Origin of the sequence: Brevibacterium sp. FME17 (assembly GCF_014897515.1) — a bacterium.
In the GTDB taxonomy this organism is placed as follows: Bacteria; Actinomycetota; Actinomycetes; order Actinomycetales; family Brevibacteriaceae; genus Brevibacterium.
On the sequence record NZ_JABUYD010000008.1, the window covers coordinates 1 to 57,671 of the forward strand.

The 57,671-nt window shown below is 63.1% G+C and carries 47 protein-coding genes and 1 riboswitch (1 of these 48 running past the window's edge); of the genes, 28 read left to right on the top strand and 19 right to left on the bottom strand.

All coding sequences use genetic code 11. The features are described from left to right. Positions 1-130: 130 nt before the first annotated feature. Positions 131-1,153, top strand: a complete 1,023-nt coding sequence (locus INT40_RS09080; protein WP_193071120.1) for an NADP-dependent oxidoreductase — start codon at positions 131-133, stop codon at positions 1,151-1,153. Between the two features lie 247 nt (positions 1,154-1,400). Here the strand turns inward: INT40_RS09080 and INT40_RS09085 are convergent, their stop codons facing one another. Continuing rightward, on the bottom strand, positions 1,401-2,393 hold the full coding sequence (locus tag INT40_RS09085; protein ID WP_193095954.1) for an asparaginase domain-containing protein: 993 nt from the start codon (positions 2,391-2,393) through the stop codon (positions 1,401-1,403). An 84-nt stretch (positions 2,394-2,477) separates the two neighbouring features. On the opposite strand from INT40_RS09085, the gene INT40_RS09090 reads away from it, so the two are divergent. Next, complete coding sequence (locus INT40_RS09090; RefSeq protein WP_193071122.1) at positions 2,478-2,927, top strand: MmcQ/YjbR family DNA-binding protein; 450 nt, start codon at positions 2,478-2,480, stop codon at positions 2,925-2,927. Between the two features lie 33 nt (positions 2,928-2,960). On the opposite strand, the gene INT40_RS09095 is transcribed toward INT40_RS09090, so the two are convergent. Beyond that, complete coding sequence (locus tag INT40_RS09095; RefSeq protein WP_193071123.1) at positions 2,961-4,022, bottom strand: phosphatase PAP2 family protein; 1,062 nt, start codon at positions 4,020-4,022, stop codon at positions 2,961-2,963. A 151-nt stretch (positions 4,023-4,173) separates the two neighbouring features. Here INT40_RS09095 and INT40_RS09100 point away from each other — a divergent pair, with 151 nt between their 5' ends. The 8 genes from INT40_RS09100 (at position 4,174) to poxB (ending at position 18,219) form a co-directional block, all read left to right on the top strand. After that, positions 4,174-5,637, top strand: a complete 1,464-nt coding sequence (locus INT40_RS09100; RefSeq protein WP_193071124.1) for a DUF3375 domain-containing protein — start codon at positions 4,174-4,176, stop codon at positions 5,635-5,637. Further along, positions 5,634-6,392, top strand: coding sequence for a DUF4194 domain-containing protein (locus tag INT40_RS09105; protein WP_226831023.1), 759 nt, complete (start codon positions 5,634-5,636; stop codon positions 6,390-6,392). The genes INT40_RS09100 and INT40_RS09105 overlap by 4 nt, the downstream gene beginning before the upstream one ends. After that, positions 6,389-9,898: an ATP-binding protein gene (locus tag INT40_RS09110; protein ID WP_226831025.1), complete on the top strand. Its 3,510-nt coding sequence runs from the start codon at positions 6,389-6,391 to the stop codon at positions 9,896-9,898. The genes INT40_RS09105 and INT40_RS09110 overlap by 4 nt, the downstream gene beginning before the upstream one ends. Positions 9,899-9,932: 34 nt before the next feature. Then, a complete protein-coding gene (locus INT40_RS09115) occupies positions 9,933-11,264 on the top strand; it encodes a Wadjet anti-phage system protein JetD domain-containing protein (RefSeq protein ID WP_193095955.1) in 1,332 nt (443 codons plus the stop codon). Next, positions 11,261-12,424, top strand: a complete 1,164-nt coding sequence (locus INT40_RS09120; protein ID WP_193095956.1) for an MFS transporter — start codon at positions 11,261-11,263, stop codon at positions 12,422-12,424. Before INT40_RS09115 ends, INT40_RS09120 begins: the two co-directional genes overlap by 4 nt. 286 nt (positions 12,425-12,710) lie before the next feature. After that, a complete protein-coding gene (locus INT40_RS09125) occupies positions 12,711-13,370 on the top strand; it encodes a class I SAM-dependent methyltransferase (RefSeq protein WP_226831033.1) in 660 nt (219 codons plus the stop codon). 83 nt (positions 13,371-13,453) lie between these two features. Next, entirely contained in the window at positions 13,454-16,312 is a 2,859-nt protein-coding gene (locus tag INT40_RS09130) for a DEAD/DEAH box helicase family protein (protein ID WP_193095958.1), read from the top strand. 191 nt (positions 16,313-16,503) lie between these two features. Then, the gene (gene poxB / locus INT40_RS09135) at positions 16,504-18,219 is read left to right on the top strand and encodes a ubiquinone-dependent pyruvate dehydrogenase (RefSeq protein WP_193095959.1); all 1,716 of its coding nucleotides are present in this window, start codon (positions 16,504-16,506) and stop codon (positions 18,217-18,219) included. A gap of 220 nt (positions 18,220-18,439) precedes the next feature. On the opposite strand, the gene INT40_RS09140 is transcribed toward poxB, so the two are convergent. The 5 genes from INT40_RS09140 to ribD form a co-directional block, all read right to left on the bottom strand. After that, positions 18,440-19,378: an endonuclease domain-containing protein gene (locus INT40_RS09140; RefSeq protein ID WP_193095960.1), complete on the bottom strand. Its 939-nt coding sequence runs from the start codon at positions 19,376-19,378 to the stop codon at positions 18,440-18,442. Positions 19,379-19,835: 457 nt separating this feature from the next. After that, the gene (ribH, locus tag INT40_RS09145; RefSeq protein WP_193095961.1) at positions 19,836-20,306 is read right to left on the bottom strand and encodes a 6,7-dimethyl-8-ribityllumazine synthase; all 471 of its coding nucleotides are present in this window, start codon (positions 20,304-20,306) and stop codon (positions 19,836-19,838) included. Between the two features lie 76 nt (positions 20,307-20,382). Beyond that, positions 20,383-21,816, bottom strand: coding sequence for a 3,4-dihydroxy-2-butanone-4-phosphate synthase (gene ribB / locus INT40_RS09150; protein ID WP_193095962.1), 1,434 nt, complete (start codon positions 21,814-21,816; stop codon positions 20,383-20,385). Further along, positions 21,809-22,546, bottom strand: a complete 738-nt coding sequence (locus INT40_RS09155; RefSeq protein WP_193095963.1) for a riboflavin synthase — start codon at positions 22,544-22,546, stop codon at positions 21,809-21,811. The genes ribB and INT40_RS09155 overlap by 8 nt, the downstream gene beginning before the upstream one ends. Positions 22,547-22,587: 41 nt before the next feature. Continuing rightward, complete coding sequence (ribD, locus tag INT40_RS09160; protein ID WP_193095964.1) at positions 22,588-23,679, bottom strand: bifunctional diaminohydroxyphosphoribosylaminopyrimidine deaminase/5-amino-6-(5-phosphoribosylamino)uracil reductase RibD; 1,092 nt, start codon at positions 23,677-23,679, stop codon at positions 22,588-22,590. A gap of 114 nt (positions 23,680-23,793) precedes the next feature. Then, a riboswitch (FMN riboswitch) is annotated at positions 23,794-23,922 on the bottom strand. Positions 23,923-24,114: 192 nt separating this feature from the next. Between ribD and INT40_RS09165 the strand changes: the two genes are divergently transcribed. The 3 genes from INT40_RS09165 to INT40_RS09175 all read left to right on the top strand — a co-directional run bounded on the left by INT40_RS09165 (position 24,115) and on the right by INT40_RS09175 (position 26,860). Then, complete coding sequence (locus INT40_RS09165; protein WP_101574088.1) at positions 24,115-24,591, top strand: MarR family winged helix-turn-helix transcriptional regulator; 477 nt, start codon at positions 24,115-24,117, stop codon at positions 24,589-24,591. Positions 24,592-24,705: 114 nt separating this feature from the next. After that, positions 24,706-26,019 carry an MFS transporter gene (locus INT40_RS09170; protein ID WP_193095965.1) on the top strand — a complete coding sequence of 438 codons (1,314 nt, stop codon included), beginning with the start codon at positions 24,706-24,708 and terminating at the stop codon, positions 26,017-26,019. A gap of 265 nt (positions 26,020-26,284) precedes the next feature. Then, positions 26,285-26,860, top strand: a complete 576-nt coding sequence (locus INT40_RS09175) for a DUF805 domain-containing protein (RefSeq protein ID WP_193095966.1) — start codon at positions 26,285-26,287, stop codon at positions 26,858-26,860. A 421-nt stretch (positions 26,861-27,281) separates the two neighbouring features. Here INT40_RS09175 and INT40_RS09180 read toward each other — a convergent pair whose 3' ends face one another. After that, positions 27,282-28,388: a tellurite resistance/C4-dicarboxylate transporter family protein gene (locus tag INT40_RS09180; protein WP_193095967.1), complete on the bottom strand. Its 1,107-nt coding sequence runs from the start codon at positions 28,386-28,388 to the stop codon at positions 27,282-27,284. Between the two features lie 235 nt (positions 28,389-28,623). Between INT40_RS09180 and INT40_RS09185 the strand changes: the two genes are divergently transcribed. Continuing rightward, entirely contained in the window at positions 28,624-29,466 is an 843-nt protein-coding gene (locus tag INT40_RS09185; protein WP_193095968.1) for an ATP-binding cassette domain-containing protein, read from the top strand. A gap of 94 nt (positions 29,467-29,560) precedes the next feature. Further along, positions 29,561-31,738 carry a YhgE/Pip domain-containing protein gene (locus INT40_RS09190; protein ID WP_193095969.1) on the top strand — a complete coding sequence of 726 codons (2,178 nt, stop codon included), beginning with the start codon at positions 29,561-29,563 and terminating at the stop codon, positions 31,736-31,738. Between the two features lie 64 nt (positions 31,739-31,802). On the opposite strand, the gene INT40_RS09195 is transcribed toward INT40_RS09190, so the two are convergent. After that, positions 31,803-32,525 (bottom strand): AAA family ATPase, encoded by a 723-nt coding sequence (locus tag INT40_RS09195; RefSeq protein ID WP_193095970.1) that lies wholly within the window; start codon positions 32,523-32,525, stop codon positions 31,803-31,805. Positions 32,526-32,698: 173 nt separating this feature from the next. On the opposite strand from INT40_RS09195, the gene INT40_RS09200 reads away from it, so the two are divergent. Beyond that, positions 32,699-33,631 carry an aminoglycoside phosphotransferase family protein gene (locus INT40_RS09200; RefSeq protein WP_193095971.1) on the top strand — a complete coding sequence of 311 codons (933 nt, stop codon included), beginning with the start codon at positions 32,699-32,701 and terminating at the stop codon, positions 33,629-33,631. 3 nt (positions 33,632-33,634) lie between these two features. On the opposite strand, the gene INT40_RS09205 is transcribed toward INT40_RS09200, so the two are convergent. Then, entirely contained in the window at positions 33,635-34,234 is a 600-nt protein-coding gene (locus INT40_RS09205; protein WP_193095972.1) for a LysE/ArgO family amino acid transporter, read from the bottom strand. A gap of 69 nt (positions 34,235-34,303) precedes the next feature. Here INT40_RS09205 and INT40_RS09210 point away from each other — a divergent pair, with 69 nt between their 5' ends. Beyond that, complete coding sequence (locus tag INT40_RS09210; protein WP_226831027.1) at positions 34,304-35,239, top strand: ArgP/LysG family DNA-binding transcriptional regulator; 936 nt, start codon at positions 34,304-34,306, stop codon at positions 35,237-35,239. 21 nt (positions 35,240-35,260) lie between these two features. Here INT40_RS09210 and INT40_RS09215 read toward each other — a convergent pair whose 3' ends face one another. Beyond that, positions 35,261-35,863 (bottom strand): TetR/AcrR family transcriptional regulator, encoded by a 603-nt coding sequence (locus INT40_RS09215; protein WP_193095973.1) that lies wholly within the window; start codon positions 35,861-35,863, stop codon positions 35,261-35,263. 179 nt (positions 35,864-36,042) lie between these two features. Between INT40_RS09215 and INT40_RS09220 the strand changes: the two genes are divergently transcribed. Beyond that, on the top strand, positions 36,043-36,522 hold the full coding sequence (locus INT40_RS09220) for a hypothetical protein (RefSeq protein WP_101574079.1): 480 nt from the start codon (positions 36,043-36,045) through the stop codon (positions 36,520-36,522). 73 nt (positions 36,523-36,595) lie between these two features. After that, positions 36,596-38,719 (top strand): RecQ family ATP-dependent DNA helicase, encoded by a 2,124-nt coding sequence (locus INT40_RS09225; RefSeq protein ID WP_193095974.1) that lies wholly within the window; start codon positions 36,596-36,598, stop codon positions 38,717-38,719. Between the two features lie 50 nt (positions 38,720-38,769). Here INT40_RS09225 and INT40_RS09230 read toward each other — a convergent pair whose 3' ends face one another. From INT40_RS09230 to INT40_RS09245, 4 genes are all read right to left on the bottom strand, one after another. After that, the gene (locus INT40_RS09230) at positions 38,770-39,279 is read right to left on the bottom strand and encodes a hypothetical protein (RefSeq protein ID WP_319020851.1); all 510 of its coding nucleotides are present in this window, start codon (positions 39,277-39,279) and stop codon (positions 38,770-38,772) included. Then, on the bottom strand, positions 39,276-40,037 hold the full coding sequence (locus tag INT40_RS09235) for a VOC family protein (RefSeq protein WP_193071140.1): 762 nt from the start codon (positions 40,035-40,037) through the stop codon (positions 39,276-39,278). The genes INT40_RS09230 and INT40_RS09235 overlap by 4 nt, the downstream gene beginning before the upstream one ends. A gap of 33 nt (positions 40,038-40,070) precedes the next feature. Continuing rightward, entirely contained in the window at positions 40,071-40,844 is a 774-nt protein-coding gene (locus INT40_RS09240) for an isocitrate lyase/PEP mutase family protein (RefSeq protein ID WP_101574076.1), read from the bottom strand. A gap of 114 nt (positions 40,845-40,958) precedes the next feature. After that, positions 40,959-42,683: an amidase gene (locus INT40_RS09245; RefSeq protein ID WP_193095975.1), complete on the bottom strand. Its 1,725-nt coding sequence runs from the start codon at positions 42,681-42,683 to the stop codon at positions 40,959-40,961. A 173-nt stretch (positions 42,684-42,856) separates the two neighbouring features. On the opposite strand from INT40_RS09245, the gene INT40_RS09250 reads away from it, so the two are divergent. Further along, positions 42,857-43,471: a molybdenum cofactor guanylyltransferase gene (locus INT40_RS09250; protein WP_193071142.1), complete on the top strand. Its 615-nt coding sequence runs from the start codon at positions 42,857-42,859 to the stop codon at positions 43,469-43,471. A gap of 96 nt (positions 43,472-43,567) precedes the next feature. On the opposite strand, the gene INT40_RS09255 is transcribed toward INT40_RS09250, so the two are convergent. Further along, positions 43,568-45,223 (bottom strand): APC family permease, encoded by a 1,656-nt coding sequence (locus INT40_RS09255; protein ID WP_219618911.1) that lies wholly within the window; start codon positions 45,221-45,223, stop codon positions 43,568-43,570. A 451-nt stretch (positions 45,224-45,674) separates the two neighbouring features. On the opposite strand from INT40_RS09255, the gene INT40_RS09260 reads away from it, so the two are divergent. Further along, positions 45,675-46,364, top strand: coding sequence for a GntR family transcriptional regulator (locus tag INT40_RS09260; protein ID WP_193095976.1), 690 nt, complete (start codon positions 45,675-45,677; stop codon positions 46,362-46,364). Between the two features lie 7 nt (positions 46,365-46,371). Here INT40_RS09260 and ykgO read toward each other — a convergent pair whose 3' ends face one another. Further along, positions 46,372-46,494: a type B 50S ribosomal protein L36 gene (gene ykgO, locus INT40_RS09265; RefSeq protein ID WP_096162004.1), complete on the bottom strand. Its 123-nt coding sequence runs from the start codon at positions 46,492-46,494 to the stop codon at positions 46,372-46,374. A gap of 68 nt (positions 46,495-46,562) precedes the next feature. On the opposite strand from ykgO, the gene INT40_RS09270 reads away from it, so the two are divergent. Then, complete coding sequence (locus INT40_RS09270) at positions 46,563-47,648, top strand: GTP-binding protein (RefSeq protein WP_193071143.1); 1,086 nt, start codon at positions 46,563-46,565, stop codon at positions 47,646-47,648. A gap of 76 nt (positions 47,649-47,724) precedes the next feature. On the opposite strand, the gene INT40_RS09275 is transcribed toward INT40_RS09270, so the two are convergent. Further along, positions 47,725-48,183 (bottom strand): Fur family transcriptional regulator, encoded by a 459-nt coding sequence (locus tag INT40_RS09275; RefSeq protein WP_101574062.1) that lies wholly within the window; start codon positions 48,181-48,183, stop codon positions 47,725-47,727. A gap of 88 nt (positions 48,184-48,271) precedes the next feature. Between INT40_RS09275 and INT40_RS09280 the strand changes: the two genes are divergently transcribed. Beyond that, entirely contained in the window at positions 48,272-49,423 is a 1,152-nt protein-coding gene (locus tag INT40_RS09280) for a CobW family GTP-binding protein (protein WP_193071144.1), read from the top strand. Between the two features lie 312 nt (positions 49,424-49,735). Further along, the gene (locus INT40_RS09285; protein WP_319021969.1) at positions 49,736-53,416 is read left to right on the top strand and encodes an efflux RND transporter permease subunit; all 3,681 of its coding nucleotides are present in this window, start codon (positions 49,736-49,738) and stop codon (positions 53,414-53,416) included. 61 nt (positions 53,417-53,477) lie between these two features. Here INT40_RS09285 and aztA read toward each other — a convergent pair whose 3' ends face one another. Next, positions 53,478-54,110: a zinc ABC transporter ATP-binding protein AztA gene (gene aztA, locus INT40_RS09290; protein ID WP_193071145.1), complete on the bottom strand. Its 633-nt coding sequence runs from the start codon at positions 54,108-54,110 to the stop codon at positions 53,478-53,480. A gap of 29 nt (positions 54,111-54,139) precedes the next feature. Between aztA and aztB the strand changes: the two genes are divergently transcribed. From aztB to aztD, 4 genes are all read left to right on the top strand, one after another. Further along, complete coding sequence (gene aztB, locus INT40_RS09295) at positions 54,140-54,991, top strand: zinc ABC transporter permease AztB (RefSeq protein WP_193071146.1); 852 nt, start codon at positions 54,140-54,142, stop codon at positions 54,989-54,991. A gap of 9 nt (positions 54,992-55,000) precedes the next feature. Then, positions 55,001-56,233, top strand: a complete 1,233-nt coding sequence (locus INT40_RS09300; RefSeq protein ID WP_193071147.1) for a PQQ-binding-like beta-propeller repeat protein — start codon at positions 55,001-55,003, stop codon at positions 56,231-56,233. Then, a complete protein-coding gene (gene aztC / locus INT40_RS09305; RefSeq protein WP_193071148.1) occupies positions 56,233-57,156 on the top strand; it encodes a zinc ABC transporter substrate-binding protein AztC in 924 nt (307 codons plus the stop codon). Before INT40_RS09300 ends, aztC begins: the two co-directional genes overlap by 1 nt. An 82-nt stretch (positions 57,157-57,238) precedes the next feature. After that, positions 57,239-57,671, top strand: the 5' end (the start) of a protein-coding gene (aztD, locus tag INT40_RS09310) for a zinc metallochaperone AztD (protein WP_193071149.1). It continues 818 nt past the right edge of the window; 433 of the gene's 1,251 nt are visible here — the first part of the coding sequence; it begins with the start codon at positions 57,239-57,241; the stop codon falls past the right edge of the window.

The following is a 57,671-nucleotide window of genomic DNA, read 5'->3' on the forward strand; positions in this document are numbered from 1 at the left end:
TCATCGCCAGCCTCGTCCTCCGCCTCAGGTGACACTTACAGGACACGCGCTAGGCGCGGCCTTGTCGGTCCGCAGACCAGAAGCGACCGTGCGCAGACAGTGCACGGCGTCGATGAAAGGAATCATGTCCATGACGACTAACCACCGGATTCTCCTGAACTCCCGCCCAGTAGGTTCGCCCACGGCCGAGAACTACCAGCTCGACGAAGTGGAGCTGGCGACGCCGCAGGATGGTGAAGTTCTGCTTCGGACCCTGTACCTCTCGCTCGACCCTTATATGCGCGGTCGGATGTCGGATGCGAAGTCCTATGCGAAGCCGGTCGAGGTCGGCGATGTCATGGTCGGCGCCACGGTCTCCGAGGTCGTCGAGTCGAATTCGTCTGACTTCTCCACTGGTGACACCGTCCTCGGCTACGGCGGATGGCAGGAGTACTCCGTCGAGAAGGCCGCACACTTGCGCCGTCTCGACCCTGAGGTCGCTCCGGTCAGCACCGCTCTCGGTGTGTTGGGCATGCCTGGCTTCACCGCATACGCAGGTCTCCTGGAGATCGGCCGCCCGCAGCCCGGTGAGACCGTGGCCGTCGCTGCCGCCACCGGTCCCGTCGGCTCGGTGGTAGGTCAGATCGCGAAGATCAAGGGTGCGAAGGCCGTCGGCATCGCTGGTGGACCCGACAAGGTCGCCCACCTGAACGAGCTCGGTTTCGATGTGGCGCTTGACCACCGGACGGGCAACCTCAAGAACGAACTCAAAGAATCGGTGCCACAGGGCATCGACGTCTACTTCGAGAACGTCGGCGGAGACGTGTTCAAGGCAGTCCTGCCACGTCTGAACACCTACGCACGAGTGCCCGTCTGCGGGCTCGTCGCCAACTACAACCTGACAGAGCTGCCCGAAGGACCGGACCGTTCGGGTGCGCTCATGGGCAACATCCTCACGAAGTCACTCAACGTCCGCGGCTTCATCCAGACAGAGTTCGTCGAGAAGCACCATGATGCTTTCCTGGCCGAGATGAGCGGCTGGGTCAAGGAAGGACAGGTCCGTTACCGCGAGGACATCCGTCCGGGTCTGGACAAGGCTCCCGAGTACTTCAACGATCTGCTCAACGGTCGCAACTTCGGCAAGATGGTCGTGGCAGTCGGTGCCGAGAGCTGAGACAGCCTGCGGCGGTTAGCCTTCGGCGCTGACACAGGCGCAGGTTGAAGCTGCAGATTTCCCTAGCAGCCTGCGGAACACACCAACGGCCTGCAGATATCACAAACAGTCGGTAAGTTATGGTCGAATTTCTCAAGTTTTTCGACCGGAACTTACCGACTGTTTGGTGTCACGGTGATGAGGGGCGCGGTCGGTCGACGAAGGCGGTCTGAAGTTGCTGCTCCCTGTGAACTCCGGGAGGCAGCACTTACGCGAACGCCGCGAACACCTCGGCGGGGTCAAGTCCCAGGCTCAGAGCCAAGGTCAGAACGATGCGGGCCTTGCGGGCGTCGAGAATCCCCGCGGGAATGAGGCCGGAGGTGAGCAGTCCGATCTCACCGCCGGGGTAGCCGTAGGTATTCGTCAAGCTCGCACCCGATCCCGGCCGTGACGCCAGGATCACGGGCATGGCCTCGCCGAGGCGGGTCACCGTCGGCACCAGATGTTCGGGTACGTGTCCGCCGCCGACACCGGCGAGGACGGCACCGGAGAAGTCGGAGTCGATGAGCTGGGTCAGCGTCTCCTCGGGTTCGCCCATCCCCACCTCGGTGAGGGCGACCTTGGCCAGCGTCTTCGGATGGGGGAGGCCCGCGAACGGCGAGACGCTTGCAGCAGCAGGCGCGTGGGGGAGGCGGACGGTGTCTTCGCTGATCCACCCGATCGCACCGAGGACGGGGCCGGAGGAGAACGCCGCGGTCAAGGTCACGTGGGACTTGCGGACGAAACGCGGATCGTGGATCTCATCGTTGAAGACCAGACTGGCGGGCAGGTTCTTCGTCAGTGGCGACAGCGCGGTCAGCGCAGCGGAGCGCACGTTGGCCGGTCCGTCGGCGCCGGGCAGGGTCGGATTGCGCATGGCTCCGGTGGCGGCGATGTGGGTGGCCGAGTCGTTGAGCAGCCAGAGCGCGAAGGCGCTCTCCTCAAGTGTGTCGGTGCCCTGCGTGAGGACTATGCCGTCGACCTCGCTGGTGCGGGCCAACTTCCGGACCTCGAAGAGCATGTCGAGGGTGACATTGGCGCTCGAGACCTGTGACACCTGGGTGAAATCGGCTTGCAGGTCCGGCCAGATCTGGTCGAGGCCGGCAGCCGCGGCAATCTCCGCGCCGCTCAGCGCGGGGGCCACGCCACCAGACTGGTTCGAAGTCGATGCGATGGTTCCGCCGAGGGCGGCGACAAGGAGTCGCGGAGCGTTTTCTGACATGGGCACGAGTCTATCGGGCGCTGCTCTGGTGGGTCGACGGTAATCAGCGGACCCCGTGTCATGGCCGTTTGCTAGCATCCGAGCATGGATCCAGACACCGTCCTCACCCTGGCTCATGATCAGGCGATTCAGTATCCGTCTGTGGAGATCGAGCAACCGTTCGGGCCGGAGTACGACGTGTTCAAGGTGCGCGGGAAGATGTTCATGATGCACTTCGACCTACGCGGTGTATCCAGCATCAACCTCAAGATCGACCCGCTCGACGGCGAGGTGCTTTGCGATGCCTATGAGGAGATCACTCCCGGATATCACATGAATAAGAAGCACTGGGTCACCGTGGCTGGTGCTGGCACCGACGATGACGAAAGTGTCGGCATCGGCACTGGCGATAGAGGCGGCGATTCTGGGAACCTACTCGACTCTGAACTTCTACACGATCTGGTCCTCGAGTCCTACTGCCTCGTCGTCGCGAAACTGCCGAAGAAGGACCGGCCAGTCGACCCGAAGACCTTCGGCGGGAGGGATGGAGGCTGATCGGGCCCTGGCCTCGGCGCCGATCCTCGGCACTCAGGCGGTTTCGGCGTGAGCCCGTTCCCCAGCAGGATCAGCAGCCCGGAGTCCATCACGCGGCGTCGCCGATTGGCGTCTGTTTCCGGTGACCCATGCGCCCAGGGACACTGCGGCCCAGCCGATGCCCATGCCCGCGATGTCATCGATGACGTAGTGCCACCCGAAGTAGAGGGTAGCCAGCACTGTGAGTCCGAAGAACACCCATGTCAGAACCTGCGTCAGCCGACGCTGCCGGGTGTGCATCATGAAGAGAGCAGCGGCGAAGGTCACGGAGACATGCAGAGAGGCGAAGGCGGCCACGCCTTGGATCACCCCGCTGCCGGACGGGTCGGAGAGGAAGTCGAGGCGAGTGGTGATCAGTGACTGCTGAAGGTCGCTGACCTCTGTCTGGGCAAGTCCGCTGTAGAGATCAGGACGGGTGAACGCCGGTCCAAGAGCAGGCATGAGGTAGTAGCTGATTGTGCCCAGAACCCAGTTGAGACAGAGCATCGTCGCATACCAGGCGCCGATGGCGAGATTGCGGTTGAGGATGAGTACGATGCCGAGGCTGATGGGGATGAGCGGAAGGTAGGCGAGGTAGACGAGGGAGAGCACCTGGGCCATGACCCCGGTGCCGAACACATCGTGCAGGACGACCGCGGGGTCAATCCCTCCTCCGAACCAGAGGTCGAATCGCAGAAGCTGCTGGTCGTAGAGGACCCCGTGGCGGAAGATCGGAAGGTTGCTTTTGAGGTTCCGATAGCTGAGGTAGCAGATGTAGAAGCTCATCATGCCGGTGGTGATGCACAGCACTCGGCGGAGGTTCCACTCGTTCTGCACGACTTTGATCATCGCCCTCGGCAGCTGTCTCCATCCGTTGGTTCGCAGCGCGTCGACGAAGATTCCTATGCCGAAGATCAGCAGCGCCAGCAACGGCATCCGAACATAGGCGGGGCCGAGGAAGCCGTCTGGATCTTTGAGTGGCTGCCCGAGGTAGATCGAGGAGGAGAGGGCGACCACTGCGACAGCGAGGGAGAGCAGTATGGCGAACGTGTAGGGCCATCGTCGTATCCGAACCATCGGGACACTCTATAACGATTCGGCAACGAGGTGGCGAATTCTGTGTGACCTGTCACTGGCTGAAAAATACTGTGCCGTTGCCTGCGAAAACCATGAATCCCGACGTCCTTGAAATTGGCAACAGGCCTCATCGGCGCAGACAATAGAGGACATGTCTGCCCTCAGCTCAGCACTCGCCTACCGGCGTCTGCTCGACTCCAATGCCACACTGCGCATGCTGCGGGCCGACCATCTCCCCGTCATGGCCGCGACGTTGGGTACTCACCTGGGCAAGCCCGGCACCCGAATCTCCACCGAAGACCTCCACGAGTCCATCGACTCGGACTTCGAAGAACTCCGCGACCACTTCGACTTGTCCACACGGACGGCCAAGGCCTACTGCGACGACTGGCGAAGGGCAGAGATCCTCGTCCGGCGGCCGGCCACAGCGGCGAGAGGTGAGACCTACGAACTCTCGGCGGCGGGATTCGATGCCATCCGCATGCTCGAACAGCTGCGCACCCCGCCCCAGACCGCGACCGAATCACGGCTGGTCAGCCTCGCCCAATCGGTCCGACAGCTGGCCATCGACACCGACCCGGACAGCTCCCGCCGACTGGCATCCCTGCACGCAGAACGCGACCGCATCGACGCTGAGATCGCCCGGGTCCGCCGCGATGACCCACGCTCGATCGTCCTCGACCGGCGCCGCGCGAATGAACGCGTCGGTGACATCCTCCAACAAGCTGAGGGTCTGCCCGCCGATTTCGCCCGCGTCCGCGCCCGCTTCGAAGAGCTTAACCAGGAGCTGAGGATCTCGATCCTCGCCGCCGAGGACTCTCAATCCCAGGTCCTCGACGAGGTCTTTCGCGGCGTCGACCTCATCGAATCCTCCGATGAGGGCAGAACGTTCTCCGCCTTCTCCGCGCTAGTCCGCGATCCCGAACAAGCCTCGGCCTTCGACGAGGACATCGCTTCCATCCTCGATCGTGACTTCTCGGCCACGCTCTCGGCTGAGACTCGCCGATCACTGCGCACCCTCATGCGGCAGATGAAGGACGGCTCCCGCGAAGTCTCCGACATTCTCTCCGAATTCGCCCGCGGGCTGCGGCGCTATGTCCACTCCCACGAATTCCAACGCGACCGCGTCATGCGCAACCTGATCCAGGACGCCCTGGCAGCGGCGGCACCTGTCTCACAGGTGCGCAAACCTTACGACAACCTCGGCGTGGATCTCGAGCTCTCGAGCGTGGCATTGGGCAGCCTCGGGGAGGTCATCCTCCATGACCCCACCGAATTCGATGCCGGTGCCGAACTGGGTGAGGCGACCGAGACAGAAGTCGACTTCGCTGAACTCATCGCCGTCGCCCGGGAATCCGAGATCGACTTCTCCGAGCTGTCTGACAACGTCAACCGGGCCATCGATGGAGTCGAGCAGGTCTCCGTCGCCGAGGTGCTCGACCATTTCCCAGCCTCACAGGGCCTGGCGAGCGTCGTCGGTCTCCTATCCCTGGCCAGCACCTATGGACATGTCGACCCCGAGTCGCGGGACCGACTTGAATGGGCCGGGGTCGACGGAATTGTCCGCAGCGCCACGATCCGCCGTCACTACTTCACCGAAGGCGTCACACTATGAGCAACTCCGCAGGCATCCCCACCGACGGCGCGGCACACGAATCTGCGGCGCACGACTCCGGAACTGAAGCATTCACGCGCAATCCGAGTGCACTCTGGTTCGACGACACGGGCACCCTGGGTGAGCGCACGCGTCGGGTTCTCCTCGAACTGCTCAAGGGCCCCTACGTCTCCGGTGCGCAGAGCCCGCAGCTGTGGTCGGCACTGGTCGCCGATGAAGGAATCGTGCGATCACGGCTGCACGACCTGTTCCTTGAACTCGTCATCGACAAGATCGACGAATTCGCCTTCACCCGCAAGGTCGTCACCGAGGAGGTCGACGTGCCTGCGGCCGTGCGCAGCGAACGGCTGACCTTCCTCGACACCGCCATGCTCCTCGTCCTGCGCCAACTGCTTCTGGCAGCACCAGGTGAGCGCCGGGTGATCGTCGATCGCGAAGAGGTCTACGAACGCCTGGCGATCTATCGCACCGGCGACGAGTCCACGTTCCAACGCAACCTCAACGGTGCGTGGAACCGGATGAGCAACCGTCTGCGTGTCCTCCACAAGGCAGGTGAGGACCGCTTCGAAGTCTCGCCGATGGTGAAGTTCCTCATCGACGAGGACCAGGTGCGCGAGCTCATCGAGGTCTACGAACGCATCGCCGCAGGAGAGGCCAAAGGCTCCGTCGCCGAGGCAGCGTTCAGTTCACACGACACCGACGACAACGACGATTCCGAGACTGACGAACCCGAGACTGAGGAGGAAGAAGCATGACCGAGGCTCTCTTCCCGCTCGATGCCGCACTCATCGCGGATCAGGCCCGCGCCCGCAGCGTCGATCGTCCCGATGTCGGCAGCCAGTGGCGGCTGTCCGAGATTCAGATCGCGAACTGGGGCACCTTCGACGCCGACATCCACCGCATCCCCGTCTCCCACAAGGGCCACCTCATCACCGGACCTTCAGGCTCCGGCAAGTCCTCACTGCTCGACGGCATCGCCGCGGTGCTCACCCCGGACAAGTGGCTGCGCTTCAATGTCGCCGCCCAAACCGCCGGCAGCCGGGTCGACCAGCGCAGCCTCGTCAGCTATGTTCGCGGTGCATGGACCCGCACAGCGGATTCCGACGAGGACCGTGTCGTCAGCAAGTACCTGCGCCCACGCGCCACCTGGAGCGGCATCATTCTCCGCTACGACAATGGCACCGACCGTCCGCTGTCGCTGGCCAGGCTCTTCTTCATCAAGGGTTCGGGCACGAAGATGACCGATCTCTCCGACGTCTGCATTCTCGAACGGGCAGGCCTCGACCTCGCAGACCTGCAGCAGTATGCACGAACCGGCCTCGAGACCAGGAAACTGAAAACCGAGCATCCCGAAGCGCTCATCACGTCCAACGGCTCCCATGCCAGGTTCTACGCCCGGATGCGCAAGGTCTTCGGCATGGCCAGCGAATCGGCGCTGCAGCTGCTGCATAAGACTCAGTCAGCCAAGAGCCTCGACAGTCTGGACCGGCTCTTCCGCGACCACATGCTCGAACCGCCGGTCACCTTCGACCTGGCCGAGACCGCGGTCAACCAGTTCGGAGACCTCAAAGACGCTCACGATCATGTCGTCGAACTGCGCCGCCAACGCGACCACCTCCTTCAATTGCGTGAGGCCTCGAACCGCTACGATTCCGCCCATGAGTCCGCGGCGAAGTCGATTGCGCTCAACGATGCCCTGCTGCCGTTCCAGAAACGCCGCGAGCTCGACCTCATGCGCTCGGACCTCTCGGCGCTGCGCCGCGAGCTCGTCGAAATCGAAGTCGCGGCCGACAGGTCCAAGAAGGACTATGACGCCGCGGTCGACGAATACGACCTCGCCCGCCGTGCCACCCTCGACCTCGGCGGTTCGGAGGCCGAACACCTGCAGCAGCGCATCGACACGGCCGAGACCGAACGTCGTGCCATCGCCGATCGGTGGGCCAGTCTTGAGCGACAGCTGAAGCAAGCAGACATCGAACAGGTGCCCACCTCGGCGGCGGAATTCGCCGAACTCCAGACTCAGATCGCGTCCACCCTCGACGAGGAGACTCAGGCCTCAGGGCCCAGCCACGCCGATCACGACCGTTTCTCCAAGGCCCGCGCACAGGTCAGAGAGCTCGAAGCTGAGATCGACTCCCTGCGCCGTTCGGGTTCGACCGTGCCGGGAAATCTGCTCCAGATCCGAGAGGAGCTGGCCGAGGGCACGGGACTCAGTGCGAAGGCACTGCCCTTCGCCGCAGAACTCATCGACGTCGATCCCGACCACGCTGCCTGGACTGGGGCGATCGAACGCGTGCTGCGCCCACTGGCACTCACCGTCCTCGTGCGCAGCGAGAATCTCGGCGCGGTCCGCTCGTGGGTCGACTCCCACCGCATCAAGGGCCGACTCGTGTTCGAAGAGATTCCCGCCCAAGTGACGAAACCACGACCCGCCAATAGCGCGAAGTCCCTGGTCAACAAGGTCACTATCGCCGAAACTGGGTTCGGGGAGTGGGTGCAGTCCACTCTGTCCGAACGCTTCGACTTCGCCTGCGTCGACAGCCCTGACGAACTCGACGACCACCCCCGTGCCGTCACCATCAAGGGACAGATCAAGACCTCGAGGACTCGCTATGAGAAGGATGACCGGCGGCGCATCGATGACCGCAGCCAATGGGTCCTCGGCGACCGAGAGAACAAGCTCGAAGCCCTCATCTCCGCATTGAAGGAAGCTCAGGCGGAGCTGGCCGAGGCGCAGGCCATCGTCGAAGCCGCGAACGCACAGACCGCACAAGCCCACCGCAGGAAGGGCATCCTCGCCGGTATCCGCGAGCAGTCCTGGCGCGATGTTGACCTGGCCGGGGCGAAGGAGAAGATCGCGGCCCTCGAGAAGGCCCTGCGCGAACTCGAAGACGCCGACGGTGACCTGCAGCAGGCGATCGGAGCCGAACGCGAAGCCCGTGCGGCGAAGGAAACCGCCGAAGCCGCCACCCGTGACAGCGACTACGCCCTGCGTCGGGCGAATGAAGACATCACCAGCCTGCGGACCAGTCTCAACGGTCTCGAAGATGACGTCACTGCCGGGCGCATCCCCGAGGTGGATCCGACGATCGCCGAGCAGCTCGAGGCCCGGTTTAAGCGAATCCAGCGCAGCATTCGACGCGAATCTCTGTCGGAGATCGGACAGCAGGTCTCCCAGACTCTGCAGTCGGAGAAGGACAAGGCCCAAGCCTCGGCGAGCGAAGCCGGTCAGTCCGTGACCAGGTTGGCCGCCGAGTTCAAAGCCGCCTGGTCTTCGGTCGCCTCCGATCTCACCGCCGATGTCGCCGACAGGCACGACTACCTGGCGATGCTCGACGAGATCCTGGCCCATGGCCTACCCGATCATGAGAACAGATTCCGGGACCTGCTGCGCCAGCGCTCCCGCGATCTCATCGGCGAACTCCTCAACGAGATCCACGCCGCCCCACGTGAGATCGAAGACCGGGTCGCACCGATCAACTCATCCCTGCTGCGGTCCCAATTCGACGAGGGCCGCTACCTGCGGCTGAAGGTCAAGACCCGACGCAGTGAGACCGTCAACGCCTTCATCGCCGACCTCCGCAAGGTCGCCGGCGGCACCTGGGGCGAGGAGGACATGGCCACAGCGGAGGACAAGTACGACACCCTCGCCGAGGTGATGCGCCGTTTCTCCTCGAGCGAGCACGTCGACAAGGTGTGGAAGAACCAATGCCTCGACACTCGCCTGCACGTGAGCTTCCTGGCCGAAGAGATCGACGACCACGGCCGTGCCCACGCCACCTACGATTCCGGTGCGGCGATGTCCGGCGGTCAGCAGCAGAAGCTCGTAATCTTCTGCCTTGCAGCAGCACTGCGCTACCAGTTGGCCGATCCGGACGAGGCGATCTCGAAGTACGGCACGATCATCCTGGATGAGGCGTTCGACAAGGCCGACACCAGGTACACGCGCATGGCGCTCAATATCTTCATCGAGTTCGGATTCCACATGGTCCTGGCCACCCCACAGAAGCTGCTGCAGACCATCGAACCCTATGTCGGTGCGGCGACCTCGATCGAGAACCCGAGTCGACAGAAGACCCTCGCAGCGACCATGGTCTGGGAGACCGAGAACAGCGAAGAGCCGAGCGGTGAAGCCCAGGCGGACGAGGCGGCTGCCGTCGCTGACGAAGCGGCTGCCGGCGCTGACGAGGCGGCTGCCGTCGCTGACGAAGCGGCTGCCGGCGATGAGGTAGGCGCAGGTGAACCCGACGATGAGAGGTGAACCCGACGATGAGAGCTGACCGGGGGAGGCGACGATGACCATGCTCACCGTCGCCGAGGCGCGGGCGAAAGCGCGTACCCGCCTGCGCTCGTCGATGTCGACCTGGGCCACCCAGACGGACTCGAACTGTGTGAGTCCAGACGGCGGCGCAGAGACTGGCCTCGACGTCAGCGTTCCTACCTTCGCAACTGTCGAGATTGCTCTGCATCCGCCCACGGAGAAGCACGTGCTCGAGGATCAGCAGGCCGCAATGGAATGGGCTGCAAGCTGGCGGAAGATCGCTGCACCCGGTGTCAGTGACTCGAGGTTGGAGAACCTCAGCAGTCCGGTCATCGACTGGGCCGAACGCTCCTGGGTGCGGGTCGGGCGCCAACGGATCCCGCTGCGTCTGCGGTTGCGTACACCGGATGCTGTGGCAGACTTCGTCGGTGGCGACGAGGCCAGCCAGTGGCGTCGGCTGCGGGATCGGACCGCGACGATCAGGTCACGATTCGACGATCAGCACAGTGCCGCCTCGGCGATCAAAGCTCATGCGAAACGGATCCTCGGACTTGAACACACCGAGTTCGACACGCTCCTTGACGTCGTCGCCTGGTTGCGCCATCACCCCGTGGGAACCCTGCGGCCCCGACAATTGCCGATCCGCGGGGTCGACTCAAAATGGTTCGAAACACACCGCTCACTGGTCACGGCACTGCTGGAGGCAACTGGGAGACCCGATGCGGTCGACGTTCTCGACGCTGAACCTCGGATTCGGATGCGCATCCTCGACCCGGAACTCGCACCGTCAGGACTCAGCGACATCAGCACGCCAGTAACTCAGCTCAGCGATCTGGCGATCGCGCCGCGGCTCGTCTTCGTCTTCGAGAATCTCGAATCGGTGCTCGCGATGCCCGAATGGGCCGATGCTGTGGCTGTGCACGGATCGGGTTACGCGGTGGACAACGTTGCCCGTCTGGCCTGGGTGCACGGAGCGCGAGTCATCTACTGGGGTGACCTTGACTCGCATGGGTTCGCGATCCTCTCTCGGCTGCGCAAACACCTGCCGCACGTGGACTCGACGCTCATGGACGAGGCCACTCTCACCGACCACAAGGATCTGTGGGTCCAGGAGCCGAAACCCCACACAGGAGTGTTCCCGGAGCTGACTGGGACGGAAGCGCGGGCGCTGAACCGCCTGCGTGCCGAGGGCGACGTTCGACTCGAGCAGGAGCGCATCCCGTGGGCCACCGCGCTCGCCGCACTGAAAGCAAAGGCCGCCTCGGCGGGGGAGTCTGCAGACGCGTCGAATAAGTCTTCGGCCTCGCCAGGGGAGCCGACAACCTCGGCGAGTGAACTCGATGCCCCGCGAGGGGCACAGGGATGACCGACCGGCCTCGCGGAGGGCTGGTTGCCCTCTGCATTGCCGAATTGGCCAGCTGGGGTCTGCTCTATTACTCGCTGCCAGTGGCGGTGACTCCGATCTCTGCCGATATGGGCTGGAGCCACACCACTGTGACTGCGGCACTGACCCTCGGGCTCATCGTCTCCGCGCTCGCCGGCGTCCGCGTCGGAAAGCTGCTCGACGCGCACGGGCCCAGAACGCTCATGAGCGTCGGCACGCTCATCGGCATCCTCGCGCTGCTGCTCGTGGCAGCGGCACCGAATCTCTTCGTCTTCTTCCTCGCGTGGGTGCTGGCTGGATTCGCCCAGGCCGCCACCCTCTATCCGCCGGCCTTCGCTGTCGTCACCCGCTGGTACGGAGCCGAGCGAACCAAGCCACTGACAACGCTCACGCTGGTCGGCGGCCTCGCCTCGACGGTGTTCGCCCCGATCATCGCTTGGCTCATCGACTCGTGGGGCTGGCGACCGGCCTATGTCATCCTTTCCGGGATCCTGGCCGTGACAGCTTTGCCGATGCACTGGTTCTTCCTCAACCGCGGGTGGACCGATGAGATGTCGCGGAATTCGACGGTGCCGTCGCGCGCGGAGATCCGCAGCATCACCCGATCCCCGACGTTCGTCATCCTCCAGATCGCCGTCGCGCTGGCGACCTTCACCCTCTTCGCCGTCACGATCAACATCATTCCTCTTATCATCGAGCGTGGAGCCGGGTACTCGCTCGCCGCGATTGCTCTGGCACTCGTCGGCTTCGGGCAGGTTTCCGGACGGTTCTTCTATCCGGCGTTTGCACGGCGCACGAGTTCACGGGCGCGAACGGTGCTGCTGCTCGGCGCTGGAGCTATCGGACTGTGGCTGCTCGCCTTCGTGCCCGGACCTATCTGGCTGCTCATCGGCATTGCGATGATCGCCGGTGGTGTCCGTGGATGCATCACGCTGCTGCAGGCGACTGCCGTGGCCGACCGGTGGGGGACCGCAAACTTCGGGGCGATCAATGGCGTCTTCGTCGCTCCCATCACCGCCGGCACCGCTCTGGCGCCGGTGGCAGGTCCGGCTCTCACCGGAGTCGTCGGCGGCTATCCGATGATGGTGATCGTCATGGCCGCCCTCCTGACCGGGGCGACGGTGCTGTCGGCAAGGACGTGAATTCGGCACCGGCACCGGAACGGGCCGTGGAACAGCATCCGAAAGATGCGGTGCACGAATTACCACAATACCGAAACGTGTAAAGAATTCGTCGATTTCCTTACACGTTTCAAGAACGTAGCAAATTACTTGTCATGTCTTCTGTCAGCTCGCGACTTCAGCCGACGGAGGATGTTTACGGAAGCGGACCATCAGCTATTCTGGACGTGTGCCTGAAGCGTTGTTTTCAGACCCCCGGCTAGCTGGAGTCTACGATCCGCTTGACCCGGACCGGAGCGACCTCGACATGTATGTCGACGTCGTCAAAAGGTTCGGGGCCAGTAAAGTTCTTGACGTTGGCTCTGGAACAGGAACATTGGCCTCCCTTCTGGCTGAATTGGAGATTTCCGTTCTGGGCCTCGATCCCGCGTCGGCATCTATCGACATCGCACAGTCGAAGGTGGTTTCTGACTTCGCTGAGTTCATCGTCGCCGAGGCTCCTGACATTGCTGACGATCCTGCTCGGCACCGCGGCTTTGACCTGGCAACTATGACCGCGAATGTTGCGCAAGTCTTTCTCGACGATGATGAATGGCTGGCCACCCTTCGGGCAATACACTCTTGTCTTCGCCCGGCGGGACGCCTGGTTTTCGAAGCCAGACGACCCTCCGATCGTGCCTGGATCCGCTGGACCAAAGAACTGACCTGGCGAGTAGTCGACGTCGATGGCGAGGGACCGGTCGAGACGTGGGTGCAGGTCACCGAGGTCAATGGCGAGTATGTCTCCTTTGACTCACCGACGATCTTCCACAGTGATGGTGAACGAATCAATTCCACGTCGACCTTGCGCTTCCGAACCGAAGACGCGGTGAAAGGCTCACTGACAGACGCTGGCTTCGGCACCATCGACGTCCACGACCTTCCCTATGCTCCCGGGCGTGGATGGCTGTTCATCGCTTCTGCCTGAGTCGCGCTGGATAACTTGAGTCGGCTTGGACAGATTCTGCCCTTCTTCGCTGTCGATCAAGGGCTCGTCTTAGACTGATTGCCATGTCGATGCCCGAGGTGAAGCCAATGCGAGGTCACCGACCTCCGTTGCGCCGACACCAACGCGAGGCACTTGACGCACTCACGAGTTCAGTCAGCGCCGACTCTCGCCGATCTTGGATCGTCCTGCCGCCGGGTGCAGGGAAGACCCGGGTCGGGCTCGAGCATGCGCGGCATCTGCTCACCAACGGACATGTCTCGAAGATTGTGGCCTTCGGCCCCAACACCGCCATCCAGACTCAGTGGGCGAACGCCTGGAACAGCCACAGTTCCGATCGCCTCGGCGAAGGTGCCGACAACGCCGCTGACGAGCCCGCCGCCGGAGGCACCGACCGCGCCGGACTCGACCGGAGACTCACCACCCAATTCACCGCTCTGACCTACCAATCGCTCGCTGTCTTCGATGACGACCGCGGAAGCACGAAGAACCTCCTCGACGAACTCGCCCCTGGAGGGCGGGAACTCGTCGACCGCCTTCGCGATGTTGGACCTCTGCTGCTCATCCTCGACGAATGCCACCACCTGCTCGACGTGTGGGGCAGCCTGCTGACCGAACTCCTTGACCTGCTCCCTGAAGTCTGGGTGCTCGGACTCACAGCCACTCCTCCCGGAACAATGACGACAGCACAGTCAGAGCTGGTGACCGGACTGTTCTCCGACATTCGCTACTCCGCTTCGATCCCTGCAGTCGTCAGAGAAGGCGATCTGGCTCCATTCGCGGACCTCGTGTGGGTGACGACCCCGACGAACGAGGAGAACAGCTGGCTATCGGGGCAAGCTGTGCGATTCACCGAACTCATCACCGACATCCTCGACCCCACTCAGGGCTCGGTGCCGTTCCTCGAATGGGTCGACAGGCGGTTCCTGGGCACCCGAGAGCACGTTGTCAGTTGGGCGGCCATGAGCCGCTCGACACCGGAACTGTGCTCGGCTGCGCTGCGGCTGCACCACGCGGATCTGCTCCGTTTGCCTCCCGGTGCCAGACCCGCCGAACAGCATCGCCGCAATCCCGATGCCGAGGACTGGGCGCTGCTCGTCGACGATTGGATGCGCCACCACCTGATGGTCTCCGAGGAGGCAGAAGACATCGAACTCGCCGAGGTGATCCGTCGTGACCTGCCCGCAATCGGGTACCGCTGGACCCGGAACGGCATACGGGCGGGACGATCACCCGTCGACCGCGTGATCGCCTACTCGGCGTCGAAGCCACAGGCGACGAGCGAGATCATCTGCGCCGAGGCGGCCAACCTTCAAGAACGCATGCGGATGCTGGTCCTCTGCGACTTCGAATCGCTGACAGCGACGCTGCCGGCCGACGTCAGCGGGGTGATCAGCGAACGCTCCGGTTCGGCCCTGCTCGTTCTCGAAACACTCGTCTCCGATGCCCGCACCTCCGGCCTCCGACCACTGCTCGTCTCCGGCAAGACCGTGGCTGGAGCTCCGGAGGTGCTCGGCGAGCTGCGTGCTCGGATTGCCGTATCCGACGAATCCCTGGCTTCTCGTTTGCAGGTGAGCGAACCGGTATCTGGAATCAGCCGACTCGAGGGTCCGTGGACCAGCCGGACGTGGGTTCCCTATGTGACCGACTTCTTCACCACGGGCAGGACTCAGGTGCTCATCGGCACCCGTGCCCTCCTCGGCGAAGGTTGGGATGCACCGGCCATCACCGGATTGATCGACTTGAGCACCGCGACCACACCGACGGCGGTGACGCAGACCCGCGGTCGTGCGTTGCGGCGAGACCCTGACCAGGCACACAAGGTCGGGCTCAACTGGACCGTCGTCTGCGTCAGCCCCGATCACCCACGCGGTAACCAGGACTGGGGGCGTCTCGTGCGCAAACACGACGGCTTCTTCGGCACGGATTCTGAGGGTGAGGTCGTCGACGGAGTGGCTCATATCGATTCCGCGTTCTCGCCCTACGAGCCTCCCCTGCCCGATATGGCAGACGAGATCAACGCGCGGATGATCGCCCGCTCCCAAGACCGCGGGGAGATCGCCCAGCGGTGGCAGGTCGGCAGTGACTATCAAGACGAGGAGATGCGCTCGGTGCGAATCCTTCAGCGCACCGGCCATCGACGCACCGAACAGTCGAGCCTCACCTCAGCCGACCCCGTTCGCAACGGCGATGTCAGCGTTTTGCCGCGCCACCTCGGCGGGGATCCGGGGCACATCCTGCCATTCCGGGTGAGGACTGCCACTGTCGTGCCCTGGACGGGATTTGGACTGATTCTCCTGCTGCTGGGTGTGGCGATCGACGATGTGGGCGGCCTGGTCCTCACGGTGCTCGGGCTTGTCCTTTGGCTGAGCTTGCCGGTGGTGCTGTCCGTAGCCGGAAAACGACGAACTCGGCTCTATGCTAAGCCGCCGACGGTGGGCCAACTTGCCGGTGCCGTCGCCGATGCCCTGCACAGTGCGGGGTTGAGCAAGACAGGATCGGACTCGGTGCGTGTACGCGTCGACGCGAGTGGGGATCTGCGGTGTCATCTCGATGCGGAAGCCCAGTCCGCGGAGGTCTTCGCGCTCGCCCTCGACGAGGCGGTGTCCCCGATCGCCGACCCGAGGTATCTGGTTCCTCGCTGGTCTCTGCCGCAGTCATCGATTGGAGCGCGCGGACTGTGGGAACGTCTGAAGGTCGGGTGGTCGAATGCGCAGCAGAGCGATCCGGTCTGGCACGCGGTGCCTTCAGCTCTCGGCACGAGAAGAGAATCGGCAATAGCGTATTCGCGAGCGTGGAACCGGTGGATCGGCGGCGGTGAAGCGGTCTACACGAGGAACCCGGAAGGCGCAGGCGTCCTCACCGCATATCGCGGAACGAATCCGATGCAGATGACTTCTGTGCTGCGGACATCCTGGCACTGAGCTTCGGGCCGTGTGCATCGGACATTGTCGTATGGTCCGGCGGTGCTGTCTCTGACTTCACATGCCCGACCGCTGACCTCGGGGCTAGACTGAAACCGCGGTACCAGCCTGCGTCGGTACTCTGACTGGTTTGCTGACGGGGTCCACCCAGGAGCTGAGAGAGCTCCACGTGTTTCAACGGAAGGAATCCTATGCCCACCGTCGCCAGAAACATCGTCGATACGCTTGTGGCCAGCGGAGTCAAGCGCGTCTACGGCATCCCAGGAGATTCGCTCAACGGCTTCACCGATGCCCTGCGTGTCAACCCACAGCTCGAATGGGTCCACGTCCGTCACGAAGAGGCCGCCTCGTTCGCCGCCAGCGGTGAAGCCGCACTGACCGGTGAACTCGCCGTGTGTGCAGGCAGCTGCGGACCTGGAAACCTCCACCTCATCAACGGACTCTACGACGCCCAGCGCTCCCGGGTTCCCGTGCTCGCGATCGCCGCACAGATTCCCAGCGACGAGGTCGGCTCGAACTATTTCCAGGAGACCCACCCGACCGAACTGTTCCGCGAATGCAGCGTCTACGTCGAAAACGTCGCCACCAAGGAGCAGATGCCGCGCCTGCTGCGCATCGCCATGCGTGAGGCCATCGAGAAGCGCGGTGTCGCCGTCCTCGTCATCCCCGGTGACATCGGTCTGTCAGAAATCGATGCCGCCGCTGAGGTGGTCCGGTCCTATGCCCCGCATGTGATCCCCGCAGAATCCCAGATCGAGGCCGCGGCGAAGGCTCTCAACAAGAGCAAGAAGACCACGATTCTCGCCGGTGCCGGCACCGAAGGCGCCCACGACCAGCTTCTGGCCATCGCCGAAAAGCTGCAGGCTCCCATCGTCCATTCGCTGCGCGGCAAGGAATTCGTCGAATACGACAACCCCTACGACGTGGGCATGACCGGTCTGCTCGGCTTCTCCTCCGGCTATGCAGCGCTGAAGGACTGCGACACCCTGCTCATGCTCGGCACCGACCTGCCCTACCAGCAGTTCTACCCCGAAGGTGCGACGGTCATCCAAGTCGATGTGCGCGGCTCCCAAATCGGGCGACGCACGCAGGTCGACATTCCGCTCGTCGGTACGGTTGCCGATACCGTCGGCGCACTCCTGCCACAGATCAAGGCCAACCGCAGCAGCACGCACCTGAAGGCCCTGACGAAGCATTATGCGAAGACCCGCAAGGATCTCGACGAGCTGGCTACGCCCTCGAAGAGGACGATCCACCCCCAGTACCTCACGCGGCTCATCGATGAGATGGCCGATGATGACGCGGTCTTCGTCCCCGATGTCGGATCACCGGTCGTGTGGGCAGCACGCTACCTGTCGATGAACGGCAAACGTCGGCTCATCGGTTCATTCAGCCACGGCTCCATGGCCAATGCCCTATCCCAGAGCGTGGGTGTGCAGTCGGCCTTCGAAGATCGACAGACCATCGCCCTGGCCGGCGACGGCGGGCTGGCTATGCTGCTGGGCGAGCTCATCACGCTGACCCAGAACAAGCTGCCCGTCAAGACCGTCGTGTACAACAACTCTTCGCTCAACTTCGTGGAGCTGGAGATGAAGGCGGCGGGCTTCGTCACCTTCGGCACGGAACTGAACAACCCGGATTTCTCCACCATCGCCGAGGCGGTCGGGATCAAGGGGTTCCGAGTCGAGAAGTCCAAGGACCTGCCAAAGGTCGTCAAGGAGTTCCTCGCCTATCCCGGTGCCGCGATTCTCGACGTCGTCACCGAACGCCAGGAGCTGTCCATGCCGCCGACGATCACTGCCGAGCAGGCTAAGGGCTTCGCGCTCTACGCCGTCCGCACGGTGCTCTCGGGCAAGGGCGATGAACTCATCGACCTGGCCCGGACGAACCTCCGCCAGCTGTTCTGAGGTTGCGCGTTCGCGGCAGGCGGCGCACCTGAACCTGAGAGCAGCCGCCCTCGCGGGAGGGCAGCCGCGGTCGGGCAGCCGCGAACGAGGTAGAACCGCTCTACGGCCAAACGGTTGGTAAGTTCGTCTTGATCCTTGCTTCGGGATCGAGACGAACTTACCAACCGTTTGCTGTTTCGCGAGCTGTAGGTTGCAGAGTCTGCTGTCGCTGGTTGCCGGTTCAGACTGGGTTGTTCAGGTGAGCGGCGAGGAGTTTCCCGAATGTGTTCATATCTGTTCTCTTCGTGACTCGGAGGATGGTCCATCCCTCAGCTTCCAGAAGTTGTTGCCGTTCGATGTCAGTGTTGAACTGACCTGCTGACGACCGATGGTGGTCTCCCTCATATTCGATCGCCAGCTTCAACTCCGGGTACCCCAAATCGGGTTGCAGGATCACATTCTTGAGGTGGCAGCGAACTTGTGGGTGAACAACCGGTTCGGGGAAGCCGTTGCCGATGAGCCACAGCCGCAGCCAGGTCTCTCGAGGCGAGTCAACGGTGAGGCGGATGAGTGAGAACGCCTTTGCTATCTTTCGACGGCTGCGGACCTGTCGCCGAGTGGCGAGTTCTGTCTGGAGCGACGCGAGAGTGGTCTTCGGACCTCCGAATCGCTTCGACACCGCTGCATCGCCGAATTGCACGAGCTCGAGCAGACTGAGGTGAGAGCCGAGTTCGAGGAGAAGGAGTGGAACCGTGACCAATTGCAGGTCGAAGAAGTCGATCTGCTTGAGCTGACGATGTCGATGAAGAATGACCTGCCGCATATTGACTCGGGTGCAGGCCGTGTCTCCGGCAACGTGTAGATCCTGGTCCCGGATTCGATTCGGCACCGGCAAGCCATAGAGGCGAGCCGCGGTCCAGAATGTGCCGGCCACGTCGGGGCGTCGCAGACGAAAGCCTCGTAGCTGCGTCGCAACTCTCTGCCACTCGGCTCCTGCCCAAACCGGTGTGGGAGCCATGATGTCCTCGGTTCTGTCGATCCAAACGCCATGGACCATCTGGATATAGCGCGGATCATGCTGCAGCGCATACGAAGTGATCTTCCGAGCGGCCAGATCGGCGCGGGTGAATGGGGTCGGCATCTGCCTGAACGTCATCGGTTTCGAGTGCCAATACGACATGCTGATCAGTATCGGGCGGCCAGCGGCACACTTTCCAAGTGACTCGGGAGCGTTGGGGATAGCGACCCGACATCCCCAGGGGAATTACGTCCAAGTCAGGTCCAGCTGTGGACAGATTCGCACTCGGCTCGAGCGGCGATTTCCGCTGACCCTGAACGGTATTCCCGTGATCGTTTTTGTTGTTCGCGGCCCCAGCGCGAATTTCTTAGTCTCAGAATGTTCCGAAGCTCGGGGCCATCCACACTGCAAAGCGCATGAGTCGACTTTCGCAGGTCCGGCGAAGCGGAATCCCGACATATCTGCGGACTCTTGCTGAAACGGTTGGTAAGTTCGTCGCGATCCCGAGCTTAGGATCGCGACGAACTTACCAACCGTTGGCGCAGGAAGCCCCTGTCACGCCTACTGCGGTCTGACTAGCCGCGCTCACGTTCGCCGTGGCGATCGGCCGCTTCATTGCTCACACGATCGGAAACTCCGCGAGGGCCTGCGCCGTGACCAGGGCGGCGGTCATGGCTTCGTGGCCTTTGTCTTCCTGAGAGCCTTCGAGTCCGGCACGGTCGAGTCCCTGCTGCTCGGTGTCGCAGGTCAGCACTCCGAATCCGACCGGTTTGCGGGTGTCGATGGCCACGCGATTGAGGCCATCGGTGGCGGCCTGGCAGACATAGTCGAAGTGCGGGGTGCCGCCACGGACGACGACGCCAAGGGCGACGACCGCGTCGAAGTGCGGAGCCAGGCGTGCTGCGGCGATGGGCAGTTCGAAGCTTCCCGGGACTCGAATCAGAGTGGCCTGGGCTCCGGCTTCGGTGGCTGCCCGCTGGGCTCCGTCGACCAGACCGTCCATGATCTGTGTGTGCCAGGATGCTGCGATGATGGCGACTCGAGTATCGGCCGCAGAGACGGTGAGCTCGGGTGCTCCGGAATGTGCCATGGGTGGGTCCTTTCGTAGCGGCCGTGATGGCCGGAGTAGTCAGTGCTGATGAGTGCGAATCAGTTGAAGTGCCTGATCAGCAGTGGTGCTTCTCAGCGATGGTCGCCGAGGCTGTGGCGCTGCCGACCACCGAGGGCAGGGTCAGCGTGTGGTGCATGCGCTCGCGCTTGGTGTTCAGGTAGTTCGAGTTCTCCGGCCGCGCTGGGATCTCAAGCGGATCGACGGCCTCGATCGTGATTCCCAGTGCTTCGAGCGCCCGGGTCTTGTCCGGGTTGTTCGTCAGCAGACGGATGCGAGTCAGGCCGATCGAGGCCAGGATCTCCGCGGCCGCACGGTAGTCACGGTCATCGTCGTGGAAGCCGAGTTCACGGTTCGCATCGACCGTGTCCAGTCCCTGATCCTGCAGGGCGTAGGCACGGAGTTTGTTGCTCAGTCCGATACCGCGGCCCTCGTGGCCGGTCAGGTAGATCACGGCGCCACCTTCGTCGGAGATCCGGCGCATCGCCAGATCCAGCTGTTCTCCGCAGTCGCAGCGGTGAGACCCGAAGACGTCCCCGGTCAGGCACTCCGAATGCACTCGTACCAGAGGCGCTGGCCCACGCAGTGAAGCCTCCCGACCCACTGACTCAGGAGCAATGGCGGCAGAGTCGACACTGGAGAACACGCCGAGGTGGTCGTGTCCGTCGATCGTGAATGCGCGGGCTCTGAAGCTCCCGTGCTTCGTCGGCAGCGGCACCTCCGCCGAGACTTCGATCGCTCGCGGGTTCGCATCCGCCTCATGCGTCGAACCGTGAACCGTTGATTCGGTCTCGGATCCGAGGTTCACATCTGCTTCGTTCAGGTAGTCGATGAGACCTTCGATCGAGACCATCACGAGCTGATGTGCATCGGCGAACTCGCGGAGGGAGTCGAAGCGCATCATCGAACCGTCGTCGTGGACGACCTCGCCGATCATGGCCACAGGAGTGGCACCGGCGAGGCGAGCGAACTCGACTCCGGCCTCCGTGTGCCCGGGGCGCTCGCGGACTCCACCAGACTTAGCGATGAGCGGGAACACGTGTCCAGGGCGCGTGATCGAGGCCGGGTCGGGAACCGCTGCGGCGAGGTGGCGCCCGGTCAGGGCACGTTCGGCGGCACTGATGCCCGTCGTCACGCCGACCGCATCGCAGCTGATTGTGTACGCGGTGCCCTTTGGGTCTTCGTTGGTGGAGACCATGGGCGGCAGCTCGAGCGCGGCGGCACGCTCGGCCTCCATGGGGGCACAGATGACTCCGGAGGTGTAGCGGACGAAGAAGCCCATGGTCGCAGCCTCGGCGAACTCGGCGGCCATGATGAGGTCGCCTTCGTTTTCGCGGTCTTCGTCATCGACGACGACGATGGGTTGGCCCGCAGCGAATGCCGCAATCGCGTCCTCGATCGGATCGAGCCGCGCACTTGCTGCAGTTGAGTCGGAACCGGCAATCGCCTCAGTCGAGTCGAGCCGTGGATCGGTGGGGTTGGTCTCAGGCATTGTCGGCTCCTTGTCGAGTGCTGCTGTCGGTTGAGTTGAAGAGCGTGGTCGTCTCCGCGGAGGTGGCAGGCTCCGCAGCGGTGGTCTCCGCAGGGAAGGAGAGTAGACGGGCGGTGTACTTCGCGAGCACGTCCACCTCGACGTTGACTGGATCGCCGGTGGCCAGCTTGCCGAACGTGGTGTGGCTCAGGGTGGCCGGGATGAGCCCGACCTCGACCCAGGCGCTGGTCTCGGAGGGTTCGGACACAGCGGTCAGCGTCAGGGAAACGCCGTTGAGGGCGATGGAACCCTTGCTGGCGGTGTAGGGGGCCAGCGGATTCGGGATGCCGATGCGCAGGGTCGACCACTGGTCATAGTCGTCTCGGCTCAGCAGTTCACCGCAGCCGTCAACGTGTCCCTGCACCACATGACCATCGAAGCGCCCCGAGGCGGGCGTGCACCGTTCCAGGTTGACCCGGTCCCCGGTGCGCAAGGCTCCCAATCCGGTCAGACGCAGGGTCTCACCCATCACTTCGGCGGTGAAGGGGCCTTGCACCTCGGCGGTGGGGGCGCCCGGCGGCGAGGAGGATTCGTCCCTGACCGAAGTCAGGCACACGCCGTTGACTGCAAGCGATCCGCCGAGACCGAGGTCGTGGACGAGGCCCTTGGCGTCGATGGTGATGACGGCCGAGTCGTCCAAATGGTCGATGGCTGCGACAGTGCCGAGCTCTTCGATGATGCCGGTGAACATATGCCCTCCGAGTGGGTATTCGATGGTAAATAGGAGACGAGTCAGATCGTGTAGTTGTCAGTGGGGCCCGAACGTGAACCCGAGCCGGAACTGGGGCCCGAGCCTGTGACGAAGTGCAACAGCACGTCGGGCCCCAGCTGTGTCACGGCGGGTTCGGCAGTTTCGTCAGGAATCAGGCCGACTGCCTCGCTCAGCGTGGACGTGCTCAAGCCCGAGAGACTGGACTTCCCCGGCCCAATCAGCAAGGGGGCCTGATAGCAGAAGATTTCGTCAACCGCTCCTGCGGCGAAGAAGGCGCCGAGCACGCTGGGCCCACCCTCGACGAGGATGTGGCGCATGCCGCGGGCATACAGTTCGCCTAGCGCTGCAGTGATGTCGCGAGTGCGCAGGTGAATGGTGTCGGGGTTGAGTGCGAGGAAGGATTCCGGCGGCAGGGAGGTCATCCCGAGCACGATGGGCACCGGCTGTGACTCCAAGGGTTCACCACCGGGGCCTCTGGCATTGAGTCGTGGATCGTCAGTGAGGGCGGTGCCGGTTCCGACGAGGATGCCGTCGACCCGGGACCGGAACTGATGGGCGTGATCTCGTGAGACCGCCGAGGTGATCCATTGGCTGGTCCCGTCTGCGGCGGCGACCTTTCCGTCGAGGCTCTGAGCGATCTTCGCTGTGACGAACGGACGCTCGGCATCCACTGCAATTCGCCACCGCGTATTCAGCGCAAGCGACTCGTCGTGGCCCAGGCCTGAGCGGACCCGGATGCCCGCCTCGGCGAGGGTGGCTTGACCACCGGCTGCGACGCCGTTGGAATCGGGGAGTGCGAAGACGACGTCGGGGATGCCGGCATCGATGATCGCCTGCGTGCACGGACCGGTCCGACCGGTGTGGTTGCACGGTTCCAGGGTCACGAACAGGGCGGAGGCGGTGAGGTCGACGCCGCGGTCGATGGCTGTGGTGATGGCGTCCACCTCGGCGTGGGGACTGCCCGCACCGGCATGATGGCCGACGACGATCTGCGAGTCTTTCGTCAGGATTGCGGCGCCCACCAGCGGATTCGCGCCCCGGTGACCGTTTCGCGTAGCCTGCAGGGCAGCGGACATCGCGGTCATTTCGAGATCGGTGAACCCCGCGTGCATGAAAAAACCTCCCGAGCCGATGCCGGGAGGGAGGATATTGCGGGTGCAACTATCAGGGCGTGCGAACGTGTGCGACAGCGCATTGGGATGCACCGAATCACAGCGACCGCAGTCGCCATGCTCCTCCCATCCAGACTCTGACTGTCGGTCTTGGAATTTCACCAAGTCAACCACCTGCACGAATGCAGTCGGCTCGCGGACTATCACCGCCGGTACGGATTTTCACCGTCCCCGGAACATGTGACCACAGATTAGCACGCCCCTCGCCGAGGCAGCCATGACGTCCATCACATGAGAAGCGCGAGTGCCCTGCCGCAGTCCTGCTGGGCGGGGGTGCGAGTGGGCAGGAGTGCGGGTGGGGGTGATGTTGGCTGCGGCGTCGTTGAAGCGGGGCAGTTCTTGCGATGATGCATAGCCAGGGTATATAACTAAGTTATGGATGATGTTGATTCGGCGGAACTCGTCACTGGCCTTGTCGTCGTCTCCTCGCGCCTGACCAGGGCGATGAGGCGAGTGATCGGCAACGAAAGTGAACTTGTCACACTGCGCGCTCTTGGCGTGGTTGAGCAGTACCAGCCTGTCCGGGTGGGACATTTCGCGCAGGGGTACCTGTGCTCCCAGCCCGCGGCGACGAAGGTTCTGGCTCGTCTCGAAGAGGCAGGTTACGTTCTGCGCGAAACCAGCCCCAATGACAAGAGGGCATCACAGTTCTCCCTGACCGAGGACGGCCGTGCGAGGTTGGCAGAGAACCGCACCGTTCTGGCCGAACGGATGGAGCCCTACTTCGAGGCGCTGACTCCCGACGATCGGCTCAGCGTCCATCGGGCGTTGGGGCTCGTCTCGCAGTACCTGCAGGAACAGCATCCGGTGGATGCCGAGGAGGTCGGGCAGGGCGAGACGCAGGCCGGGTGACGTCGAACCACCTCGGCGGCAATGACGTCGAGCCGACGATCACATCAGGCCGATCGCATCAGACCAACGACAACAGATCACAACAGACCGACGAAAGGATGCGCGGGAAGAGCTATGAGTGTGTCACCAGGTAGCGAAGTACAGAAGAATGACGGGGAGGGTGCGGAAGCATCTATTCTGCGTCAACCGCGAGCAGTGTGGGCGGTCGCGTTCGCTGCGGTCATCGCGTTTATGGGCATCGGTTTGGTTGACCCGATTCTGCCCGCGATCTCCGCCGATCTCCACGCATCCCCGTCGCAGTCGATGCTGCTGTTCACCAGTTACCTGTTCATCACTGGCGGCATGATGTTCTTCACTAGCTTCGTGTCCTCACGGATCGGTGCGAAGACCACGCTGCTCATCGGCCTCATCCTCATCGTTGCATTCTCTGCCCTGGCCGGGTTCTCCAGCAGCGTCGATCAGATCATCGGCTTCCGTGCCGGTTGGGGGCTGGGCAATGCCCTCTTCATTTCCACCGCGCTCTCGACCATCGTCGGTGCAGCCTCCGGCGGTGCCGACAAAGCGATCATCCTCTATGAGGCGGCCCTGGGCATCGGCATCGCGACCGGCCCGCTGTTGGGCGGCCTGCTGGGCGGAATCTCCTGGCGCGGACCGTTCTTCGGCACCGCGGTCCTTATGGCCATCGGCTTCATCGCCATTGTGATCCTGTTGCCCGGCGGGAAGTCGGGCAGTGGCAGCGTGAAGACCTCGCCCGAGCCGATCAAGCTCAGCGCCACCTTCCGTGCCTTGGCTCGCCCCGGTGTTCTCGTGCTCGGAATTGCCGCGCTGCTGTACAACTTCGGCTTCTTCATTCTGCTGGCCTACAGCCCCTTCCCAGTTGAAGCAGCCGCAGCGAAGGCCGGCATCGAAGATTTCGGGGCCATGGGCCTCGGCTACGTGTTCTTCGGTTGGGGAATGTGCGTGGCCATCACCTCGGTCTTCGGGGCACCGCTTCTGACCAAGCGACTGGGACGTCGTCGCAGCCTCGTCGTCTCCCTCATAGCACTCGCGGTGCTGCTGGCCGTGATGGGCTTCCTCGTCGAGTCGTTCACCGGCATCATCGTCAGCGTCATCGTGGCCGGACTGATCCTGGGCGTGCTCAACACCGTCTTCACCGAATCGGCGATGGAGGTCAGCGACCTGCCTCGCCCTGTGGCCTCAGGGACATATTCCGGAGTGCGCTTCATCGGCGGTGCCGTGGCCCCGATTGTGGCCGGTGTCGTCTCGGAGTCGATCGGTACCGGCGCACCGTACTTCTTCGGCGCCGCCGTAGTGATCCTGTCTGTGGTCGTCATCGCGATCGGCTGGAAAGCTCTTCGACGGGTCGACGGTCACATCGACGAAGCTCCGGTTGATGAGGCCTATGCCCTAACCGGCGGCGACGCTTGAGGCGGCCACACCGCAAGTGAGTCATCGACCTCTCAGAATATTCGCCTGAGGCGAACCGTAAGTGGCGCTCGAGAGGCATGGTCTTCTCGGGCGCTTTTCGCGTGTTGGCATCGCCGTGGCGGTTTCAGTCGGTCTTCGCATCACACTGTTCATGTGACGTTCCAGATCTGGAACACCCCTGATGCTAGGTTCAGAGTCGGCATGTAGCACAATTGATATCGCACTTCCTGTGCAGAGACGATATTTTCCCAACACGAAGGTCACCATGTCCTACGACGCGAACAATGCCTATGGCGCGAACAGCGCCTACCCTGCAGGAGCCGGCGCCGCAGGCCCAGGAGCCATGGGCCCTGGTGCTCAGATCCGTGGGGCCGCTAGCCCCGAGGATCTCTCCCTCCCTCTTTACGGTGCTTCGTTCGGCCAGGCCGTCAAGCGCTTCTTCAAGAAGTACGCCACATTCACAGGCCGCGCTTCACGCAGCGAGTTCTGGTGGGTGGCGCTGTTCGGGTTCCTGCTGGCGATTGTTCCGTACGTGCTCATGATCATCGGCGCTGTGATGTCGGCAGGTGCTGCGGCATCAGTCGATCCTTATGATCCGGTGGCTACGCAGGCCGCGACATCTGGACCAGGCATGGTGCTCGTTGCGATCGGCGGCATCTTGATGCTCCTCATTGCGCTCGCCATGATCGTTCCAACGCTGGCAATCAACTGGCGCCGACTCCACGATGCGAACTTCTCAGGTCTGTTCTACCTGCTGACGCTGACATCCATCGGCGGAATCGTCGTCTTCGTTATGACGCTCCTGCCTCCGAAGGCAGAGGGCCAGCGCTTCGACGTGTGATCGTCAAGGCGTGATCGCGTGAGCGGGGCTCTGATCCTAGGGCTTGCCCCTTGCACGAACTGAAGCTGTCGCATGCACGCACTGCATGCGGCAGCTTTTTCAATGTCACGCTGCCTGCCGCACTGTCCGTCGTCTGCCGTTGCGTCGCCAACTCATACACTCCATGCCGTTCGGCACCGCTCCTGCCAACTCATACAGTTCGTTCCGCAAGAGGCCCCGTCGGCTCTAGTTCCTACCGTTGCAGCTGTAGGGTGTGGCGCCAACTGGGCGTGGTGCTCCCGCAGCTGCGCTCAGCTCCGCGACCCTGTGTAGGCGCGGGCCTCGCTCAGCTCGGCGACTTCGCGTCGCTCAGCTCCAGCGCCCGTTCCCCCTCGTCGCTCAGCTCCTGCCCCGAGCCTCCCTCAGCTCCGCCCCGCGGCTCTCAGCCCACCGTAGCGTCCGAGGATGCCTGCGCTTTCGTCGAGCGCACGAATGACCACACCATTGCGCAGAAGACGATCGCCCATACACCCAGGGCGATCCAATACCACTGATCGCCGATCCACGAGATGATCGGCACCCCGTCGACCTTGCCCACATTCATGCTCGCCACGGAATACATTCCCAGCGGGAAGACCATGCTCCACAGTCCCGCCGAGTATCCCAAAGGGATGCGGTGTCGGAAGTGCCGCCACAGTCCGGCGATGACAAGTGCCGGGATGAGCCAGGTCGAGATGGCCCACAGGATCGCCGAGGCGCCGGCGATGATGACCGTCGTCGCCGCGAAGATGGGTGCTGTTCCGCCCTCGAGGATCTTTGAGCCTGCAACCACGGAGATGGCCAGCGCGCCCATCATCACCCAGTACGGGGCGTCGAGATCCTCGGGACCGATGCGGTGGAGCAGCGCCCTGATCCCGACGAAGACGGCGCAGACGAGATAGAGCCCAATGCCGAGGCTCCAGGCGATGACAGCGATGACCGCAAGAACCGACCCGAAACTGACTCCAGACGCGGGTGCCTCGTCCGGCAGGTTCGCCATCAGCCCGGATGCGGCGACAGCAACGGACTGCGCAGCGACCACGCAGACGAACCAGGTTCCATTGACCTGTGTGAGGATGGGCGACTTCGCGGAGCCGAGCACAGCGGAGAAGGGAATGAGATAGCCCAGGGCCAGCCAGGCGAGGAGGCCGATGCTGAAGGCGGCGAGGGCGATGTGGAAGTGAGATTGCCCCTCGAGCCCAGTCGCGAGGACATTGGTCGCTGCGACGAAGGTGAAGAATCCAAAGGCCTTCGACGGGTTGTGGAGGTCGGCGCGCAGGTCCTCGTTGTGCGAGCAGGCGCGCCAGATGATCAGTGTCAGGAAGAAGGCGTAGAGGATCACGGCCAGCCAGAACAGTATGGTCGAGAGCAGGGTCAGTCCCTTGAGGTGTGCACCGACGGCCATAATTCCGGTGGCCATGACGGAAGCGAAGCATCCGGGTGTGACCGTACCCGGACTTAGCCCCCATCTGCTCTGCAGGTATGTCAGGTTCGTCTGCCCATCGCTCATTCCTCCATTATCGGCATTGTGTGGGCTTGAAGACATTCGCGGTGTTTTCAAGAAAATGTTCAGCTTCGACCATTATAGTTACCTATGAGTAACTTGACCTGCGTCAGACGGAACGGCACTGTAAGGGCCCATGTGGCGTAATGTGCTTGGCAGTGGTGCGTGCGTGACCCGCGTACCCGGCGTCAGCGGCCAGCGCGAACGGTCGACATAGTCGCACACATTGGGGGCATCAGAAATGCAGAGCAACTCAGAGGCACTCGTCGATGAGACAGAACAGGCGATAAGCCAAGTCAGTCTCCGCGGGTGGGGAATATCGGGAAAGAACGGAGACGTGTTCTCCGGCGTCGAACTCGACGTCCCCCGAGGTGCGGTCGCCATCATCCAGGGCCCAGCCGGATCCGGAAAAACATCCCTCCTGCTCTCGATCGCCGGGCGCATGCGTGTGACCTCCGGCGAGGGGCATGTGGGCGACCTCGACATTCGCAAGAAGCCCCGCCACGTCCGCGAGCAGGTCACGGTTGGGCATATTGCTGGGCTCACCGACCTTGAGAACGACTTCACCCTCGCTCAGCACATCGCCGAACGGCTCATCATGCTTCAACCCTGGTACAAACCCTGGGTGTCGAAGTCCTCCCTGCGCGAGGTCACCGACGTCATCCGCGAGACCTTCGACTCCGCCACCGAGGTGATCGATCGTCTGCCCGTCGGGACGTTCTCTGCTGCGGATGCCAAGGATGCCGACTTCCTCATCGACAACGAGGGGAAGGCCTTCGTCTCCGAGCTCAGCGAGCTCCAGAAATTCCTCCTCGAGCTGGGCCTCGCCAGCCTCGCCCAGGCACCAGTCGTCGTCCTCGACAACATCGACTATCTGCGCGAGCGCCAAGATCGCGCCCGCGCCTGGGCGGCAATCCTCATCTATCAGGATCTGCGCCGCAAACGTGCCCCCGAGCGTCCACTGACGGTGATCGCCTCCTGCGAAGACTCCACCGATGTCGACCTCGCCCTCGACGCATTGCACACGGAGGTATCGCCCACCTCAGTGAGCACACTGCAACTGACCCAGCATCCCCGACACTGAGTCAACCGACTCAGTCACCGAGGCGGGCGACTCAGATGACGTCCCGTTTCCACCAGCTTTTCGAATCTGTCGACAACAATAAGGTGCTTCTTCGATGTTCTCTCTGCCATGGCTCGAACTCAGCCGTTTCAAACGGCACACCATCACTCGGTTGGCGATCATCGTGGTGGCCATCATCCCCGCGATCTACGGTGGACTGTATCTGGCGTCGAACTGGGCGCCGACCGACAATCTGGACAAGCTCCAGGCAGCCGTGGTCAATACGGACGAGGGCGCCGAGAAACCCGACTCCGATGGTGAGAAGCTCCAGGCAGGCGATGAGCTCGTCGACAAGATCACGCCCAAAGGTGAAGGTGGCTTCGACTGGCAGGAGACATCGCTGAAGGAGGCCAACGACGGTCTCGCCGAAGGCAAATATTTCGCCGTCCTGGAGATCCCTTCTAACTTCTCCGAGCGACTCGTCTCGACTGGAGGGGACGATCCCGAGCAGGCAGGACTGAACCTGCGCACCGACGATGCGCACAACTTCATCGTGGGACAGATGGCGGGAACGATCCTCAACGAGATCAAATCAGGACTGAACGAGACCACGACGGCCGAATACGTCACCGAGGTCTATCTCGGCTTCAATGACATCCACTCCTCGACAAAGGAGGCGGTCAAGGGCGCGTCGAAGCTCAACGATGGTGCGGTTGACCTCCACGACGGAACTGGTGAACTCTCCGACGGTGCACATAAGTTGGACAAGGGAGTAGGGACGCTGCAGACCGGCATCGGTGACCTCGACGAGGGAGCTGGAAAGCTGAAGAAGGGCAGCGGCGACCTGAAGACCGGTGCAGATACGTTGGCCAAGAGCACCACCGAGGCTAAGAACGGCTCGAAGAAGCTTTCAACCGGAGCCGGACAGGTCGCTGATGGAACATCGCAGCTGCGAGACACCGCCGATGAGACCACGGACAAGGCCGAAGATCTGCGTAAACGCGCCGACGACCTCGTCGAGGGCACACGACCGAAGCTGGACAATGCGGAAGATGACTTCGAGTCGGCGCGGAAGACCGTGAATGGCGACATGGAGGATCGGGTCGCTCAGCTGCGCGAAGATTATCCCGACGATCCGAATGTGGCGAAGCTTGCCGACGACATGGACCGCCTCGGCGGGGATCTGGACAAGGCTCACGGTCGGGCCTCGAAGGCCGCCGATGAGGCTAAGGATCTCGAAGGTCCTGTCAAGAACGCCGTCGACGACGTGATGGAGAAGATCCGGGAGGCCGACAGGAAGATCGGCAAGCTCGACGACGGCGCGCAGAAGGTGGCCACTGGGGCCGATGACCTGCATTCAGGGCTCATCAAACTCGACGCCGGTGCAGGCAAGCTGGCCAAGGGCGCCGGAGACCTCAACGACGGTGTCATCCAGCTCAAGGACGGCACAGAGAAGGCCAAGACCGGTGCAGCCGACCTCAAGGACGGATCCTCAGAGCTGGCTGACGGCTCCGATGAACTCGACAAGGGCGCGAAGAAGCTCGTCGACGGATCGGGGGAACTCGCCGACAAGCTTGCCGAGGGACTCAAACAGATTCCGACCTATGACAAATCCGACCGCGAGAATCGCTCGGACGTCGTGGCGGTGCCCGTCGACGCCGAGAAGCTCAAGGACAACGCCGTGGACGCCTATGGTGAGGGCCTGGCTGCGTTCTTCGTCTCCCTCGCCCTATGGATCGGCGGAATGATCACCTACATGGTCATCAATGCGATTCCGTATCGTGCGCTGATGTCATCGGCGAAATCCTCTCGTATCGCTTGGGCCGGTTATGTGCCCGGCATTCTGTTCGGGGTGGCTCAAGTGGCGGTGCTCTATGGGGTGCTCACCTTCGCCCTCGATTTCTCCGCCGGAAGTTGGGTGTGGACCCTGCTGTTCTCGATCCTTGTCGCCGCCAGCTTCCATGCGGTCCATCAACTTTGCGTCGCGGCCTTGGGTGGTGTCGGCAGGCTGGTCGCCTTGGTCCTGCTCATGGTCCAGATCGCCTCGGCGGGAGGTACCTACCCGGTGCAGACGGCTCCGAGCATCTTCCAGATCATCTCGCCCTTCCTGCCGATGACACACGCGGTCAACGGCCTGCGGACCCTGATCGCTGGCGGAGACATGTTCATCGCCGCACAGTCAGCGGTCGTCTTGCTGCTCATGACCGCTATCTGTCTGGTGGCCACCATGTTCGTCTGTGGCCGGAAGCGAATGGTTACGCTGACTCAGTTGCACCCGAGCTTGTCGCTCTAAACCTCAGCCGTTGCCGAGGTGGCGGTGCGTCGGCGCGCACAGCCACCTCGGCGAGGGGCGACGGTCAGTCGTCATCGAAATATCGCAGGTATCGCTGGGGATCATCGAGGAAGCGTCTCCAATGGTCGACCATGTCGAGGCGATCCCACGTGGATTCGCGCAATCCCCATTCGCCGACCTCGACCAGCTTGGCACCCTCTGCATGTGCGAGGACGGGGGAGTGGGTGGCCATGATGGTCTGCAGCCCCGCGCGATCTCGCTGCCGGATGAGATGCAGCAAAGTCAGCGAGGCGGTGAAGGACAACGCGCTCTCCGGTTCGTCGAGGACCCACAGCCCCAGGCCCATGAACTTCCCCGTCAGCATCTCGATGAACATCTCACCATGCGACTGCTGTGAATAGTGATGCCCCCGAAAGGAGCCGATCTCCATCAGATAGGCCATGTTCTCGTGCATGGTCTCGGCGCGAAGGAAGAACGCGCCGCGCTTGGAAGCGGCTCCACGCACAATCTGCACATGTTCGCTCAGTTCAGGAACCTCCTCGGCGTGGTCGCGCACCTCCCATCCCGTGCCGCCACCGTGAGGGAGATCCAGGGCCGTGGCAAGTGCCTCGATGAGCGTTGACTTGCCCGAACCGTTTTCCCCGACGAAGACGGTCGTGCGCTCGAATTCGAACCCTTCCAGGAGATCCTCGACAGCAGGAAGCTCACGCAGCCATGGGCTGAGTTCTGGCGGCGAGTGCGCATGTTTGGTTACCGACCGCAACGGCAGATCTACCCGAGAATCCATGTCACCGACTGTAGCCCTCGGCACGGACACGGCGCTTTGGGCGGCACACTGGGTGCAGCGACCATGAAATGGCGACGACGGTGAAGTGGTTGGCGGCTATGAGCACCTAGCGGACATGAGAACGGAACGCAGAATCCTGGCTAAGAAGCGTGGTCGGCAAATATACTGACGATATGGACCAGCGAGCAACCGCGCTGCTGCGTCAGCACAGGTGGAATCCCGGTGACATTCTCGGAGCAGGCATGGAGGGCACGGTCATCGAGCTGTCCCGCGATGAGGTCGCAAAGGTTTGGCATGGTCGGAACCCGACAGACCTTCACGCTTTATTGAGCTTCGGGTCGGCATTGGAACAGTCGCCGATCCCCTTCCGCTGCTCACGCGTAATCGCAATTGTCGAAGACGGCGATCTCGCAGTCACCATTGAGCAGAGGGTGCCCGGGCGATCTCTGCGCCCCGACGCCTTGCCAAACGCCCCACTGGTTACAGGCGACGAGATCCGTCTCATGGGCGATGCACTGGCAGGACTGTCCCAAGCAACCGCTGTTGACCTGAATGCTCTTCCGATCCTCCCTGCAGAGAAGCCGTTTTCTCACACAAGCAGTTTCGGTGTCTCGCTGGCGGATCTTGCTGAGCGACGGTTCGAAAGGAGACCGGAATTGCTGCGCAAGGAGATAGGCGACATCGATGCACTCGTCACTGAACTTCTGTGCAGATTGCGAGACCTCCCCGAGTCCGACTCGAAATGTCTGATCCACGGCGATCTCATCCCCGCCAACGTGCTGATCGAAGACGGTGAAGTCGGCGGAGTCGTGGACTTTGGGTTCCTGACCACCGTCGGTGACCCGCAGTTCGATGCAGCGATCGCGGCAAGCAGCTTCGATATGTATGGGCCGAACGCCCGTCAATCGGAACAAGCGCTCTCGGCTGCGTTCAGTGCTCGGTTCGGGCATGACGCTGAGGTCTACAGCCTGTATCGCGCGGCATATGCGGTGATCACGAACGCTTATTTCGCCATCGACGGTCAGGACGGACATTTCCTGTGGTGTGCGGAGATGCTCAAGCGCGAGGACGTCAGGGAGGCAATAGTCAGCCCTCCCGACAGCTGATTCCTACCCGAACGCAAGCCGTGCGGCCAGGACCACCAGCACCACGGCGATGACGATGTCGAGGATCTGCCACACCCGCGGCCGAGCCAGGTAGCCCGACAACGCCCGAGCGCCGTAGCCGATGCCGAGGAACCATGTGAGAGACCCGAACATCGCCCCGATGGTGAACGGCAAGACACCGCCAGGTCCCTGCTGGTTCGCCAGGTTGCCGAGCATGACGACAGTATCGAGGTATACCCCGGGGTTCAGGAAGGTCAGCGCCAAAGTGGTGGCGATGATGGATTTCAGGCTGCGCTGATGTGTATCTGCGGTCAGCCCCGAAGCCTCGCGCGCTGACTTAAGGCTGCCCCACGCGTACCAGAGCAGATAGGCCACCCCTAGCCACCGCAGAATCTCCAGCGCCCACGGAGCCAGGAGAACGATCGCACCGATGCCTACAGTGCCCGATCCGATGAGTACGACGTCCGCGAGGATGCAGATCGTGAGCACCACACCGAGGTGCTCACGCCGAATCCCCTGACGCAGGACGAGGGCGTTCTGTGGTCCGACGGCGATGATGAGCGACCAGCCCGCGAGGGTTCCGCTGATGAGATGAGTGAGCACTCGAAAAGACTATGACGCGCACAATGATAAGAAAAACAACAGAATCTTCATCTGATGCACAATTGCTTAATGAACATCGATCATGTCAAAACCCTGGCCGCCGTCGTCGACGAGGGCACGGTCGAAGGCGGAGCGTTCGTCCTCGGCGTCACGCCATCGGCGACGAGTCAGCGCATCCGCACTCTCGAGTCCCGCATCGGGCAGGTCCTCATCCGTCGCACGAACCCCATCACCGTCACCGAGGCTGGGGAGGCGGTGCTGAAATATGCGCGGGAGATTGAGCTCCTCGAGTCCGAAACCATGGATCGACTCCACGGTATCGACATCGACGCTCCCGACGGCATCGGTGCCGACGGGACCGTATCCAAGGGTGGACGACGCAGAGAACCGACGGTGCTGCGGATCGGAGTCAACGCCGATTCGCTCTCGACCTGGTTCCGACCGATCTTCGCCGAGGTGGCGAAATGGGATGACATCGTCATCCGAATCGAGGTCGCTGACCAGGGCAATGCCCTGCCGCTGCTGACGTCGGGGGAAGTGCTGGGCACCATCACCTCGGCAGCAGCAGGCGGCTACGGCACCCAGGTGCAGAAGCTCGGATCGATGCGCTATGTGGCAGTGGCCACGAAAGGGCTGCTCGCGAAGTACGGAGCCGACGTTGGCGCGGGATCATTCGCCGAGGTGGGTCTGGGATCCCTGCCCATGGTGAACTTCGGCAAGGACGATGACCTCCAATTCGACTTCCTCCGCCGGGCCGGGGTGACGACGATTCCGCCGATGTCGGTGGTACCCAGCTCCTGGGAATTCGCGGCCGCCGTCGAAGCCGGGGTCGGCTGGGGCCTGATCCCCAGCATGCAGCTGGGAGGTCTCAGTCGGGACCTAGTGCAGATCACCGCGCAGCCGAACATCGATGTGCCGTTGTACTGGCACCATTGGAACCTCGCCTCGGAGAAGCTCGGACGACTCACGCAGGCTCTCCAGCAGGCGGCGGCTCAGATGCGCTGAGCTACGGGCTGGGCAGTGGGCCTATCGTCGCGGATCGGGAGCGGGCGCGAGCACCTTTGAGATCAGCCACCTGAGGTGATCGAGCGCGGCATCGACGGTGACCCGTTCGGGGGTGACGATTGAGTGAAGGGCCAGCCCGTCGAGCATGGTGAACAAAGCAGTCGCCGATGGTGCCACCTCGGCGGGGTCGAGGTGACCTTCGCCGGCCAGGATCTCAAGCCAGCGATGCAGGCATGTGTAGGTGAAGTCGTGGCCGTACTCGAGCAGCCGTCGGGTCACCGCACGGCGTTCGGGTCCAAGCGCGCTGATGTGCATCGTGAGCCACAGTTCAAGCTGTATCTCACGGTGTTCGTGGTTAGGAAGGAACTGCGCGCAGCACTCAAAGAGCCGCTCGCCCGGATCCCGGCTGGAATCGGTGATCGAGAAGTCCTTGACTGCCATGTCCATGGAGCCGCGAGTAATCGCCTCATGCAGATCAGCCTGGGTGGGGAAATAGTGGCGCAGCGTCGAGGCGCCGATTCCGGCTTCCTTGGCGACCGCCCGCACGCTGAGGCTGGCCTGCCCAGGTGGAGCCTGCTCAGCCAGTCGGATCGCTGCAGAGATGATGTCATCGCGTTTGGACATTCGTGCTCTCCTCAGTCTCGCAATCCGAATTCAGTCTCGCGCATCATTGTCGTCTTCTGTATAGTACAGCGTACTAGTACACTGTACTGCGTTGCCGAGTTCGTGTGTCGAGAATGACCAGGAGGCTCATGTGCAACGCGTCGACCGTGACTCCGTACCAATGAAAATGGAGCCTCAGAATGATCGAAAGCATCCAGAACTTCGCCGGGTCGATTCCGGACTGGCTGCAATGGGCGGGCATCATCCTCGTCTCTGCCGTCCCCTTCGTCGAATCCTATTTCGGCTCCGTCATCGGCGTCGCGATCGGTCTGCACCCGGTCGTCGCCATCCTCATGGCGATCATCGGCAATGTGGCCTCGATGCTCGCATTCGTCTACGGCGCCGGAGCGATCCGAGACAAGGCGACGAAGAACCGCGAGAAGGACGCCGAGCCCTCGCAGAAGCGGCAGCGACTCAAGCGCATGTTCGACAAGTTCGGGGTCCCCGGCGTTTCGCTCCTGGGACAGACCCTGTTGCCGTCGCAGATCACCTCGTCGGCCATGGTGGGCTTCGGCGCGAACCGCAACGCCGTGGCGTTCTGGCAGATCATCTCGATCGTCCTGTGGGGAGTGCTCTTCGGCGTGCTCGCCACCTTGGGGGTCAACCTCGCACTGAGGTGACGAGTCAGGGGTTGAAGGCGCGGTCGCGCGTACTCGATGGGCCTGCGTCAGTGGTGACACCTAGACTGGGCCCATGACCGAATCCACCCCGACCGCAACGACCATCGACGCCGACGAATTCGCCGTTCAGGCTCAACGTATCCTGGCCGAGCTCACCGCGAATCCCAACGCTGAGTTCCGAGATGGTCAGCTCGAATCGATTCGCGATCTCGTCGTGGAGAAGAAGCGAGTCCTCGTGGTCCAGCGCACCGGTTGGGGCAAGTCGGCCGTGTACTTCGTGGCAACCAGGATGCTTCGAACAGCAGGCACCGGTCCTAGCCTCATCATCTCGCCGCTGCTGGCTCTTATGCGCGACCAGATCGCCGCTGCCGAACGCGCCGGAGTTCGCGCAGCCAGCCTCAACTCTTCCAACGTCACCGAGTGGGACGCCGTCCTCGATGACCTCAGAGCCGGCAACCTCGACGTTCTGCTCGTCTCGCCCGAACGGCTGAATAACCCCCAGTTCCGCGACGAAGTCCTGCCACAGCTTCTCGCGTTCCTCGGCCTCATCGTCGTCGACGAGGCGCACTGCATCTCCGACTGGGGCCACGACTTCCGCCCCGACTACCGGCGCATCGGCCGCATCCTGTCCGAACTGCCCGGCAACACCCCCGTCTTGGCCACGACAGCCACCGCCAACTCCCGCGTCGTCACCGATGTTGCCGAACAGCTCGGCCAAGACACCACAGTCGTCCGCGGCGAGCTTGCCCGTGACTCCCTGAGGTTGGGCGTCCTGCCGGGCCTCGACGCGAGTGGGCGTATCGCCTGGCTGACCTCCCACCTCGGCGATTTCACCGGCTCGGGAATCATCTACACGCTCACGGTCAGCGCCGCCGAGGACATCACAAGGATCCTGCGCGATCAAGGCCATGAGGTCCGTGCCTACACCGGCCGCACCGACTCGGAAGAGCGAGCCGAACTCGAACAGCGCCTCAAAGACAACCAGATCAAGGCACTCGTGGCCACCTCAGCGCTGGGAATGGGCTTCGACAAACCCGACCTCGGATTCGTCATCCACATCGGGGCTCCATCGTCTGCCGTCGCCTACTACCAGCAGGTTGGTCGCGCCGGCCGAGCAACGGACTCCGCCGATGTCCTGCTCCTGCCCGGTGCTGAAGACCAGGAGATCTGGAACTACTTCGCCACCGCATCGATGCCCAGCCAGTCCGATGCCAACGCCGTGCTTCAGGCCCTTGCCGAGGCGGACGGCCCCCTGTCCGTGGCCCGCTTGGAGACCCTAGTCGGCACCAAGCGAACCCGTCTTCAGCTGCTGCTGAAGACGCTGGAAGTCGAAGACGCCGTAACTAAGATCAAGGGCGGATACGTCTCGACAGGTCAAGGCTGGACCTACGACCAAGAGAGATACGAGAAGGTCGCGGCCGTGCGGGCGGCAGAAGCACAGGCGATGCTGGACTACGAGTCGACTCGTGAGTGCCGGATGGAGTTCCTCATTCGGCAGCTCGATGATCCGGAGCCCAAACCCTGTGGGCGCTGCGACAACTGTGCCGGAGTCTGGTGGTCGGCCGAGATTTCGGACGAGAGCAGACAGACCACGGCAGGGACTCTGCATCGCATTGGTCTGCCCGTCGATCCGCGCAGCACTTGGCCCAGTGGAATGGCCAATATCGGGGTTCCGCTCAAGGGCCGCATCCCAGCCGGAGAGCTGGCTGCCGAAGGACGGGCTATTGCTCGACTCAGCGACCTGGGACAGGGGCAGACTCTGCGGTCGTTCCTTGCACCGGATGCTCCCGATGCCGAGGTCCCTGTGCAGATCGGCAAATGGTGCCTCGAGGTCCTGAGCCAGTGGGACTGGGACATCAGGCCCGAGGTTGTTGTGTCGGTACCGAGCGCGCGGAGGCCGACGACCGTGAGGTCGCTGGCGGCGAACCTGGCGTCTGCCGGCCGGCTCATCGACGGCGGCGAGCTGTTGCAGGTCCATGATCACGGTAGCCCGGAGGTCAACAGTGCCTTCCGGGTGAAGGATCTCTACGATGCATTCGTCGTTCCGCCCGAGGTCGAGGAAGCGGTGGCCGGGAAGGCAGTGCTGCTCGTCGACGACGAGGTGGTCTCCCGCTGGACGATGGCGATCGGGGCACGACTGCTCAGGCAGGCGGGAGCCACCGCGGTGCTGCCGTTTGCTTTGGCGCTGCGCGGCTGACTTTGCGCGGCTGACACTGAGCAGCTGACGCCAAACAGGCAGTATCGGCATCAGCGTGCCGCATGCATGTCCTTGACCAGCCTCGGCGTCCGCCGACGACCGACCTCGGTGGCCCACTGTGTCCACGGATACGAGAGCCGCACGACAAAGTAGTTGATGTACTCGGCGACTCCGAACGCCCAGATGAGGATCACGATGACGGCTGCCAGTGGGGTTGCAGGAAAATTCGCAACCGCTCCTATCAGGCCAGCGAGCAGAATGATCGGGTTGATGAATTTCAGCCTGCGGAACATCCTCGCCATCATGAACGGCATTCGACCTGGTGCGCTCCGTCCCTGATCGGAACGGTGCCACGACCGGGCCAGCAGCCAGTAGACACCTGCCTGAAGAAGAACGAACTCCAGCGGCACGAGTGCAAACCACAATGCGGCGACTGCGCCAGACGATGTGAGCTGCTCCTGCCAGGCAAAGGCGGCAGCCGCAAACACTGCGACCGCCGCCAGTTCGCCAAGGCCCAAACTCAGATACTGCTTGCGTATCCGAGAGAAGCGATCACTCACGGGTTCTGCTGGAGCTGGAAGGTCGCTCCTTCCGGATCGGTGACGGTGACGATGCGGCCATACGGTGAGTCTTCCGGACCGGCGAGCACCTTCCCGCCGAGCTCAGCCACTCGCGTTGCAGTAGCGTCGGCGTCTTCGACGTTGATGTAGTCACGCCAGAAGGACACCTGAGTCCATTCGCTGGCGTCGCAGATGCCGGCCACAGCATTGTCACCGGCTCCATGAGTCGAATACGGGAAGCCCTCCATCGCCACCAGCTCGAAGGAGAAGACGTTCCGGTAGAACTCCTGTGCGACGGGATAGTCCAACGTCATGAGTTCGAACCACACCGGAGTCCCAGGAGTCAGCGGAGTGTCGAAGCCGGTGAAATCGCCAGGCTGCCACATGCCTACGCCGGCTCCGGTGGGATCGGTGATGACTGCCATCTGGCCCAGTGGTCCGACGGACATCGGCTCGGCGATCGGAGCGGCCCCGGCGGTGAGTGCCGTCGCGTACGTGTTCGCGATGTCGTTGGTATGCAGATAGGTCGTCCACATCGCCGGGATCATCGGGTTCGGTGTGCCGTCCATGTTCATGGCGCGCATGGCTCCGCCGACCGTGGCACCGTCCTTCGTGATCATGTTGTAGTGGCCGAAGTCTGGTCCCTGATCTTCGAACTTCCACCCGAAGATCTCGGAGTAGAACTTCGTCGTGGACTCGAAATCGTGACAGGTGTAATCGATCCAGACAGGTTGTCCTTCGCGAAGATCCTCAGGCATTGCGTCTCCTCATCATTGCGGTTGGCATAGCTGTCAGTGCCAGTTTCGGGTGAACTTGGCGAAATAGTCGTACATTGCGGACTGCAGCAGGGGCCCGAAAGTCACACGCTTCACCCCGAACTCCTGCAGCTGCGAGAGATCGAGTTCGTCGGGTACGGCGCCTTTGACCGGGTGAGCGGTGACATTGAGCGGCAGTCTTACCTGGGACAATATGGACTTGAGTGTGTCGGTGTTCGGCAACCTGACGGGATAGACGGAATCCGCACCCGACTCGGCGCACAGATTGAGGCGACGGATCGCCTCGGCGGTGGGATCCTCGAAATCATTGGGATTCTTGAAGACATCGGTGCGGGCGTTGATGACCACGTGCACCCGTTGCGCGTCTGCGGCGCGACGCAGATCTCCGATGTACTCGGCATGTTCCTCAGCGCTGCGCATTCGTCCCTCGCTGTGGACGGTGTCCTCAATGTTGACACCCACCGCGCCGGCTTCGAGGAGTCCGGCGATGAGATCCGGTGCCGGGGTGTCGTAGCCGGATTCCAGATCGGCGCTGACCGGTACATCGACAGAGCCGCACACGCGGGCGATCCCTGCCAGCGCCTGGCTGAGGCTCATGGTCTCGCCGTCCGCGGAGCCCACGGAGTCGGCGAGAGGATGGGAGCCGATGCTCAGAGCCTCGAATCCGGCATTGACCATGGCCTGGGCTGACCAGGCATCCCACACTGTCGGCAGGACGATCGGACGATCCTGATGATGGGCTTCGAGTAGAGCGGACGCGCGTTCAGCAAGAACAGAGAAATCGGTCATGTCCAATACTGTTCCACCGATTGCTGGCTACGATCCAGTAATCTGGCGATTTCACCCGAAGGTTTCAGACTTACTCACTCGGCGTGGACTGCCGGATTCACAGCTTCGGCATGCTCACAGCCTCGGCGTGCGCGGAGGCTCCTCGCGTCGACTACCGGTGGCTTCGAAGGCTGCGGCGAGTTCGATGAGCAACGTATCGTCCCAGCCGCGGCCTGAGATCGTGAGCCCGATGGGGATGCCGGTGTCAGACATCGTGCCCATGGGCACAGTTACCGAGGGGATGCCCAGATGCCGTGGCACCAGATTGCCGTTGGCAACCCAGGTGCCGTTGCGCCACCCAAGATCCGCTGAAGTCTCGTTGACATCCATATCGGCCGGGCCCACATCGGCCATTGCCGGGTAGACCACGGCGTCGAAGCCGTTGGCGTCCATCCATTCTTCAAGGTCGATACGGCGAGTCACCTCGAGGCCTCGAATGCCGTCTTCGAGATCGGGGATCTCCGTCACAGAGCCGTAGCCGTCCTCGCGCACCAGTCGCGGGTATTCGGCGATATCGTCCTCGAACCCTGTGAACCGATCGGGGAGGGCGCCGTCAGGGTGGGGGAAGATCTTCGTCCCGTCCACCTCGGTCAGCGTTGACAGGTTCGGATCACCGTTGGCAGCCAGGAAATCGTCCCAGGCCCAAGCGGAGAGGTCGTTGATCTCCCGATCGAGGAAGTCGGTGCTCACGATGCCGCGGGTCTTGATCGTCGGAGCACCGGGACGATCGCCCTCGTAGTTGCTCACCACTGGAAAGTCGGTTTCGATGACCTCAGCTCCGGCGGCCTCGAGGTCGCGACGGGCCTGTTCCCACGCTGAGATCACCGAGGCTCGAGTCTCGATCCGCTGTCCGGTGGGCCCGCCGATGCCGCCCTCGGGATTCGTGCCCGCCTCGGGGTCGGCGTTGATGTACATCTTCGGGATGCCGAAGCGCTTGCCTGCCAGTGTGGAGTGTGCCGAAGCGGCATCGGTTGGAAGCAGCGCGGCATAGGAATCGGGTCGGATGGCAGAAGCAGGGGGAATCTCGACCCAGGGCTGGACTCGCCAGAAGTCACCGCGAGTCTCGGCGTCGTCGGCGACGATGATGTCGAGGACCTCGCACAGGTCGGCCATCGAGCGGGTGTGGGGGACGACGACGTCCATCGTGGGCACCAGAGACCAATTGCCGCGCACGGAGATGACTCCGCGAGAAGGAGTGTAGGCGATGAGCGCGTTGTGTGAGGCCGGAGCCCGACCCGAGGACCAGGTCTCCTCGCCGAGACCGAAGGCGGCGAAACTGGCGGTCGTTGCGGTACCGGAGCCGTTGGAGGAACCCGAGGCGAAGGCGCTGGTCAGCCACTGCGCGCTATAGGGGCTTTCGGCTCGGCCGTAGAGTCCGCGCTGCATGCCGCCGTTGGCCATCGGGGGCATGTTGGTCAGACCGAGGCAGATGGCCCCGGCACCGCGGAGGCGCTCGATGGTGAAGGCGTCCTTCTGTGCGATGAGTTCGGCGAAGGCGGGGGAGCCCGCGGCCACGGTCAGTCCGGTGACCATGTAGCTGTCCTTCGCGGTGTACGGGATTCCGTCGAGAGGGCCCAGCGTCTGACCCCGGGCTCGTCGCTCATCGGAGGTGGCCGCCTCGGCGAGGGCATCCGGGTTGGATACGATCACGGAGTTGAGCCGGGTCTCAGTATCGGGGCCGTCGAATGCGGCGATGCGAGCCAGGTAGTCCTCGACCAGCCCCACCGAGGTGGTTGTCCCATCCTCGAGGGCCGCTCGCAGTGAGGCGATGGATGCTTCGACAATATCGAACTTCGTCATTCGCGATTCCTCCGTGCAGATCAGGTTCGTGTGGGCGCCCCGTCGGGGTCGACGATGCTCCCGCTGGATGCAGTCCGCAATGAACTGGTGATGCTTCACAGTATTGCTCACCTGCGTCGGCAATGTCGTGCGAATCTCGTTGTCGACGATGTCCTCCCGCGTAGGATCGGGGCATGTCTATCCGTGCGATCATACTCAGCGGCGGCCGTTCGAACCGCTTCGGCGGCGTCCACAAACCCGCAGTCGAGTTGGGCGGGATCACGGTGATCTCCCGCATCCTCCGCGCAGTGCGCATGACCGATCCCGACGCCGAGGTGTGTGTGGCCGGACCGATTGATGGGCTGTCTGCCACGGAGCAGGAATCCGTGCAGTCTGTTCGGGAGGAACCCGCTTTCGCCGGTCCTTTGGCCGGGATCGCAGCGGCGTGTGCTGCCGTTCGAGGCGCCGCCTCAGCCGGACCTGCGGATGTGACCCTGGTGCTGGCCGCGGACATGCCCATGATCACGGCCGGCCACCTCGGCGGTCTGATTGAAGCATGTAGGCGGACAGGCTCTCCGTCGGCGGGAACTGATGACCGGGGCAAGATCCAGTTCCTCTGCGCCGCATGGCCGACGCAGCTGCTGCTCGCGCGCTTGGAAGCCATCGGCGATCCCACTAACGGTGCGGTGAAGTGGCTGTTCACCGGGCTCAATCCCATTCTCGTTGACGTGGATCCGGGTATCGTTGCTGACTTTGACACAGTGGCCGACTTCGATCGCATCCGTACCCTCAACGACAAGGACAGCTGAATCTGGTTCCTTCAACGACGAAGCTGCCTCGGCGCATTGGAGCGTCGAGGCAGCTTCGAGAACAGATCAGGCAGTACGAACTCAGGACATACGAACTCAGTCGTCGACGCGCTGAGTCTGCTCGATGGCTTCGACCGACTCCTCAGGGGTCAGTCGGCAGCTGATGCCGACGTAGAAGACGATGACCGAGAAGATCACCGTGACGATCTCACCCCAGACGAAGCCCATGATGTCGAGTCCACCGCCGTAATGGCCGATGAGGCTGAGGAGGACCAGGCCGACCATCCACAGGATCATCCACCAGCCGGAGCGCATCTTCAGGTCCGGCAGGCGAGCCTTGTCCTTGGCGAAGATGTGGTGGAGGATCATGACGACGTAACCGATGGCGACGGCGAGGAAGAGCTTCCAGTTCGTTTCCCATCCTGTCCAGTAGACGATGAGGTTCGCGCAGATGAAGCCGATGATGGGCAGCACGTCGTTGCCAGGCAGTTTGAACGGACGTTCCTGCTCAGGCAGCTGACGCCGCAGCGCGGCGACGACCACCGGGCCCGTGGCGAATGAGAGTACGGTGCCGGAGGTGATGAATCCGACCAGTTTCGCCCATGAGGGGAAGGGCAGGAACATAATGCAGGAGACGATGAAGACGACGAGCAGTGAGATCCAGGGGACGCCGTGCTTGTTGAGCTTGGCCAGGGCGCGTGGGGCGTTGCCGACCTTCGCCTGTGAATAGGACAGGCGAGGAGCCAGCGCGGTGTAGATCAGGCCGGTGTCAGCGGGGGAGACGATCGCATCACCGTAGAGGATGACTGCCAGCCATACGGCGCCCAGCAGCAGGGAGATCTCAGCCAGAGGACCCGCATCGTTGGTGAAGGCCAGTTTCGCCCAACCACCGTCGAGGAGGTCCGAGGGCAGTGCGCCGATGAAGGCCGCCTGCAGTGCGATGTAGATGACGCCGGTGACGAGGATCGATCCGATGACTGCGAAGGGGACATTCTTCTGCGGGTTCGTCGTCTCACCGGCGAACTCGACGCCTTGACGGAAACCGAGGTAGGAGAAGACGATGCCGGCAGCAGGCAGGGCTGCGAAGATCGGTCCGATTCCGTTGGGTGCGAATCCGCCGAACTGCTGGCTCGCGAAGTGACCGGGGTTGAACGAGAGAGCGAAGAACACGACGATGACCAGCAGGATGACGGCGAGCTTCCACCACACGAGGACGTTGTTGAACCGAGCGAAGAGCTGGACTCCGTAGAGATTGATGAAGCTGAAGACCAGCATCAGAGCAATGCTCACCGCAATGCCCGGGCCTGTGAGGACGGCGACGTCATCGACGGTGTGCATCAGCCAGGGAAGGTAGCTCGACGCGTACTGAACGGCGGCCATGACCTCGATGGGCACGGTCGCCGCCACAGACAGCCAGGTGATCCACCCGCTGGTGAAGCTGGCGAATGAGCCGAAGGAGAAGTGGGGGAAGCGAATGACGCCACCGGCGACGGGGAACATCACGCCGAGCTCCGCATAGTTCAGCGCCACGAAGATCATCATGACGGCGCCGAGCGCCCAGGAGATGAGTGATGCCGGACCGACCATCACGGAGGCGTTGAACGCGCCGAAGAGCCAACCGGAGCCGATGATCGAACCGACGCCGGTGAATAGGAGACCGATTTTTCCGATGTCTCTCTTGAGGCCCTTATCGGCCCGGACTTCGACCTTCGTTGGTCGTCCGGACGCCGGGGGAATGATTGTGGACATCATTGCCCTTTCAATTGTGTAAATAGCTTTCAACTTTTGAAGTTTCTCTCCTGGAGTGGGTGATGTCAATCACGTTGATAGTGATTTCCGGCCCTCGGGGGCGCGCATATATACCGCATGTGACCTGGGTCGATAGTCAGGCTTTCGAACAACGACAAGATATCGCGTCGAATGGATCCAATGCCGAAACAGGCTTCGCTATAGAGCCCATTAATATCTGTCATCGCTGAATGCCCAGTTGCCAGATTGGATCCAATTATGCTCAGAATTCCCAGGCAGCAGTTCCGCAGTTCAGGTGCCTTTGGTCCAAATGGGCCCAGATTGCAGTTTGATTGCAATCGGCGCGGAGTGTCTCGAGTCGATGATCATTGCGGACCTTGGGATCCGCCGTCTCGCAGCGTGTGGGCGACTATGCTTCACGGCAGAGGGCGAAAGTATGAAAGGGATGCGAACTGTGACACACGATCAGGCGGCCAGCGCCAGAATCGCGGCCGAGCTGAGGTCGCGGATCATCAAGGGAGTTCTCGTCCCTGGAACCAGGATCAGGCAGGAGGAGATCGCCGAGGAATTCGGCGTGAGCAGGCTGCCGATCAGGGAGACCCTGCACATCCTCGAATCCTCTGGACTGGTCACCCTGGTGGCATCGACTGGAGCGTGGGTGTCAACGCTTAATCTTGACGAATGCCGGGAGATCTACCTGATGCGGGAACGGCTGGAGCCGCTGCTGCTGGGGATGGCGATGCCCACTCACACTGCAGATTCCTTTGCCGAGTTCGAAGCCAGTGCCCAGCGGGTGGAGGCGGCGACGTCGAGTGGTGACTTCCTTGAGTGTGACCATGATTTCCATCGGGCACTGATGGCAGGCCCGACGACGATCAGGCTCCACGACACTGTCGAGCACCTGTGGAATCTCACCCACTATTACCGCAGGCAGCTGCTGGCTCCGGACGGAATCACCCGACGTTCCCGGCGGGAGGACATCTTCGCCGAGCACCGCATGATCCTTCGGGCCGTGATCGATGGCGATGTCGAATCCGCGGAGGCGATGATGGCCCTGCATATTCGCCACACCCGAAAGCTCGTTGAGCTCAACCCCGAGATCTTCACGCACGGCAGTGCGGGCGGCCCCAGGCGTTCGCGCTGAGCTCGGATCAGCCCTGACGTGCCTTGAATCTGGGATTGAGCTTGTTGATGACATAGACGCGGCCGCGTCTGCGCACGACCTGTGAACCCGGCTGCTTCTTGATCGAGCGCAGAGATCTGCGAACCTTCATGACTGATCTCCTTAATGAGAATGAGTATTGTTAGGTTTAACAATAGATTCTTTGAGGGAAGGATGCCAATGCCAGAGTCAAGTGATGCCGATGTCGATGTGATTGCGGTGACTGGCGCGTGTGCGCAGGAGAGGGGCAGGTGCGCCCGGAGCATAGCGGAAGTCCGGGGATTCGTCTTCGTCCCTGCCGAGCAGACGGGTCAAGGACTCGAAGCCGTCGACAGGGCAGTCAATCTGATGCGCAAGGCGATCCACGTTCCCGGCGTCGTCCTGGAATACCCACTGGAGGTACCGGTGGTGGAGATCGTCGGCTCCCTCACGGCTCCGGACGCGGGGACGACTCTCCTCGACCTCGTCTGCGTCCTCGACGTGGGATGTATGCTTGCTGATCTTGACTCTGAGGAGCTCATCAGAGTCCCCCTGGCGAGTGATGCGAGGGACGGAGGCGTCATCGCCTCGAAGGCTGAGCTGCTCGTCGCTCAGATCGAATTCGCTTCGACGATCGCAGTTGTAAACGGAAGCTCGCTCCAGCCGAAGGCGCTCGAGCGGGCTGCCTCGCTGCTCAGCCATCTAGCCCCAAGTGCTGAGCAGAGACTCGTCGCGAATCCCTGCAGCCGGCACGGTCGCGACGGTCTCGGTGGTCGCGACGGTTTCGAAGTGCTCGGTCGTGCCGGGAGGACCTACGCGCAGCGGCCGCCGGATGCCGGCTGGGTGGCGATCCTCAACCAAGAATTTCCACCGCAACGGCAATCCTGCGTGGTCGAAGCCATTCGGTACGAGCAGTATCGCCCCTTCCACCCAGGTCGCCTGAATCACGCGCTGAAGGCATGCCTGTTTCAGGGGCACTGCGGACACATTCTGCGCTCGGCCGGATTTGCACGATTGGCCACACGTCCGCACATCACCGCTCAGTGGGATCAGGTCGGCCGCATATTCACGCTGTCACCATTGGCGTTCGACGACAGCCCCGGCGCTGGGGCCGAGCTTCTCGCGTTCGGTCAGGACCTGGCGTTCATCGGCACCGGACTCGACGAGCTCCGGCTGCGGCAGGTCCTCGACGAGGCCGCCCTCAGCGATGCGGAGCTGGAGGCCGGGCCGATGGAGTGGGCGGGCTACCCCGACGAATTTCCGGCGTGGAGCACAACGGCGACGTAGGTTCGCCGATGCTGTCCGCCGACGACTGCAACTGGTTCTTCGCTGGCGATTGCAACCGGTTCATCGCTGGCGACCGCTACCGGTTCTTGGCCAGGGCGGCGCACTCAGCGCAGAGACCGAAGATCTCGAACACATGTCGAGTGACTTCGAATCCATGTGATTGTGCCGTGGTGGTGATCCAGTCCTCGCTGGGCGGTTCCACCTCAACGGCTTTGCCGCAGTTCTCGCACACCAGGTGGTGGTGATGTTCATCCTGGGTGCAGGCGCGGAACAGCTGTTTCTCGGCAATGGTGATGGAGTCGGCGTGCCCGGACTCGCTCAGGGAGTTGAGCTGTCGGTAGACGGTGGCCAGCCCCACTGTGTGTCCCTGATCCTCAAGCGTCCGATGCAGCTGTTGGGCGGAGACGAAGCGCTTCTCGCTCTCGAGGGCGGAGCGGATCACGGCCTTCTGAGCCGTACTGCGGGTCTTCTTGGGCTCTTCAGCCGTCATGTCCTTGTGCCTCCGACGCTGCAGCGCAGTTGGTCCTGTGAGCATATGCGCATACGTTGATATGTTCCAATATTAATGAAAAACATTACCATTAGCGGATGACGAGCGTCCCGATGGCAGATGTGGAGGAGATGTGAACAGGAAGCAGTCTGCAGGAGCCGTCCCGGTGATCCTCCTGACTGGCTACTTGGGGGCGGGTAAGACCAGTCTGCTCAATCACCTGCTGCGCCATCCCGATGCGCGCATCGGGGTCGTCGTCAATGACTTCGGCGACCTCAACATCGACGCGGGCCTCGTCGTCGGGCAGGTCGATGAGCCCTTCTCCATCTCGGGCGGATGCATCTGCTGCCTTGATGATGACACTTCGCTCGAAGACGCACTCACCGCACTGGCGAAACCACGGCTGCGTCTCGACGCCATCATCGTCGAAGCCAGCGGTTTCGCCGAACCGCTGACACTGGCCCGGATGGTTACCCGCATGGGCCACCACCGCTTCCACCTCGGCGGGGTCATCGACGTCGTCGACGCCACCATGCATGCCGCGACGGTCGACACCGAAACCGCACCGCCGATGCGCTACGCGGCGACGACCCTGGTGCTTGTCAACAAGCTCGATCAGCTCCCCGTCGCGGACCGGGACACGGCTGTCGCTGCGATCCGGGAACGGGTCCATCAGCGCAATCCGCGACTCCTGGTCGTCGGCACCAGCTACGGCCGTCTCGACCCGGCGCTGATCTTCGACCCCGGTTCAGGGGCCGAACGAGGCGGCGACGGAACACGGTCGGGTGACAGTTCAACCGGGGATGCAGGCGCAAGCGCAGACCCCATCCAAGCGGAACTTCCGATCCGGGAACTCATCCGACAGGCTTACGCCGAGGCCGCTCAGACGGGCTTCGACGGTGAAGGTGAGAGCGCCCCCGTCCACCATCACGCACAGTCGGTGACGATCACTGGCGGCGGGTCTGCTGATGCTGGTGCCGTGCTGGACTTCCTCGAGGACCTGCCTGCCGGGGTCTACCGGGTGAAGGGCTCGATTCTTGTCGACGACAGAGCCGGAAGCAGGCGCTATGGGCTCCAAGCGGTAGGCCCGAACGTCTATGTGTCGGCGGTTGCGCCGCAATCGACAGCCGCACCGCAGAAGGAGCGCTGGGACAGTGCGCTGGTCGTCATCGGCGAGTCCTTCGACGAAGGGGCTGTCAGGGCGAGGCTGAAGGCCGCGTTGCGCAACGACGGAGGCGCGAACGGAGTGGAGCGACTCCGCCACTACGTACGCCTGCACAGCTGAGAGCAGTGAGGCGCCGATCTGCGCCGAGACCCGTCACACCGACGACTGTGGTGTTTCCGGAATCCAAGACGGAGGAAAACACCCGCGCCCGCAGCCCACGGCGCTCATATGATCGAATCATGACCGATCTCCCATGCCTCACTCAGCCTTTTGGGGGAGAAAGAAGACAACTTTCGGGGGACGCGTCGACCAGCCCGGCCTGAAAGACTGAACTCGTTCCACCCTCGCCCGGACCATCCCCGACACACCGCCCCACAGAATCACTTGAACACCCATCAGCAGCTCCCGCATGCCCAAAACCCGGAGGAACCCGTGTCCCTGATCACCAGGATGAGTCTGAAGAACCGCCTCATCGTCGGCCTGCTCACCCTTGTGATCGCCGTTTTCGGCGTCATTGCGACCACCTCGCTCAACCAGGAGACGATGCCCTCGGTCGAGCTGCCAGGCACCTCGGTGCAGGTCACGGTTCCGGGAGCCTCACCCGAGGTCGTCGAGGAATCGGTGACCAAACCGATCGAAACCGCGCTCGAAGGGGTCGGAGACCTCGAGACGGTGAGCACAACCTCCTCGGCGGGATCGATGTCGGCCAACGTCACCTGGCCCTTCGGCAAGGATGCCGAGGAGATGACGGACTCTGTGCGCTCCGCCGTCGACTCTGCGAAGGCAGACCTTCCCGACGGCGCCGAGGCGGAGGTGCTCTCCCAGCAGATCGACGACGTTCCGGTGGTCATGTTCGCCGTCTCCGGGGGAGAGGACTCGCAGAAGCTCGGCGATCTCGTTGAGACTGAACTCGTCCCCGAGCTCCAAAGCGTCGCGGGCGTATCCAGCGTCGACGTGGCCGGGCAGAACGAGCAGCGAGTCAACATCAGCTTCCGTCCCGACGACGTCAACGATAAGAACGTCGTCACCACCTCGGTGCCGGACGAACTCACGGCCGCCGGAAGCGTCGTGCCCGCAGGTCAGAGCGCACAGGGGAGCAAATCACTGTCTGTGGAGGTCGGTACCGAACTGGACGCCGTCAAGGAGATCGAGAAGACCCCGCTGCGCACCGCTGACGGTACGGTCCTGCTAGGCGACGTCGCCGATGTCGAACTCGACTCCGTGGATAAGACCTCGTACTCGCGCGCCGATGGCAAGGATGCCGTGACGGTGTCGGTGACCAAGGGCCAGGACGACAACGTCGTTGAGGTCTCCCACGGAGTCAATGAGGTCCTCGAGAAGATGGGACCCGAACTCGGCGACGACATTTCCTTCTCCACGATCTTCGACCAGGCTCCCGAGATCGAGAAGTCGATCCATGACCTGTCGGTCGAAGGCGGGCTGGGACTGTTCTTTGCGATCCTCGTGATCCTGGCCTTCCTCGGCTCGTTCCGGTCCACCGTGGTCGCCGCGATCTCGATCCCGATGTCGCTGCTGATCGCGATGATCGGTCTCATGGTCGGCGAATACACCTTGAACATCTTGACCCTGGGAGCCCTGACCATCGCCGTCGGCCGTGTCGTCGATGACTCCATCGTCGTCATCGAGAACATCCGCAGGCGGCAGGGTACGAGTGACCTCACGATCGATGACATCGTCGCCTCGGTCAAGCAGGTGGCCGGTGCCATCACGGCCTCGACCCTGACCACCGTGGCCGTGTTCCTGCCCATCGCCTTCGTCGACGGCATCGCCGGACAGCTGTTCCGTCCCTTCTCCGTGACCGTGACACTGGCTCTGCTCGGTTCGCTCCTTGTCGCGCTGACGATCGTTCCGGTCTTCAGCTACTGGGTCCTGCGGAAGAGCCCGAAGCCCCTGTCGCCGAAGCGCCAGGCTGCCACCGACGCAAGCTATGAGGCGTGGGCCCGGAAGCATCGGGAGAAGGGCATCAAGCGCGCTGAGAAACGACAGTCGAAGATCGACAGGAAGAATGCCAAACGCGGCGCCAAGGGCAAGACGCTGCTCCCGGCGGCGACTGCCGATGCTCCGGTGACGCCGATGCCCGGTGACGGTGAGGCTTCGGACAGGGTCGACCGTCTGCAGCAGCGAAGCCTGCCGGCTATCCTGGCCGCGCTTCGACACCCATGGCGCACGATCGTCATCTCCGTGGCGATCTTCGCCGTGACGATGATGATGGCCAGCTTCCTCAAGACTGACCTCCTCGGGGCCGCAGGGCAGAACTCTCTCTACATCGCGCAGACTCTGCCAGCCGGAGCCTCGCTCGAGGCCAGTGATGAGGCGGCGAAGAAGATCGAAGACGTTCTCGCCTCCGACCCGGACGTCGACACCTACTCGACGACCGTCAATGGACCCGAAACCGGTTCCGAGAACTCCTTCAACATCACCCTGAAGGACGATTCCGAAGCGGAGGTCGCAACGAACCGGCTGTCGAACCAGATCGACGGACTCGGCAACGAGGTCGGCGAGATCGATCTCCAAGACGCCTCAGGCAGTGCGAATGAGGACGTGGAGATCAAACTCTCCGGCTCTGATCTGTCAGCGCTGGGCGAGGCCGCCGATTCCGTGACGAAGAAGATGAGTGAGACCGAGGGCGTGACGAACGCCCGCAATGACCTCGCCTCCGATCAGCCGATCATCCACGTCGATGTGAACCGGGAGAAGGCCGCGGACTACGGCTACAGCCAGGTCGAGGTGGGACAGGCCATTGCGGCAGCCCTGCACGGAAGTGAAGCCGGCACTCTGACGCTGGAGGGCAAGGAGCGAGATATCTTCCTCGCCCCGACCCACCCTGATGCGACTCCAGACGAGATCCGAGCTTTGGAGCTTCCGGTCACCGAGGTGCAGACGCAGAACGCACAGGAAGACGCGACCGACGCAGTCGAAGAGAAGACCGACCGCAGAGCCGACGAAGCCAAGGCCAAGGCCGAAGAGGAATCAGCCGATCAGCTCGAATCTGCACGTGGGGCCCGCGACAACGCCGCCGATCAGCTCGAAGAAGCCCGGAAGGCCCTGCGCGATGCCCAGAATCCACCGCCGGCTCCGAGCCCCGGCGACATGGCGGCCGATCAGGTCGAACAGGCAGAAGAAGGCGTCGAACAGGCAGAGAAGGGCCTGAACGAGGCCAACGACGCGATCGACGACCTCGTCGACGGCCAGCGCGAGCAGGAGGAGAGCCAGGCCGAGGAGCAGGACCTCGCCGACGAGCAGGCGGCGATCCCCGACATCAAGGGCGACCCGATCACGGTCGATGAGATCGCCAGCGTCGACGAGACCGAAACCCCCGCCACCGTCACCCGGGAGGACGGCAACCGTCAGGTCACAGTGTTCGCCACCCCTGCCGAAGGACAGCTCAACCCGGTCTCCGCGAAGGCACAGGAACTGACCTCGAGCATGGATCTGCCCGATGGCGTGAGCTTCGACGTCGGAGGCGCGAGCCAGGAGCAGGCCGACTCCTTCGCCCAGCTCGGATGGGCCATGCTCGTGGCGATCGCGCTGGTCTTCCTCGTCATGATCGCGACCTTCCGCAGCTTCGTTCAGCCGCTCATCCTGCTCGTGTCGATTCCCTTCGCCGCTACCGGTGCCGTGCTGCTGTTGCTGCTGACCGGCACACCGCTGGGCATCCCCTCGCTCATCGGCCTCCTCATGCTCATCGGCATCGTGGTGACCAACGCGATCGTGCTCATCGACCTCGTCAACAAGCTGCGCGAGCACGGGATGGGACTGTGGGACGCGATCATCCACGGCACTCGGCTGCGTCTGCGGCCGATCCTGATGACTGCCGCTGCCACGGTCTTCGCCCTCGTGCCCATGTCACTGGGACTCACCGGTGGGGGAGTCTTCATCTCCCAGCCCTTGGCGATCGTCGTCATCGGCGGCCTCACCTCCTCGACCGTGCTGACCCTGATCCTCGTGCCCGCCCTCTACCTCCTTGTCGAGCGGCGCAAGGAGCGCCGGGCGGAACACAAAGAGGCGAAGGCGGAGGCTAAGCATGAGGCCGATCAGCACAGAATCGATGAAGAGACCGCCGAGGTGGCCGCCCGTCCCGTAGATGAGTGAGGTTCCGTGCGACGACGGTTCACCGGCGCGGGAGTTCTGGTGATCGAGTTCTGGCGAGTGCTCACCGAAACGCGAGCGCACCCTGGCGCAGATGGACGACGTGGTCGGCCCGAGCTGCCTGGGTGCGCTCGTGCGTGGCCATGACGATTGTGGCGCCGCGGCTGCGCTCGGAGTCGATGGCCAGGGTGATGTCCTCGGCCGCGCGGGCATCGATTCCGGCCAGAGGTTCATCGAGGAGCAGCAGGTCCGCGCGTTGTGCCAGACCTTGCGCCACCAGGGCACGCTGGCGCTGACCCCCGGAAAGTGACCCGAGGCGACGCGAGGCGAGGTCGTCGATGTGCAGCTGAGCGAGGCAGTCGTCGACGATCCGCTGATCATCACTGCTGTGGCGGGCGAAGAGGCCCCGTGCGCTCCATCTGCCCATGGCCACGACCTGTCTGACGGTGATCGGAAGGTGGTCCGGAGCAGAACTGCGCTGTGGCACGAAGGCCACAGTGGACGGCAGGCCGGATATCGATCCCTGTGTCGGTCTGAGCAGGCCTGCCAGTGCCATGAGCACCGTTGACTTGCCTGAGCCGTTGGCGCCGACGAGTGCCGTGACTCGGCCCAGGGGCGCGGCCAGGGTGATCTGGTCGAGAGCGAGATGGGCACCATAGTGAGCGCTGAGGTTGGTGAGGGTGATCGGATTGTCCACGCTCTAACAATAATGGTTATCATCATCGAATGGAATTCCTGTTCGCGCCCTTCGAGGTGTCCTTCGTTCTCCGTGCCCTCATTGCCGGTGTGCTCGCTGCCGTGCTTTGTGGGTGCATCGGCACCTGGGTCGTCCTGCGCGGCCTGGCCTTCTTCGGGGATGCGATGTCGCACGGGATGCTGCCGGGAGTCGCAATCGCGGCGCTCCTCGGCGGTCAGCTCATGATCGGCGCGGCGGCCAGTGCGCTGGTGATGGCGGCCGGGATCACCTGGGTATCGCGCGAGTCGAAGCTGTCCCAAGACGTCGGCATCGGACTGCTCTTCGTCGGAATGCTGGCCATCGGCGTGGTCATCGTGTCCCACTCCCAATCATTCGCCGTCGACCTCACGGGCTTCCTGTTCGGTGACGTGCTCGGGGTCCGCGGCCAGGACCTGATCATCCTCACAGTCGCAGCCTGCCTCGGAGTGCTGGCCTGCATTCTGTTGCACAGGCCGTTCCTCGCGCTCGCCTTCGATGAGCGAAAAGCCGCAACTCTGGGTATGCGGCCCGGTTGGGCTCATATCGCGATGCTCATGCTCACAGCCCTGGCGGTTGTCGCATCGTTCCAGGTCGTCGGCACTCTCCTCGTCTTCGGACTCCTCATTGGACCCCCGGCCACGGCCTGCCTCCTGTTCGACCGCGTCGGGGCAATCATGGCAGCGGCCTCGGTGATCGGTGTGTTCTCGTGCTTCTTCGGGCTGCTCGTGAGCTGGTATGCCCAGACGTCTGCCGGCGCGACCATTGCGCTGCTCACCGTCCTCATCTTCTTCGCGGTGCTCGTCGCGAGGCGGGTGAAAAGTGCGCTACAATACTTTCAACACAATGAGAACCATTATCAATAGAAAGATCTCATGACGAGGACAACTGCATTCGCCGCACCGAGCGCGGCACTGATCGCACTGCTCGCCCTGACCGGGTGCCAGGGCCAACAAGCGGACAGCGGGGCCAACAGCCCCAGTCAATCGACGGCGCCCCACGGATATGTCGAAGGGGCAGAGGAGGCCGACGAGCCGCAGCTGCGGCTGGCCGTCAGTGATGCGAAGACCGGCGCGGTCTCGGTCATCGACCTGCTCACCGAGGATGTCGTGGAGAAGGTCGAAGGCTCACCATCGACGACCCTGGCGGGGGCAGATTCCCGGTACCTCTACCTCGGCGATGGTGAAGCCGGAACGGTCGCAGCCGTCGACACGGGGGCGTGGACGGTCGACCACGGCGATCACAGGCACTACTACAAGGCCGAGGCGAAGACCATCGGTCAGGTCGACGGGGCCGACCCCGCGCACGTCGTCTCGACCCCGACCGAGGTCGCCTTCTTCTTCGACGGCGAGGGCCGGGCGAAGATCTATGACCGGAGCGCCCTCGGCGATGGTGAACTCACTCAGCTCGGCACCGTGAAACCGGGTGCCCACCACGGAGTGACGGTCCCCTTCGAGGATCACTTCGTGTCCACGCTTCCAGGGGACAAGGCCGATGATCTGCCTTCCGAACTCACCGTGTACGACGACAAGGGTCAGGCCTCGCCGATCGATGCGACATGCGAGGAGATCCACGGAGCCGGAGTCACTCGCGACGGGCTGGTCTTCGCCTGCGCCGACGGCGTGATCAGGGTCGATGAGGACTTCGACGCCGAGGTGCTGCCCTACCCCGAGGACACCGATGAGCGCACGTGGTCCGTGGAGGTCGGACGAGACCTCGCCGCGACCCCCTTCGATGATGGTGGAATCGGGATCCTCGATGCGACGACGGACGAGTGGACGTTCGCCGACACCGACGCCGAGGTGGTCTCCGCCGGCATCGCCCCCGACGATTCCGTGGTCGTGGCCCTGGACGAAGACGGGACCATCTATTCGCTGGACCCAGAGACCGGGAAGGTGCTGACGAAGAAGAAGCTCATCGCACCCTTCGACGCGAAGAGTCAGGGCCACGGAGCCGGACCCTCGGTGGCCGTGGACAGCGAACGCACCTATGTCAGCGACCCTGCCTCGGGAACAGTGCTCGAACTCGACCCGGCCGATGGCCTGCGTGAGGCGCGCAGCTTCGACCTCGGCGGGGCACCCGCAAGCCTGGCGGTGACGGGGCGGTGATGGGCACACGACGGCACCACCTCGCAGCAGTGGCGCTCACGCTGGCCACGCTCGGATCACTGACCGCCTGCGCGGAAGGACACGATGAGCCGTCGATCGTGGTGACGACGAACATCCTCGGCGATGTCGTGCACAGCCTCGTCGGAGACCACGCGGCGGTCACGGTGCTGATGAAGCCGAACTCCGATCCGCATTCCTTCGGCATCTCGGCGAAGGAAGCCGGAGCAATGGAGGATGCCGATCTCATCATCGGCAACGGACTGGGGCTTGAAGAGGGGTTGTCGGCGAACCTCGACAACGCGCGCAGCGAAGGGGTGCGCGTCCTTGAGGTCGGTGAGCACATCGATCCCCTTGAGTACACCTCGGGCGGCAGTGCGGGGACGCCCGACCCGCACTTCTGGACCGATCCCGCGCGGATGGTCGCCGCCGTCGATGTCATCACCTCGGCGCTGGGGGAGGAGGTCGGTGATGACCTCGCCGAGGCGATCGAACCGTCCGTGACCTCGTATCGGGGGCAGCTTGACGACCTCGATGCCGAAATCGAAGAGATCGCCGAGTCGATCCCTGCCGAGAACCGGAAGCTCGTGACGAACCATCACGTGTTCGGCTACTTCGCGAAGCGCTTCGACTTCGAGGTCATCGGGGCGGTGCTGCCAAGCGGAACCACACTGGCCTCACCTTCGGCAGCCGATCTCGAAGAGCTTGCCCGCACGGTCGAGGATGCCGGCGTGCCCACGATCTTCGCGGACTCCTCGCAGCCGCAGAAGCTCGCCGAGGCACTGTCTGATGAAGTCGACCTCGATGTCGAAGTGACAGCGCTGTTCTCGGAATCGCTGACCGAACCCGACGGGGAGGCCGGAACCTACATCGACATGCAGCGAACCAACGCGCAGGCCATCGCAGACGGACTCGTGCCCCGCTGACGAGCGCTTCTCCGCGAGGCACACAGCCTCGCACCACCACAGATCACGGACACGCCATCATGGAAATAGGGAAGAGAGAAGAATGAGAACACAACGAACCCTGATTGCCCCACTGGCTGCGAGCGCGGCCGTCACCGCCCTCCTGCTGAGCGGATGCGGCGGCACCGGCGCGGAGGCCGACCCCGACAGCGGCGAGCAGGCAGACACAGCGGAAACCTCGGACGCCGAACAGGTCGAGGAGACGCAGCCACGGCTGATCACCACCTATGACGGCGGCATCCTCACTCTGGACGCGAGGACGCTCGAGGTCATCGACGACACGAAGCTCGAGGGCTTCAACCGAGTGAATCCAGTCGGCGACGGACGGCACGTCATGGTCTCGGTGGCCAGCGGATTCCAGCTCTTCGACGCCGGAGTCTGGACCGAAGAGCACGGCGACCATACCCACAGCTTCGCCGGATCGCCTGAACTCACCGACAAGGTCTACGAAACCGATACCCCAGGTCACGTCGTGC

Bases quoted from the DNA above. Each gene is read 5' to 3' on its own strand.
- INT40_RS09080 (WP_193071120.1), top strand. From the start codon at position 131: ATGACGACTAACCACCGGATTCTCCTGAACTCCCGCCCAGTAGGTTCG.
- INT40_RS09085 (WP_193095954.1), bottom strand. From the start codon at position 2,393: ATGTCAGAAAACGCTCCGCGACTCCTTGTCGCCGCCCTCGGCGGAACC.
- INT40_RS09090 (WP_193071122.1), top strand. From the start codon at position 2,478: ATGGATCCAGACACCGTCCTCACCCTGGCTCATGATCAGGCGATTCAG.
- INT40_RS09095 (WP_193071123.1), bottom strand. From the start codon at position 4,022: ATGGTTCGGATACGACGATGGCCCTACACGTTCGCCATACTGCTCTCC.
- INT40_RS09100 (WP_193071124.1), top strand. From the start codon at position 4,174: ATGTCTGCCCTCAGCTCAGCACTCGCCTACCGGCGTCTGCTCGACTCC.
- INT40_RS09105 (WP_226831023.1), top strand. From the start codon at position 5,634: ATGAGCAACTCCGCAGGCATCCCCACCGACGGCGCGGCACACGAATCT.
- INT40_RS09110 (WP_226831025.1), top strand. From the start codon at position 6,389: ATGACCGAGGCTCTCTTCCCGCTCGATGCCGCACTCATCGCGGATCAG.
- INT40_RS09115 (WP_193095955.1), top strand. From the start codon at position 9,933: ATGACCATGCTCACCGTCGCCGAGGCGCGGGCGAAAGCGCGTACCCGC.
- INT40_RS09120 (WP_193095956.1), top strand. From the start codon at position 11,261: ATGACCGACCGGCCTCGCGGAGGGCTGGTTGCCCTCTGCATTGCCGAA.
- INT40_RS09125 (WP_226831033.1), top strand. From the start codon at position 12,711: ATGTATGTCGACGTCGTCAAAAGGTTCGGGGCCAGTAAAGTTCTTGAC.
- INT40_RS09130 (WP_193095958.1), top strand. From the start codon at position 13,454: ATGTCGATGCCCGAGGTGAAGCCAATGCGAGGTCACCGACCTCCGTTG.
- poxB (WP_193095959.1), top strand. From the start codon at position 16,504: ATGCCCACCGTCGCCAGAAACATCGTCGATACGCTTGTGGCCAGCGGA.
- INT40_RS09140 (WP_193095960.1), bottom strand. From the start codon at position 19,378: ATGTCGTATTGGCACTCGAAACCGATGACGTTCAGGCAGATGCCGACC.
- ribH (WP_193095961.1), bottom strand. From the start codon at position 20,306: ATGGCACATTCCGGAGCACCCGAGCTCACCGTCTCTGCGGCCGATACT.
- ribB (WP_193095962.1), bottom strand. From the start codon at position 21,816: ATGCCTGAGACCAACCCCACCGATCCACGGCTCGACTCGACTGAGGCG.
- INT40_RS09155 (WP_193095963.1), bottom strand. From the start codon at position 22,546: ATGTTCACCGGCATCATCGAAGAGCTCGGCACTGTCGCAGCCATCGAC.
- ribD (WP_193095964.1), bottom strand. From the start codon at position 23,679: ATGCACGCGGGGTTCACCGATCTCGAAATGACCGCGATGTCCGCTGCC.
- INT40_RS09165 (WP_101574088.1), top strand. From the start codon at position 24,115: ATGGATGATGTTGATTCGGCGGAACTCGTCACTGGCCTTGTCGTCGTC.
- INT40_RS09170 (WP_193095965.1), top strand. From the start codon at position 24,706: ATGAGTGTGTCACCAGGTAGCGAAGTACAGAAGAATGACGGGGAGGGT.
- INT40_RS09175 (WP_193095966.1), top strand. From the start codon at position 26,285: ATGTCCTACGACGCGAACAATGCCTATGGCGCGAACAGCGCCTACCCT.
- INT40_RS09180 (WP_193095967.1), bottom strand. From the start codon at position 28,388: ATGAGCGATGGGCAGACGAACCTGACATACCTGCAGAGCAGATGGGGG.
- INT40_RS09185 (WP_193095968.1), top strand. From the start codon at position 28,624: ATGCAGAGCAACTCAGAGGCACTCGTCGATGAGACAGAACAGGCGATA.
- INT40_RS09190 (WP_193095969.1), top strand. From the start codon at position 29,561: ATGTTCTCTCTGCCATGGCTCGAACTCAGCCGTTTCAAACGGCACACC.
- INT40_RS09195 (WP_193095970.1), bottom strand. From the start codon at position 32,525: ATGGATTCTCGGGTAGATCTGCCGTTGCGGTCGGTAACCAAACATGCG.
- INT40_RS09200 (WP_193095971.1), top strand. From the start codon at position 32,699: ATGGACCAGCGAGCAACCGCGCTGCTGCGTCAGCACAGGTGGAATCCC.
- INT40_RS09210 (WP_226831027.1), top strand. From the start codon at position 34,304: ATGAACATCGATCATGTCAAAACCCTGGCCGCCGTCGTCGACGAGGGC.
- INT40_RS09215 (WP_193095973.1), bottom strand. From the start codon at position 35,863: ATGTCCAAACGCGATGACATCATCTCTGCAGCGATCCGACTGGCTGAG.
- INT40_RS09220 (WP_101574079.1), top strand. From the start codon at position 36,043: ATGATCGAAAGCATCCAGAACTTCGCCGGGTCGATTCCGGACTGGCTG.
- INT40_RS09225 (WP_193095974.1), top strand. From the start codon at position 36,596: ATGACCGAATCCACCCCGACCGCAACGACCATCGACGCCGACGAATTC.
- INT40_RS09235 (WP_193071140.1), bottom strand. From the start codon at position 40,037: ATGCCTGAGGATCTTCGCGAAGGACAACCTGTCTGGATCGATTACACC.
- INT40_RS09240 (WP_101574076.1), bottom strand. From the start codon at position 40,844: ATGACCGATTTCTCTGTTCTTGCTGAACGCGCGTCCGCTCTACTCGAA.
- INT40_RS09245 (WP_193095975.1), bottom strand. From the start codon at position 42,683: ATGACGAAGTTCGATATTGTCGAAGCATCCATCGCCTCACTGCGAGCG.
- INT40_RS09250 (WP_193071142.1), top strand. From the start codon at position 42,857: ATGTCTATCCGTGCGATCATACTCAGCGGCGGCCGTTCGAACCGCTTC.
- INT40_RS09255 (WP_219618911.1), bottom strand. From the start codon at position 45,223: ATGATGTCCACAATCATTCCCCCGGCGTCCGGACGACCAACGAAGGTC.
- ykgO (WP_096162004.1), bottom strand. From the start codon at position 46,494: ATGAAGGTTCGCAGATCTCTGCGCTCGATCAAGAAGCAGCCGGGTTCA.
- INT40_RS09270 (WP_193071143.1), top strand. From the start codon at position 46,563: ATGCCAGAGTCAAGTGATGCCGATGTCGATGTGATTGCGGTGACTGGC.
- INT40_RS09275 (WP_101574062.1), bottom strand. From the start codon at position 48,183: ATGCTCACAGGACCAACTGCGCTGCAGCGTCGGAGGCACAAGGACATG.
- aztB (WP_193071146.1), top strand. From the start codon at position 54,140: ATGGAATTCCTGTTCGCGCCCTTCGAGGTGTCCTTCGTTCTCCGTGCC.
- INT40_RS09300 (WP_193071147.1), top strand. From the start codon at position 55,001: ATGACGAGGACAACTGCATTCGCCGCACCGAGCGCGGCACTGATCGCA.
- aztC (WP_193071148.1), top strand. From the start codon at position 56,233: ATGGGCACACGACGGCACCACCTCGCAGCAGTGGCGCTCACGCTGGCC.